Genomic DNA, 56,447 nt, shown 5'->3' with positions numbered 1-56,447 from the left:
ACGGACATCAGCGAGCGGCGCGAACTCCAGGCCAGGCTCCGCCATCTCCAGATGCACGACCCGGTGACCCGGCTGCCCAACCGCACGCTGTTCTTCGAGCGGCTGTCGACCGCGCTCGAATCGTCGTACGACCATGGCAGAACAGGGCGGATCGGTCTCTGCTATCTGGATCTGGACGGCTTCAAGGCCGTCAACGACACCCTCGGGCACCGCGTCGGGGACCGGCTGCTCGCCGCCGTCGCGGGCCGGCTCACCGAGTGCGCCGCCACGGACGGCCACAGCCGCGGCGGCAGCCACCTCGTCGCGCGCCTCGGCGGCGACGAGTTCGCGATCCTGGTCGAGGACTCGTCCGGTACGGAACAGCTCGCCGACCTCGCCCGCGCCGTACTCGCCGCGCTCCAGCTCCCGTTCGACCTGGCCGGGCAGCGGCTCTCCGTCTCGGCGTCCATCGGCGTGGTCGAACGGACCGCCGACGGCACGACACCCACCGGTCTGATGCAGGTCGCCGACACCACGCTCTACTGGGCGAAGGCGGACGGCAAGGCGCGCTGGACCCTCTTCGACCCGGAGCGCAACGCGCACCGGATGACCCGCCAGGCGCTGGCGTCCACGCTGCGCCCGGCCGTCGAGCGCGAGGAGTTCGTCCTCCAGTACCAGCCGCTGGTGGGGATGGCGGACGGAGTCGTACGGGGCGTGGAGGCGCTGGTGCGCTGGAACCACCCGCAGTTCGGCATCCTCGCGCCCAACCGCTTCATCGGGATCGCGGAGGAGGACGGCTCGATCGTGCAGCTCGGGCGGTGGGTGCTGCGTACGGCCTGTCTCCAGGCCCGTCAGTGGCAGCGGGACCACCCGGCGGACCGGCCGCTGTTCGTGAGCGTCAACGTCGCCGTACGGCAGGTCTGGGACTCCGACCTGGTGGCGGACGTGGCCGCGATCCTCGCCGAGACGGGGCTGGCGCCGCATCTGCTGCAACTGGAGCTGACCGAGTCCGCGGTGATGGGCTCGGCGGGCCGCCCCCTCCAGGCGCTCCAGGCACTGAGTGACATGGGCGTGCGCATCGCCATCGACGACTTCGGCACCGGCTACTCGAACCTGGCCTATCTGAGCCGGCTGCCCGTCTCCGTACTGAAGCTGGACGGCTCCTTCGTCCGCGGCTTCCGTTACGACGAGGGCGTCCACCCCAATCCGGCGGACGAGACGATCGTCGAGACGCTGGTCCATCTCGCGCACCGGCTCGGCCTCACGGTCACGGCGGAGTGCGTGGAGACGGCGGGCCAGGCCGCGCGGCTGCGCCGGATCGGGTGCGACACCGGGCAGGGCTGGCTGTACTCGCGAGCGGTGGCGCCGGAGCGGATCGCGGAGATGATCGGGGTCAGACCGCTCAAGGTCTGAGCCGCGCGCCCGCAGACCGCCCGCCGTCAGCGGCTGACGCGGAAGGTGCGGCGGTACGCGTCGGGCGTCGCGCCCAGCGCCCGGTGGAAGTACCGGCGCGGCCCGCCCCCCGAGCCGAGTTCTGGACGCCGCCGGCGGCGTTCCTCGTCACGGCGGTGGTGGCGGCGCTGACACCGCACGTCCGGCCGCGGGTCCCGGTCACGGAAGCCTCGGGGACACCGGGGACACCGAGGACACCTGGAACGCCGCCACCCACCGCCGTCGGTCAGGCGGGCAGGCCGTAGGCATCGGCGATCAGACCGTAGCTGCGCAGCCGCGCGTCGCCGCCGTGGGCGTTGGCGGTGAGCATCAACTCGTCGGCGCCGGTGCGCTTGTGGAGGTCGTCCAGTCCGGCGCGCACGGCGTCCGGGGTGCCGTGCACGATGTTCGCCAGCCAGCCGTCCACGAATTCCCGCTCCTGCGGGCTGAAGCGGTACGCCTGAGCCTCGTCGGGCGTCGGGACGAGGCCGGGGCGCCCGGTGCGCAGGCGCAGCATCGACAGCGCGCCGGTCAGCACCTGGCGGCGGGCCTCGTTCTCGTCCTCGGCGGCGAGGGCGGCGACGCCGATCAGCGCGTACGGGGCGTCGAGCACGGCGGACGGCCGGAAGGACTCGCGGTAGAGGTCCAGCGCGGGGATGGTGTTCTGCGCCGAGAAGTGGTGCGCGAAGGCGAACGGCAGCCCGAGCCTGGCGGCGAGCTGGGCGCTGAACCCGGAGGAGCCGAGGAGCCACAGCGGCGGCCGGGCGGCGGGGCCCTGGACGGGGCCGGGTACGGCGTGGATCCGGGCGTACGGGTGCCCGTCCGGGAAGTCGTCGTCCAGGAAGCGGGTCAGCTCGGCGAGCTGCTGCGGGAACTCGTCGGCGCCCTCGCCCGGCCGGTCGGTACGGCGCAGCGCGGCGGCCGTGGCCCCGTCGGTGCCGGGCGCCCGGCCGAGCCCGAGGTCGACCCGCCCGGGAGCGAGGGCCTCCAGGGTGCCGAACTGCTCGGCGATGACGAGCGGCGCGTGGTTGGGCAGCATGACGCCGCCCGAACCGAGCCGGATGCGCTCGGTGTGGGCGGCGAGATGGGCCAGGATCACAGCGGGCGACGAGGAGGCGACGCCGGGCATCGAGTGGTGCTCGGCGACCCAGTGCCGGTGGTAGCCCCGGCGCTCGCCGAGCTTGGCGATCTCGACGCTGGTCCGCAGGGCCTGCCGCGCGGTGCTCCCGCTGCCGACGGTGACCAGATCCAGCACGGACAGCGGCACGGGCGCGCTGCCCTGCGCGGTGCCTCGAATTGCGTCAACCACCGGTGCGAGCCCTTCTGAGCGGGATGTAGGTACAGCCCGGATCAACAGGAGGTCGGCTCCGTTTTATTCCCGCCGGACCGGGTTCCGCCCTCCGGTCCACCGGGCGGGCTCGACAGGCCCGCCCGCCGGACCGAGGGCACCACCCGGTCGCGGGCTCAGACCCGGGTCGCGAACAGCTTCCCCAGCTTCGGGGCCCACGCCCGCCGCTCCACCAGCCGCAGGCCCTCCCAGACCGTCACCTGGTTCGCGGTGAGGACCGGTTTGCCCCGGGTCTCCTCCAGCTCCGGGAGGTACGCCGCCGTGTGCAGCGCCGTGTCCGGCAGGAGGACCACCTCCGCGTCCGGGTGGTCGCCCTCGCGGGCCAGGGCGAGTACTTCGTCCCGGCCCCAGGTGCCGACCTCGGCCGCCGTGATGATGCCGCTGCCCCGGGTGGAGACCACCTCGACGCCCGCCGACTTCAGGAAGGCGGTGAAGTAGCCCGCGACGTCCTCGGGGTAGGTCGCGGCGACCGCGACCCGCTTCGCGCCCAGCGCCTGGACCGCGTGCGCGAAGGCGAAGGACGTGCTCGAAGCCGGCAGCCCCGCCTCCAGCGCCAGTTTGCGGGCCTGCTCGTGCGCGCCCTCCCAGCCGTACACGAAGCTGCCGCTCGTACACGCCCAGACCACGGACTCGGCGCCCGCCATCCGCAGCTCCTCGACGCCGTCCGCCAGCCGCCGCGCCGAGCCCATTTCCAGGAGCGCGTCGACCCGGTGGGCGTCCTCGCCGATGTCGGTGTGGACGAGGGGCAGTCTGATGTCACTGTCGAAGAGCATCTCCAGACGGGGGTAGTCGTCCTCGGCGGAGTGGCCGGGGTAGAGAAGTCCGACGGTCGTCATGTCCACCCTTCCTGTTCCTCGGTCGGAGCGTCCGGCTGGGAGGGCTGCGCCCACTCGCCGGGCTGGACCGGCTGAATGTCCCGCATCTGCTGGACCGGTTCCATCCGCTCCATCTCCGCGATGCCGGGGATGTCGCCGATCCCGGAAATCTCCGGGATCTCGTGGATCTCAGGGATTTCTCCCATCCCCTCCAGCGTAGGCACGTGGCGCACCGGAGGCGGGTCGAGCAGCAGGCCCTGGTACGGGCCGACCGCGTGCGCGCCGATTCTGCGCAGCGCCGCCCACATCGTGACCTGGTTCGCCGACAGCACCGGCATCCTCAGCTCGGCCTCCAACTGCGGGATCGCGTCGTACGTCGGCAGGTTCGTACAGCTGATGAACAGCGCGTCGGCCGCACCGACGACGGCCTGCCGCGCCATGTCCACGACCGACCGGTACGGCACCTTCCAGATGTGCCGGGTCAGCCCCAGAAAGGCGCGACCCGTGACAGTTACCCCGGCCTCCGCCAGGTACTCCTCCAGTGACTCGGTGACCGACTCCGTATAGGGCGTGACCAGCGCGATCCGTCTCGCGCCCAGCTCTTCGAGCGCCTCCAGCAGCGCGCCCGACGTGGTGAGCGAGGGGACCTCGCCCGCTCTGTCCATCGCCTCGCACATGGCCCGCTCGCCGCCGATACCGCCGACGAAGCTGCCCGATGTGCAGGCGTACGCGATCACTTCCGGTTCGGACGCGCCCAGGGCCCGCACCGCCTCTCCGAGGGTCTCGTGCTCACTCACGAGCCTGGCCAGGTCCAGCGACACCTCGACGGGGACGTACGGGGTCCTCGTCAGGCGCAGCGAGATCTCGTCAGGCATCCAACGCCAGAGTTCGCGGTCGAGAGCGAAATCGAATGGGGCGACCACACCGACACCACGCTGCGGCTGTGGCCCGCCCAGAAAGGAGACATCCATCGCACGGCCCCCTTTGGCTGTTGTTGACGACGGTAGGAGCTGAATGCGAGCGTGGTCAATCCGCACAGGAAATACGTTGCACCGAATTTTCCTCGGGGAAATCCCCGCCCCGCTCAGAAGGGCTCTCCCGATGGCCGAACCGACCCTTCTCGTCCTGGGTTCCGACCCGCCGCCGCGCCTCGGCCGGCTGACCGGCCGGGCCCGGATCATGTACGCGGACGACTCCTCGCTCGCCGCTCAACTCCCTCTGGCCGACGTTTTGTTGGCTTGGGACTTCACCTCCGACGCGATCCGGCTGGCCTGGCCGGGGGACGGCCCGCGGCCGGGCTGGGTGCACACGGCCAGCGCCGGCGTGGACCGGCTGCTCTGCCCCGAGTTGATCAACTCCGAAACACTGGTCACGAACGCCCGCGGCATCTTCGAGGAGCCCATTGCCGAATACGTGGCAAGTCTTGTCCTTGCCATGGCCAAGGATCTGCCGGGAACGCTCGAACTCCAGCGTCAGCGGCGCTGGCGCCACCGCGAGGGGCTGCGGGTCGCCGGCAGCCACGCGACCGTCGTCGGCGCGGGTCCGATCGGCCGGGCGGTCGCCGGGACCCTGAAGGCGCTCGGCGTGACGGTGGCGGTCACCGGCCGCACCGCGCGCCCGGGAATCCACGGCGCCGACCAGTTGGACCGGCTGCTGACCCGCTCCGACTGGGTGATCTGCGCGGCGCCGCTCACCGAGAGCACGCGCGGCATGTTCGACGCGCGGCGCTTCGGTCTGATGCAGCCGTCGGCGCGCTTCATCAATGTGGGGCGCGGTGCGCTGGTCGACGAGGACGCGCTGGTGGACGCCGTGTCCAAGCGCTGGATCGCGGGCGCCGCCCTCGATGTCTTCGAGGCGGAGCCGCTCGATCCGCAGAGCCGGCTGTGGGACGTGCCGGGCCTGATCGTGTCGCCGCACATGAGCGGTGACACCGTCGGCTGGCGCGACCGACTGGGCGAGCAGTTCGTCGGGCTTTACGACATCTGGGCGTCCGGGAAGCCACTGCCTCACGTGGTGGACAAGAAACGTGGGTACGTCCCCATGCATGACTGAGACCATGTTCCTCACCGATCTCACCGCACGACAGCTGCTGGCCGGCTACGAGAAGGGCGACTTCTCGCCGGTCGACGCGGTGCGCGCCGCGCTGGACCGGATCGAGGCGGTCGAACCCCTCGTCAACGCCTTCGTCCGGGTGAACGCCGACGAGGCGCTGGCCGCCGCGGAGGCGTCGACCGGCCGGTGGCACAGAAAGGAGCCGCAGGGGCTGCTCGACGGGGTCCCCGTCTCCGTGAAGGACATGTTCCTCCAGCGCGGCGGGCCGACCCTGCGCGGTACGCGGACCATCGACCCGGCCGGTCCCTGGCCGGACGACGCGCCCGCCGTGGCGCGGCTGCGCGAGCACGGCGCGGTCCTCATCGGCAAGACGACGACGCCGGAGTTCGGCTGGAAGGGCGTGACGGACTCGCCGCTGAGCGGGGTGACCCGTAATCCGTACGACCTGTCCCGGACGGCCGGCGGGTCGAGCGGCGGCAGCGCGGCGGCGGTCGCGCTCGGCGCGGGTCCGCTGTCGATCGGCACCGACGGCGGCGGCTCGGTCCGGATCCCCGCGTCGTTCTGCGGCATCTTCGGGCTCAAACCCACCTACGGGCGCATCCCGCTCTTCCCGTCCAGCGCGTTCGGCACGCTGGCGCACGCCGGTCCGATGGCGCGCGACGCCGCCGACGCGGCGCTGCTGCTCGACGTCGTCAGCGGCGCGGACTGGCGCGACTGGTCGCAGCTCGCCCCGGCACCGGGTGTCACCGCCGCCCTGCCGGAGGGCGTCGCGGGGCTGCGGATCGCGTACTCGCCGTCGTTCGGCGGCCAGGTGGCCGTGCGGCCCTCGGTCGCGGCGGCGGTACGGCGCGGGGTGGGGCGGCTCGCCGAGCTGGGCGCGTACATCGAGGAGGCCGACCCGGACATCTCGGACCCGGTGGAGGCGTTCCACACGCTGTGGTTCACGGGCGCGGCGCGGGTGACGCAGTCGCTGAACGAGGAGCAGCGCGCGCTGCTCGACCCGGGGCTGCGGGAGATCGTGGCGACGGGGTCGCGGGCGAGCGCGCTGGACTATCTGGCGGCCGTGGACGCGCGGATGGAGCTGGGCAGGCGGCTCGGCCGGTTCCACGAGACGTACGACCTGCTGGTCACGCCCACACTGCCGATCACCGCCTTCGAGGCGGGCGTCGAGACCCCGAAGGGCTCGGGTCACCGCCGCTGGACCGGGTGGACCCCGTTCACGTACCCCTTCAACCTGACCCAGCAGCCCGCGGCGACGGTGCCGTGCGGGGTGGACGAGGACGGGCTGCCGATCGGCCTCCAACTGGTCGGCGCGCGCCACGCGGACGCGCTGGTGATGCGGGCGGCACACGCGCTCCACGAGTCGGGCGCGACGTCGCTCCCGGCGCCGACCGGCGCGTAGGCCTTGTGCTCGGCCTTGTGCTCGGCCTTGTCCGCAATCGCCGGACGGGCTCTTTTTGAGCCCGTCCGGCGATTGCGGACGGACCGGCCCGCCGGGCGGACCCCCGCGCTCAGGCCCGCCGGAAGTTCAGCGTCTCGCCGACCGCGCCGGCCCGCCACAGGTCCTGGCACGCCGCCGCCATCTCGTCCAGCCCTTCCACCACCGAGCCCCAGACGATCCCGGGAACCCATCCCGTATCGCCGTTGATCAGCAGGTTGTTGCGCTCGTAGAACAGCGCGAGGTCGACGACGGTGCGCCGCCCCCGGTGGGCGGCCTGCTCCTCGTAGCCGTACGACGTGGTGCCCAGCACCGTGTCCGAGAAGGTGAAATAGCACAGATCGCCCGGAATGGGGGTGACCGTTGGGTTCTCCAGCGGCGGCTCCTGCGCGGCGAATCCGGGCATCAGCGCGTAGATCTCGTTGCGCGCGTACTTCGCGTGGTAGACGTCACCGCCCAGCGGCAGCGCGTCCCACACCGCGGCGCAGGTGATCGGGGCCAGGTCGTCGAGGAGCTTGGCGGTGCAGCGCACACCGCGCCTGTCCAGGGACACTTCGATGAAGCGGTCGCTCATAGGTTCTTCGCGCCCTTCTCGTCGGTTCGGTTCAGCCTGTGTCCGGCCATGAATACCCGCCCCGGCCGTGCGAATGCCGGGCCGGAGGGAGCCGCCTCCGCGCGGGTAACGATAGGCATGTCGGTCCGAAAATGATCCGCATACCCTCGGCCGATCCGGGTAGCCGCGCGCCTATGGCTCCACTACAGGGGAACACCACAGGAAACACCGGGATCACAGGAAGAGGGCTCCGGCGCCGTTCGCTGCTCGCTGGTGCCGCGGCACTCGGCGTCGCGGGGGCGGTCGGAGCCGCGAGCGGATGCAGCCGCGTGGCCACCGCCGACGCCGGGGACGGGGGGACCCTCCTGGACCAGTTGCGCGCCAAGGGGACCGTACGCCTCGGGCTGGCCGGTGAGCAGCCGTACAGCTACATCGGCAAGGACGGTGAGATGACGGGCTCCGCCCCGGCCATCGCGACCCGCGTCTTCAAGGAGCTGGGCGTGGACAGTGTCCAGCCCTTCGCCACCGAGTTCGGTTCGCTGATCACCGGACTGAACTCGCTCCAGTTCGATGTGGTCGCCGCCGGGATGTACATCAACCCGGAACGCTGCGAGCAGGTCATCTTCGCGGACCCCGAATATCAGATGCTCGACGCGTTCATCGTGAAGAAGGGGAACCCGAAGAACCTCAACAGCTACAAGGACATCGCCGAGGCCGGCGCCAGGATGGCGACCGGCGTCGGCTACGCGGAGATCGGCTACGCGCAGGAGGCCGGGGTCAAGAGCATCACGACCCTGCCCGACCAGCTGGCCGGGCTGCTCGCCGTCGAGCAGGGCCGCGTCGATGTCTTCGCCGGTACGGCGGTGACGGTGTTCAACGTCATCAAGGAGGCCGAGAGCACGCGGGCCGAGGCGACCAAGGAGGTCACACCGATCGTCGACGGCAAGCCCGTCATCGACGTCGGCGGCTTCGCCTTCCGCTCACCGGAGACCAACCTGCGCGACGCCTTCAACCGCGAGCTGCACAAGCTCAAGAAGAGCGGTGAACTCCTGGAGATCATGCGGCCCTTCGGCTTCACGAAGGACCAGATGACGACCATCACGGCGAAGGAGAAGTGCGCGCCATGAGTGAAATCACCTGGGGCCTGTGGAAACTTCTCCTCGAAGGTGTCTGGATCACCGTCCAGTTGACGGTCTTCAGCGCCGCGCTGGCCGCCGTGGTAGCGCTGGTCGTCGGGCTCGCACGTTCTCACCGGCTGTGGATCGTGCGCTTCATATCCGGGGCCTACTTCGAGATATTCCGCGGCACATCCGCGCTGATCCTGATGTTCTGGATCTTCTTCGTGCTCCCGCTGGGCTTCGGCTGGCAGCTCGTCCCGCTGTGGGCGGCGACGCTGGCGCTCGGGCTCACGTACGGGGCGTACGGCTCCGAGGTCGTCCGCGGCGCGGTGCAGGCCGTGGCCCCGGCCCAGCGCGAGGCGGGGATCGCACTGAGCTTCACGCCCGCCCAGCAGTTGCGGAAGATCGTCCTGCCGCAGGCCTGGCCGGAGATGATCCCGCCGTTCAACAACCTGCTGATCGAGCTGCTCAAGGGCACGGCACTGGTCTCCATCATGGGCGTGGCCGACATCGCCTTCGGTGCGTCGCTGGTGCGCAACGCGACGGGGCAGAGCGCGCCCGTCTACACGATCATCCTGCTGATGTACTTCGTGCTCGCCTTCGTGCTGACGCGCGGTATGCGCGTCCTCGAACGGCAGGCGAAGGCCGGGATCGGCCAGCGCCCCGAGAAGAAGTCACGGTGGGCCGGGCGCAAGGCCACGGCCCCCCGGCAGAAGCGGGACGCCGTTACGGCCACCGCGGGAGGTGAGCGCTGATGCAGTGGAACTGGTCCGCGGTCGGCGACTTCATGCCGATGTTCTGGGACGGCCTGCTCATCACGCTCCAGGCGCTGGTCCTGGGCGCGCTGGTCGCCTTCGCGCTCGGTCTCGTCTGGGCGATGGCCCAGCGATCCAGCCTGGCGGTGGTGCGCTGGCCGGTGAACGTCATCACCGAGTTCGTCCGCAACACCCCGCTGCTGGTGCAGCTGTTCTTCCTCTACTACGTGCTCCCCGAGTGGGGTATCACGCTCAGCGCCATGGTCACCGGTGTCGTCGGCCTGGGCCTGCACTACTCGACGTACACCGCCGAGGTCTACCGGGCCGGCATCGACGGCGTCCCGGCCGGCCAGTGGGAGGCGGCCAAGGCGCTCAGTCTGCCGAGGTCCCGCACGTGGGGTGCGGTGATCCTCCCGCAGGCGATCCGCCGCGTCGTGCCCGCGCTGGGCAACTACGTCATCGCGATGCTGAAGGACACGCCGATGCTGTTCGTCATCGGAGTGCTGGAAATGCTCGGCCAGGCACGGCAGTTCGCCTCCGAGACCTTCCTGACCGTCGAGGTCTTCACCGTCGTGGGTGTGGCCTTCATCGTCATCTCCTATCCGGCATCCCTTCTCATGCGAGCATTGGAGCGTCGCCTTGTCCGCTGACAGCACTCCCCTCAACACCTCCAAGGAAACGGCCAATCCCGCCGCCGACGGCAGCGAGCTGATCCGCTTCGACAAGGTCACCAAGCGCTTCGGGGCCAACACGGTCCTGGACTCGCTGGACTTCACGGTCAACTCCGGCAAGCACGTGACGCTGATCGGCGCCTCAGGATCGGGCAAGACGACGATCCTCAGACTCCTGATGACGCTGATCAGGCCGGAGGAGGGCACCATCAAGGTGGCCGGTGACTACCTCACGCACCAGGAGAGGGACGGCAAACTCGTCCCCGCCGGCGAGAGCCACGTCCGTGAGGTACGCAAGAACATCGGCATGGTGTTCCAGCAGTTCAACCTCTTCCCGAACATGAAGGTGCTGCGGAACGTCACCGAGGCGCCGGTGCATGTGCTCGGCCTGTCCAAGGACGAGGCCGACGAGCGGGCCCGCGGCCTGCTCGACCTGGTGGGACTCGGGGACCGCTGCGACGCGTACCCGAGCCAGCTCTCGGGCGGGCAGCAGCAGCGGGTGGCCATCGCGCGGGCGCTCGCGATGCGCCCCCAGGTCCTGCTCCTGGACGAGGTCACCTCGGCGCTCGACCCGGAGCTGGTCGCGGGCGTGCTCGACGTGCTGCGCGACATCGCCCGCACGACGGACATCACGATGCTCTGTGTGACGCACGAGATGAACTTCGCACGCGACATATCCGACGACGTACTGATGTTCGACGCCGGACGGGTCATCGAGTCGGGGCCGCCGGAGAAGATCTTCAGCGATCCGGAGCACGAGCGCACGCGGGAGTTCCTGAGCGCCGTGCTGTAGGCGTACGCCCGGCGCGTTACGGGGGCGCTCACCTCGCCGAATTCGGGGGAATCCGGTCCGGTCGTACGGACCGGATTCCCCCGTTCTCGCGGCCGGTCCCGGCCAGGTTGTGACGCTGGCATATGCCAGCGCGATACGCCCCAGATGGGGCCGCTACCACCGGTCGTCATTCTGCTCAACAGCCGTCCCGGAACGGGCTCTTGACGGCTATCGTGGTAGGGAAGCTTGCGGTCACAACCTGCTAGGGGGAAACCGTGGCGCTGAAGCCAGAGCCAACCGCGCCGTTCCACTCGGTGCACTATGTCCTGCGCGTCCTCGAAACGGTCTCCAAGCACACCGGCGGCGTCACCGACGCCCAGATCGCCCGCGAGACGGGCCTGCCGACCGGCCATCTCGCCCCGCTGTTGGCGATGTTGCGCCGCGAGGGCTATGTGGAGCAGGTCGCGGACGGCGCGTACGTCATGGGCGAATCGCTGGTCCTGCTCGGCTCCGGCAGCACCCGGGAGGAAGCCCTGGAGGCCAAACTCCGGGACACGCTCGCCGAGTTGCGCGACTCGGTCGGTGCGGCGGTCTACATCAGCCGGTACATCGACGGCGAGGTCAGGATCACGCAGTACGCCGACGGGCCGGACGCGCCCGCGGTGAACGAGTGGGTGGACTTCCGCTCGGCGGCGCACGCGAGCGCCATCGGCAAGTGCCTGCTGACCCAGCTCGACCCGAACAGCCGCCGGGACCATCTCTCCCGGCACAAGATCGCCCGCCTCACCTCACGGACCATCACCAGCGAGCGGTTGCTGTTCTCCAGGCTGGACAGCCAGCCGGCGACGGTCCCGACCCTGGACCTCCAGGAGTACGCGGTGGGCACGGTCTGCGCGGCGGTGCCGCTCACGGCGGGTTCGGCGATCGGCTGTCTGGCGCTGTCGATGCCGATCGAGCACGCGCACCGGCTGCGCTCGGCGGCGGACACACTCAACCGGGGTGCCGCGCCGGTGGTGCTCTCGCTGGCCATCTGACCGTCCGGTCCGGCGCGTTCGGGCCGGGAAGGCCGGAGAGTCCGGGAACGCCCAAGACCGGGCCGCGGTACGCGGGTTGCGGCACACACCCCGCGTACGACGGCCCGGCCAGGTCAGCGATGATTCAGACCCTCGCCGGTCACATGCTGATGGAATTGGTACTGGTTGAACTCGTGCGGGTTGAACTCGTTCGGTGGATCAGAACTTGACGTCTGAACAGGCGTAGAACGCGTTGGGCGTGTCCGCGACGTTCCAGACGGCCAGGACGATGTGCTTCCCCGTCTTCTGGGCAGGCATCGTGCCCTGGTGGACGAGCGTGGCCGGCGGCTGCTTGTTGCCGTACGGCACGGTCATGAACGGCTGCGGGTCGAGGGCCGCGCGGGTGAGCGGCTTGGTCGAGTCCCATCCGTTCTTGGTGATGTAGTAGCGGAAGTCGGACGTGGAGTGCCGGGCGGTGAACTGCCAGCGGAAGCTGTAGCCCTGACCGGCCGTGACGTTGGTGGCGGGCCAGTTGCCGCCACGCGGGTCGTCGAGCTGCGCGAACCCACCGTTGCCACCCGCGCAGATCTTTCCGTCGGCGGGACCCGCGGCCGGGAAGCCCTTGAGCCCCTCGACACTCTGCGGCTCGTACTGGATGCCTCCGCATCCGGTGACGGTGCCGTTGGCACACAGCTTCTGGCGGCTGATCGGTGAGTCGGTGTAGCCGTGGCTGCTCGCACTGCCGGTGGCGAGCAGGGACACGCCTGCCACCGCGAGACCGAGTACGGCGGCGCTGATTCTCTTCTTTCGCATGCTCTCGCTCCAGGGACCGTGGGGAGTTCGTGCGGTGACTCTGACTGCGCAATCAGGTCTAGACCAAGTCCCAGAGTATTGACGGACGTTGAGCGTGTCCATAACAACGACCAAGAAAGGTCCAGACCAATCATCGGCGCTTGGACGACGGTCAGTTGCCCTCGTTCAGACCGTGCCTGCCCGTGTAGAACGCGACGGTCAGATCCTTCACCAGCACCTTGCGCTCGTAGTCGTCCAACTCCACCAGCCCCCGCGACGTGAGCCGGTGCACCGTGTCGTCCACCGCGTCCACCACCGATGTCAGCACCGTGTCCCGGTGCCTGGCGTCGATCGCCGCGATCCGGCTGCGCTGCATCGCCGCCGAGATCTCCGGCGCGTACTCGATCCGCGTCGGCTGCGCCGAGAAGACGTCGAGCCCGACAGGCCGGCACTCGGCCGACAGCATCCGGGTCAGCGCCTCGCCGACGACCTCGGCGTTACGCAGCGTCGGCGCGGCCTCGTGGAAGGCGTCGGCGGGCAGTTGGGAGAGCACCCGCGCCATCGCCGCCTCGACCTGCTCGCGCAGATACTCCTCGTGGTCACGCACCCCGAGCGCCGCCCGCACGGTGTCCCTGACCCGCCAGACCACCAGGACGACGACGCGCAGCGCCGTACCGTTCGCGTCGACCGCGGGCATCGGCTCACTGCGCCAGTGCCTCAGCCGTACGTCCACACGCCGGCGCAGCAGCAGCGGGCTGACCCACAGGAGTCCCGTACGGCGCACGCTCCCCCGGTACTCGCCGAACAGCGTCAGCACCCAGGCGTGACCGACCCGGCCGCGGCCGAGCCCGCCGAAGGCGAAGAGCGTGAGCGTCACGGCGACGGTGAGCAGCGCCCACATCCCGATGCCGATGCCGTAGTACGGCTTCGAGGCCAGCCCGAACATGTCGGTCAGCGTCTCGGGCACGGCCCCCACCCACCAGAGCACCGCCACGCAGGAGAGCAGCCCGACGACACCGACGAGCGCCGCGGTCCAGCCGGGCAGCGTGGGACCGGGCCGCTCGACCAGCTTGGTGTCCACGGGAGTCGCGGGCCGCGAGGCCGCGGTGGGTGCCAGCATCGGCGGGGCGACCGGAGTGGGGACGGCCGGCGCACGCCGGACACGCGGGCGTCCGGCCACCGGGCCGAGCGCCGCGCCCTGGGCCGCGCCGTGCGTGTCGTCGTCGCGGAAGAGGAGATGGACGGGGATCTCGTGGGTGGCCTCGCCGACGATCAGCGGGCTCCACCGGTGACTGTCGAAGGTGAGGTCGGCCCGGGTCGGAACGGCGGCGCCGGACCCGGCGCGCACGGAGACGTCCCCCACGGGTGCGGGGATCCCACTCGGCACGACCGGCGCGGTGCCCGGTACCGAGGAAGCGTCGTCGCCCACGCCCTCGTCACGGATCACCGGACCGGCCGGGCCGGTGGCCGGGGCCGGCAGGCCGCCGTCGCCCACGCCCTCGTCGCGGATCCGCAGGTCGTCGTCGACCGGTTCGACCGGTTCGGCCTCCGGCGCCACCTGATCGTCATCGGTCACGGCCGTGCCGACGGCCCCGCCGGCCGGCTCCGTGCCGCCCGCCTCGTCAGCGCCCGTCTCCCCACCCTCCGTGGGCAGCGCCCAGGACTCACCCCGCGAATGCGGTACGTCGGCGGCCTCGCGCACCGACTCCGGCTCCCGCTCGGGGCAGGTCTGCGGGTCGGCGTACGCGGCCAGGGCCGTCCTGGTCCTCGACTCCACGCCGGGCTCGAACCAGGCAGCTTCCGCCCCGGTCCGTACCGGCTCCGTCGCGTCGCCCACCGACCCGGCCACCACCGGTACGGGCTCCAGCTCCGGCTCCGCACCGGACTTGAGCAGCGAAACAGCCGTCTCCGCCGGCAGCTCCACCGACACGAGTTCCGGCTCCGACGCCCACTCCACCACGTCGGCCACCTCGGGCACCGGCCCCCCGTAGCAAGCCTCCGGCCCGAACCCGGTCTCGGGCTCCGTCTCCGTCTCCGTCTCCGTCTCGGTCTCGGTCTCGGTCTCGGGCGGTGGCGCGGGCTCCGTCGGTGGTCCCGCCAGGAGGCGTACGTTCTGGTCCCAGCCGGCCTCGTTCCAGCCGTCCGGGCCTGCCTCCGGGGGCTCGGCCGGGGCTTCGGACTCCGCCGGTCCTCGTGCCGTCAGCGCGTTGCGTGCCGCCGCCCGGAGCGCCGGCGCGCCCCGCAGCATCTGCCCGTCGCCGCTGCCGTTCGGTTGCGATGTCTGTGTGGTCATCCGTGCCTCCGTCGTCATGCGAAGAGTCGTCGCCAAGTCTCGGGGCCGGGGTACCCGTCAGCCGCGCTGCCGCGCCAGCCCTGCGCCCGTTGGAAGTCCTCGACGTTGCGCCGGTCGGCCTCGCCCCACCTCGGACCGGGGCCCGAGGCGTAGTGCCTGCCGTAGCCGCGCTCGACCAGCCGGTGGCCGAGCCGGGTGACGTGCGTGCCGGTCCGGCCCGGCCGGAACCGGTCCGCCCCGGGGAACACCGGCCGCGCGCTCGTACCGCCGGGACCGGCCGCGCCCGCCGCCGGGATGTCCTTGCCGAGTCCGTTCACGAGGTGGCGCCAGGTGTCCGGCCCCGGCAGCCCGTCGGCCTCCGCGCCCCGCCAGCCCTGCGCCCGCTGGAACGCCTCGGTGGCGCGCCGGTCGGCCTCGCCCCACCGGGGTCCGGGGCCGACGCCGTAGAAGCGCCCGCCGCCCCGGCCGGTGAGCATCTCGCCGAGCCGGGTCACGTGCGCGTTGTCGGCGCCGGGCCCGAAGGACTTCGCGCCGGGGAAGGCCACCGGCTTCGGCGTCTGCGCCGTACTGCCGCCGGTGCCTCCGGTCACGCCCTTGTAGCGGTACGCGACGTAATTCGCCGAATTGTTCCAATACGCCATCGGCGTGGACTGGGCGCGCGTGCTCGGCTTCGCCTGCTCGTACGCGAGGTAGTACGTGTGCGTGTAGTCCGTCCAGCCGCCGAAGATCGTCACGTGTGACCCCTTGGTGGGGTCGGACGGGTTATGGAACAGCAGCATGTCGCCGGGCTGGAGGTCGTCCCTGGCGATCCGGGTGCCGAAGCGGGACAGGCTCCCCGTCCACTCGTTGCCGTCCAGGTTCCAGGCCATCGAGACATAGCCCGAGCAGTCCTGGCGGTAGCCGTCGGACCAGTACTTCGTCATGGAGTAGGGGACCTTCGCGTTCACCCACAGCTTGGCGCGGTTGATGATGTCCGCGCGGCTGGTCTTGTGCAGCGTGTCGACCGAGACGTCCGGCGACGGTCCCGCCGATGGGGGCGGCCCGTACAGCGGGCCGCTCGCGCCCTGCGGCGTCGCGGGATCCGGCTCGGCCACCGGCGCCGCGACGGACCCCGCCGCGGCCGGCGCCGCGACCTCGTCCGCCCGCGCGGTGCCGACGACGGCGTCCGCGTCGGCCTCGCCCGCGCCCACACCGGTGGCACCGAGGGCGACACCGGCCGCGGTGGCGAGGACGAGGGCGCGGCGTGCGCCGTGCGCGGCGGGGTGGCCGCCGGCGCGCAGGGACAGGCCCTGGGCCAGTCGGCGGCGTTGCTCGGCGCATCCGCCACAGGGGCAGTCGCAAGCGGGTTCGTACTCCTCGAAGACCGGTGCGGTCATGCGATCCCCTCCACACTCGACAAGATGCTGTGCGGTGTTGCACGCGCGTCAGATGTCAATGATCATGACTAATCACATTTTGACGGATCAAAGGTAAAAAACGACCATCCGACAGGCCGCATCGGTCGGCAAATGGTTGGGAGCACTCCGGGGCGTCGGGTAGAGTTCTCCAGGTCAGCAGGCGCCGCTAGCTCAGTTGGTTAGAGCAGCTGACTCTTAATCAGCGGGTCCGGGGTTCGAGTCCCTGGCGGCGCACGCATGGCAGAGGCCCCTTCGCGATATGCGAAGGGGCCTCGCTCGTTTCGCGTCGCCACTCCGCGCGGGCGGGCGGCCTTCGCCGTAACTTCACAGTCCGGCCACAGCTCCAGCCGCCAACAGACCCCCAATGAGGACATATGACACGCAAGTAGTATGTTTCACTCTTGCGATCAAGGCTGAGGTCGTAGAACCTGTCCCGAAGCCGACGGGTCCAACGCAGAACGTGTTTCTCGCAGTTGGGGCACCTGAAGGGTTTGCTCCGGTTTGCATACCGAGCGGGGTGGGGGTCCCGTTCATGGGCTGATGCCGCAAACGGCATCATGCAACCGGAAGCTCCCGATGTGTGTCTGTACTGACGGCGGGGCGACCGGGCGGGCAACCACCGGGCGGCCCGCCACCGACACGTTCGGGACGAGTGGTCAGCGAGGGCCCTCTCCGGACGAACCGACCGACCAATCACGCAGCCAGCATGCGTGCGGGAGGATGACTGATGACGTCGACGCCGAACGGCGAGCGGCCGAACAACGACGCGTCCCGGACCACTCAGCTTCGGGTTCCCTCGCAGCTCAGGAACGCCAGGGCCCGGCTGCGGCCGAAGACCGAACTGCCCAAGTACGACTACGAGCACTACAGCCGGCTCGCCGGGCCGCTCACCCAGCCCGCCCCGGACAAGCCGTACAAGGTGCAGTACCGCTCACTGCTCTCGCAGGAGCCGCACCGGATCCGGGCCGCCCTGCTGCTCGGCGCCGCCCCGCTGCTCTCCCTCGGCCTCTTCGCCTGGCTGATGCAGCCGCAGCACTGGACCGAGCGCGACCCGAACCTGAAGAACGACACACTGCTCGTCCTCGACATCGTGATGCTCGTCTCGATCGGACTGATCGAGCTGTTCCGCACGATGAACGTGCTGTCCAACGCGCACGCGACGCTGGTGGCACGTGACCCCGTCCCCGTCGTACCCGCGAGCGGCACCCGCGTCGCCTTCCTCACCTCCTTCGTACCGGGCAAGGAGCCCCTCGAAATGGTGACGAAGACACTGGAGGCCGCGGTCAAGATCCGGCACCGCGGGCTGATGCACGTCTGGCTCCTCGACGAGGGCGACGACCCCGCCGTCAAGGAGGTCTGCGCCCGGCTGGGTGTGCACCACTTCTCCCGCAAGGGCGTCGCGAAGTGGAACCAGGCCAAGGGCGCGCACCGCGCCAAGACCAAGCACGGCAACTACAACGCCTGGCTCGACGCGCACGGCGACGACTACGACTTCTTCGCGTCCGTCGACACCGACCACATCCCGATGGCCAACTACCTGGAGCGGATGCTCGGTTACTTCCGCGACCCGGACGTCGGCTTTGTCATCGGCCCGCAGGTGTACGGCAACTACGACACGTTCGTCACCAAGGCGGCCGAGTCGCAGCAGTTCCTCTTCCACGCCCTGATCCAGCGCGCGGGCAACCGCTACGGCTCGCCCATGTTCGTCGGCACGAGCAACGCCGTACGGATCTCGGCGCTCAAGCAGATCGGCGGGCTGTACGACTCGATCACCGAGGACATGGCGACGGGCTTCGAGATGCACCGCGCCAAGAATCCGGCGACGGGCAACAAGTGGCGCTCCGTGTACACCCCGGACGTGCTCGCCGTCGGTGAGGGCCCGACCGCCTGGACGGACTTCTTCACCCAGCAGCTGCGCTGGTCGAGGGGCACGTACGAGACGATCCTCAAGCAGTACTGGCGGGGCTTCACCACCCTGCCGCCCGGCAAGCTCTTCAACTACACGATGATGATCATCTTCTACCCGATGTCGGCGCTCAACTGGATCCTGGCGGCGCTGAGTTGCGCCCTGTTCCTGGGCATGGGCGCCTCGGGTGTGCAGATCGACCCGGCGATCTGGATGATGCTGTACGGCAACGCGTCGGCCCTCCAGATCGGCCTCTACATCTGGAACCGGCGGCACAACGTCTCACCGCACGAGCCCGAGGGGTCCGGCGGTCTCGCCGGCATGGCGATGTCCGCGCTCTCCGCGCCGATCTACGCGCGCTCGCTGCTCGATGCCGTACTGCGCCGCAAGAGCAGCTTCGTGGTGACGCCCAAGGGTGACTCGTCCAGTCCGGACACGCTGTTCGGGACGTTCCGGATCCATCTGTTCTTCATCCTCGTCTTCGCCGGATCGCTGGGCTCGTCCTTCTACTTCGGGCACGACCACCCGGCGATGATCATCTGGGCTTCGCTGGCACTGCTGATCACGGCGTCACCGATCATCGTCTGGCGCCTGGGCATGCGCGCGGAGAAGAAGAAGCGCGGGAAGCACGGGCCGCCGGGCCAGTCGCCGCCCGCGCCGCCGCAGGCACCGCAGACACCGCCGCGGGCATCTGAACAGCCCTCGCCGACACCGCAGACGCCCCCCGGGGCACTCGACCAGACCGTCCAGATTTCCCTTGGGGGACCTAAGCAATGAGTGCGCTTCCCGTCCGGCCGAACCACCGCAGGAACCGAGCCCGTCGCCTCGCGATAGGCGCGGCGGTGGTCGTCGTGGTGGCCGGGATGAACGGGCCGGCGATGTGGCGGTTCGGTTCGGAGCAGTACCACGACTACAAGATCAACCGACCCGACTACAAGGCCGCGAACGGCCACTGGGACTTTCTCGACGTCCCGTCGAAATTCAAGATCAATTCAATTCACGCATCGCTGCTGCACACCGGCAAAGTGCTGCTGATAGCCGGGTCGGGCAACAACCAGAAGAACTTCGACGCGAACAAGTTCGAGTCGATCCTCTGGGACCCGGCGACGAACGACTTCAAGATGATCCCGACGCCCAAGGACATGTTCTGCTCCGGGCACACCCAACTGCCCGACGGCAAGCTGCTGGTGGCGGGCGGCACGAAGCGGTACGAGAAGCTCAAGGGCGACGCCACCAAGGCGGGCGGGCTGATGGTGGTCCACAACGAGGACCCCGACAAGCCGATGACGCTCCCGGCGGGCACGATGTTCACCGGGAAGGAGAACGGCAAGACCTTCGAGTCCAAGGACCCGGTGCTGGTCGAGAAGGCGAAGAAGGTGTTCGACCCGGCGACCGGGGCCTTCCTGCGCACCGAGCCCGGTCTGGGCCGTATCTACGTCGAGGCCAGGAAGTCCGGCAAGAAGTACGAGACCGGCACCGAGGACAACTACCGGGTGCAGGGCATGAAGGGCGCCGACGCCCGCAATGTCTACGGCATCGCGCAGAAGCTCGCGCTCGACAAGAAGGACTTCCAAGGCATCAAGGACGCCTTCGAGTTCGACCCGATCGCCGAGAAGTACATCAAAGTGGACCCGATGAACGAGGCCCGCTGGTATCCCACGCTCACGACACTCAAGGACGGCAAGGTTCTCGCGCTGTCGGGCCTGGACGAGATCGGGCAGATCGTCCCCGGCAAGGACGAGATCTACGACCCGGAGACCAAGGAGTGGGAGTACACCGGCATCGTCCGGAAGTTCCCCACCTACCCGGCGATCTTCCTGATGGACAACGGCAAGCTGTTCTACAGCGGTTCCAACGCCGGATACGGCCCCGCCGACGTCGGCCGCAAGCCCGGCATCTGGGACCTGGAGACAAACAAGTTCGACAAGATCCCCGGCCTGAGCGACGCGGACACGATGGAGACGTCGGCGACCGTCATGCTGCCGCCCGCGCAGGACCAGAAGTTCATGGTCATCGGCGGCGGTGGCGTCGGCGAGTCCGAGAAGTCCAGCGAGAAGTCCCGGCTGGTCGACCTCAAGGAGAACGACCCGAAGTTCAAGGACGGCGCCTCGCTCGACAAGGGCACCCGCTACCCCAGCGCGTCGCTGCTGCCGGACGACTCGGTCCTGGTGACGGGCGGCTCCGAGGACTACCGGGGCCGCAGCGGCTCCAACGTCCTCGAAGCGCGGATGTACGACCCGAAGGCGGGCGAGTACACCCGCGTCGCCGATCCCAAGGTCGGCCGCAACTACCACTCGGGCTCGCTCCTGCTGCCCGACGGCCGCGTCATGATCTTCGGCTCCGACTCGCTCTACGCCGACAAGGCGAACACCAAGCCGGGCGTCTTCGAGCAGCGGATCGAGATCTACACCCCGCCGTATCTCTACCGGGACGCCAAGCCGACGCTGACCGACGGACCCAAGCGCATCGAGCACGGCGAGTCCGGGGTCTTCAAAACGAAGGACGCCAAGTCGCTCAAGTCGGCGAAGCTGCTGCGGCCGAGCGCCGTCACGCACGTCACGGACGTCGAACAGCGGTCGATCGCGCTGGACATGGAGAAGACGGCGGACGGGGTCGAGGTGACCGTGCCGAAGAACCGGGCACTGGTCCCGGCCGGCTGGTACCTGCTCTTCGTGACGGACGACAAGGGCACGCCGTCCGAGGGTGTGTGGGTCGAGGTGCCGTAGGCCGTACACGTACGGGAAACGGAGGGGCCCCCGGCTGCTGCCGGGGGCCCCTCCGTTCCGCCGCGCGTCCTACTTGGCGTTGCGCGCCAACTCCAGGGCGTACTCCGGATACCAGGCGCCGGCCTTGGGCCCGCCCTTGCAGTCGCCGTCCGACTCGCCCGGGCGCTTGATCCACAGATACGCCTTCACCAGCGGGTCGCCGGTCTTCGTGGTCGGCGGCTCACCGAGCGCGCGGCCCGGCGGGTTGCACCAGTTCTCGCTGGGATCGCCCCCCGTGTAGGGGCCGTTGCCGTTGCGGCTGGTGTCGATCACGAACGGCTTGCCGCCGACCTTCGCCGACAGCTTCTTGCCGAACTCCCGGCTCACCTCGGTCGGGAAGAAGTTGGACACGTTGACCGAGAAGCCGTCCGCCTTGTCGATGCCCGCCCACTGGAGCGGTTCGAAGAGCGAGTCGGGCGACTGCCAGCCGGCGTTGCCCGCGTCCAGGTAGACCGTGGTGGCCGGCTGCTGCTTGAGCCGTTCGATGGCGCCCTTCAGCAGGTCGTACCGCTCCTCGTGGAACTCCTCGGGCGTGCACCCGTCCACCAGGTGCAGCAGCGCGTCCGGCTCCAGGACGACCGTGGCCCGCCGGTCGCCGATGCCCTTGGCGACCTTGTCGACCCAGTCCCGGTACGCGTCGCCGTCGGCGGCGCCGCCCTTGGAGAACTGGCCGCAGTCGCGGTGCGGGACGTTGTAGAGGACCAGCAGCGCGTCCCGGTCGGCCTTGGCGGCGGCCTCCGCGTAACCACGGGCCTCGTCCTCGGGGTTGTCCGGGCCGATCCACTCGCCGACCGGCTGCGAGGAGATCTTCTTGATGAGGCCGGCGTTCTTGTCGTCGCCGTCCTTGGTGTAGTCGGCGACCTGCTTGGCCGCGTTGCCGTCGGGATTGACCCAGTACGGGTCGGTCGCCTTGGGCTGCTGGCTCCGGGCCGTGTTCTTCTCGCCCTTGTCCTCGCCGCCGGAGGAACAGCCCGCGATGAGCAGCGCCGCTCCGGCGGCTGCCGCGCATGCCGTCACTCGTAGATTGCGACGGTCGCGACCGGAATTACTGCCGTACATCCACTCCCCCTCGGTGCCCTGTTCGTTCGTCGGAGCCGCCCCCCAGGCGTTCCGTTCCTGCCCTGGCCTGCCGCCCGCCTGCCCGGACAAGACCGGTCGAATCCATCCTGGCACACGGGCCGGAGCCGTAACGCGGCCCGTTCGCCTTCGTGTGCGAGCTGTGACAGCGGGGCGCCACGCGGACCTGTTCAGGCGCCGGCTCAGCCATCGTGGCGGGCCTCTTTCACGTCGGTGAGGTACGCCGAGACCACCACGTTCGCCGTGTACGTACGGCTCTTGGGGTCGAAGGTCCCGCCGCAGGTGATCAGCCGCAGTTCGGCGCGGTCCGGCTCGTGGGGACCGTACACCTTCCGCGCGTCGAACCTCTCCCGCGGGTAGACCCGCACGTCGTCGATGGTGAACTCCGCGACCGACCCGTCCGACCTGGTCACCCGGACCTTCTCACCGGGCCGGGCCGCGCTCAGACCGTAGAAGACGGCCGGTTCGGTCCGGGTGTCCACATGGCCGACGAAGAGCGCGGTGCCCGTGGCACCGGGCCGGGCGCCGCTGCCGTACCAGCCGACCGTCCCCGGCTCTTCGTACGGCGGCGGCTCGACCGCCCCCGTGATGTCGAGGCCGCGCGAGACGACGGGCGCCCGTATCCCGACGGAGGGGACGTCGACGCGGCGCGGATCGGCGGGCTCCAGCGGGTCGCGGGCGGCCGGCGGCCGTTGCTCCGTCGGGCGGCCGACGGCGGCGACATCGCCGGTCATGGGCCCGGAGGTGCCGGCGATGCCGTCGTGGTCCCAGCCCCAGAGGCCGAGCAGCAGGCCGGCGAAGGCGAGTCCGGTCAGCAGGCGGCCGGATCCGGCCGGGCGGTCGGTGTCGGACATCTCAAGCCGTCTCAGTCGGAGTCCCGCGCGGCGGAACGCTTCCGGCGCGCGCTGCGGAAGGCCACGGCCACGGCGGCGACACCGGCGAGGACGAGACCGATCACGGTGTGCGAGGTACTGGGGCCCGCCTCATCGGCGGCGACGTTCGTCCGCCCACCCCCACCCGCCCGCACCGGCGCGACGGGCGAGGCGGACTGCTCGCCCGGGCTGGTGTGGGGCTGGGGCTGGGGGGACCGGGTCGGCGGCTTGGGCTTGGATTCGGGCTTCGGCTTGGTCTCGGGCTTGATCTCGGGCTTGGATTCAGGCTTCGGCTTGGATTCAGGCTTCGGCTTGGATTCGGGCCTGGCGGAGGCCGTGGGCGAGGGCTTGGGCTTCGGCTTCGTGGAGGGCTTCGCCGAGGGTTTCGGCTTCGGGTGGCGGTCCACCCCGAAGACCACGGCACCCTGGTGGTCGTGCCCGTCGCACCAGACGTCGACCTCGTACCTGCCGTCCTCGGCCGACGACTTGACCTTCGCCTCGCCGTGCAGCGGCGACTTCCGGTCACCGCCGCGGCGGACCGCCAGCTCGGAGTCGGCGACGAAGACATCCGACCGCGCCGCCGCGGTGCTGGGGTTCTCGCAGCCCGTGACCTTGATCTTCACCTCGCCGCCGGGGCGGACGGCGTTCGGCGTGACCGTCACGTTCACGGAATCGTGGGCGTCGGCGGCGGTGGTACCGAGAACGGGGACCGCCACCATCGCGGCGACCACCCCAGCGGCACGGAGAGCGAGCAAGCCTGAACGCATCGTGAACCTCCTGATGAAAGGAAGCCTCACGCGTTCAGCCGGATCCCGCATCCGCAGCGGCCCCTGAAAAGCCCGGTAGACGGCTGTGACCAGCGAGTATTCAGTCAGATCCGGTCAGATCAGATCCACCAGACCAGCGATCGAGTCGACGATCGTGGACAGATCGGAGACGGACGCGAGCGGGTGATCCGACATTGCCGGCCAGCCACGCGGCGTTGGGCATCTGATCGACAGCCACGAGCAGGCTCGCCTTCCGATGATCTCCGCCACCCCAGCAGGTGACGACGATCTGACGACTACTGACGGGCGTTTAGGGTCTCCGGCACGAGCGTGACCTGGAGCAGGCCCCTAGGGTGTGTTGCGAGAGTAGCGCCGTCCGCCCGAAGGGCGGGGCCGACGGCGTCCGGTGCGTGCGATCGCAAGGCGGAGGATCGTTCTCGTACTGGGCGTACTTGGATGATTCCGACAACGCGGCGAGTGCGCGTGCCAGGCGTCGTCGGCCAGGCGGGACTTTCGAAACACGCCCTAGGGCCTCTCGCGAAGGCGAAGCCGCCGTGGTCGCGCATCCGGTAGTTGTCCGGGGCGCTTTCATCAGCCGGGCCCTCAGCGTGCCGCTGAGGGCGCGGCCTCGGGGAAGTGCTGGTCAGCGCCCTGCCGTGACAGCAGGCGCAGCGCGTCGGCGGAGGCGTCGTCGTTGGCGGTGTAGATCTCCAACCGGTGGTCGTGGCTGTCGGGTTGGAGCCACACCTGGTAGTCGACGTTGACCCTGCCAACGGTCGGGTGTCGCAGATTCATGGTCCCCACGGTGCATTCGGCGACATCGCCGGTGGCCCACAGTTCGGCGAAGTCGTCGCTGCGCATGACGAGTTCACCGATGAGTTCGGCCAGACGGCGATCCCTGGGGTATCGGCCTGCGGTGAACCGCAGGAAGGCCACATGGATGCGGGCCAGTTCGTCCCAGTTCTCGTGCAGGGCACGGGTATGGGAGTCCAGGAAGAACATCCGTGGAATGGAAGGTCTTCGCACGGCGTCCTGTGGCGCGTTGAAGTCGACGTGTTCCGCGATGAGGGCGTGCCCGGTGCTGTTCCACGCCAGTACGTCACCCCGGCGGCCGAGGACGATGGCCGGGGTGATCTGGCCCAGTGACGCCAGAAGCGCGAGTACCCGCGGATGCAGCTGTTCCCGCTGATGACGGACCATGCGCGGTGCCGCCCGCCGGAGCGCGAGGTTGTGCAGGTGGTCGGTCTCCGCGGAGTCAAGCCTGAGGATACGGGCGAGCGCGTTGAGGACCTGTGGGGAGGCGGTGCCGGCCTGGTCCTGCTCCAGCCGGGTGTAGTAGCCGACACTCACCCCGGCGAGTTGGGACAGCTCCTCGCGTCGCAGACCAGGCACGCGGCGGGCGCTGCCGAAGGTGCGGAGTCCGACGTGAGCCGGTGTGACCCGAGCTCGGCGGGCCTTGAGGAACGTTCCGAGGCTTTCCACTTCCATGGCTTCGAGTGTAGGAGGGGCACCTCGGAGTCAGGGTATCCCTGTGGGATGTACCCATGGTGTGGGGCTGGGTGTCCGTCCTGGGGAGCCCGACGCTCGTGCGTATGAATGAAACTGCTGATACTCACAAGCCCGGTCTGCGGGCGTGGCTGGGCCTCGTGGTGATTCTCGGCCCGGTTCTGTTGGTCGCGATGGACGGCTCGGTGCTGTTCCTTGCCATGCCGAAGGTCGCGGAAGCCCTCTCGCCGACCGCCGGCCAGGCGCTGTGGACGCTGGACGTCTACGGATTCGTCGTGGGTTCCCTGCTCATCACCTTCGGCGGCCTCGGTGACCGGTACGGTCGGCTGAAGCTGCTGATGATCGGTGTGACGCTGTTCGGTCTCGCCTCGCTGGGGGCGGCGTTCGCGACAAGCCCGGAAATGCTCATCACCTTCCGGGGGCTCATGGGCCTGGCCGGAGCGACGCTGCTGCCCTCGGCGCTCGCGGTCCTCGGCGAACTGTTCGTCGAGCCGCGGCAGCGGGCTCAGGCGATCGGTATCTTCGCCGCCGCCTTCGCCGCCGGGTTCGCGATCGGGCCGGCTGTCGGTGGGCAGCTGCTGAGCTATTTCTGGTGGGGTTCGGTCTTCCTGGTCAACCTTCCGGTTCTCGTGTTGTTCCTGGTTCTGGCCCCGTTCCTGCTCCGTGAGGTGCAAGCCTCGCGGACGGGCCGCCGTATCGACGTCCTGAGCGTCGTACAGTCCGTGGCCGGCCTCCTGATGACCGTCTACGCCATCAAGCACATGGCCGCGGAGGGGTTCTCGGCGACCCTCGTGATTGTGGGGCTTGCCGGCGCGGTCATCCTGGCGCTGTTCATCCGACGGCAACTCACCGTTGAGCATCCGCTGATCGACTTCAGCCTGTTCCGGGACCGGGTCTTCACCATCGCGATCATCACCGGGCTTCTGCCGCTCGCCGCGTGGTCGGCGACCGCCTATCTGTCGGGGGTCTACCTCCAGTCCGTTCTGGGGGTCTCCGTCCTGCGCGCCGCGCTCCTCTCCATCCCCGGGGCCCTGCTTCTCACCGTCACGTGCATCGTGACGCCCATGCTGGTCACGCGCGTGGGCAAGCGGTCGGCGCTCATCACGTGTCACACCTTCATCGCCGCCGGTCTGCTCCTGTTGCTGCCCATCGCGTCCTCCGGCGGGGTGGGCTGGTACATCGCGTCCACGGTTCTCGCCGGTGTCGGCTACGGCATCTCGTTCAGCCTCGTCGCCGAGACCGCCGTCGCCGCGGTTCCCCCCGAGCGGGCCGGATCCGCGGCCGCGATCGCCGAGACCAGCAATGAGATCGGCAACGCTCTCGGTATCGCGCTCCTCGGCTCGCTGTCCGTCCTCATCTTCCGCCTGCGGGGTCCTGACCTCGCGGGTACCTTCGGCGAGACGCTCGGCCTTCCCGGTCTCGCGCCTGCGGTGATCGGCCAGGCGAAGGACGCCTTCGTCACCGGTCTTCGGGTCGTCGCCGTCGTCGCCGGCCTCCTCCACCTCATCCTCGGCCTCCTCACCCTGCGCTGGGTTCCGAAGGTCCTGGATGACGAGAAGGGCGCCGGCCCGGATGACGGCCCGAAGGAAGCTGTCACGGAGGCCGTCGCTCCGGGCGGCTACGGGGGAGCCGACGTTCGATAGGCCTGACCGGCTCCCCCAAGGGCCGTCCCGTAATCCCCGGTGGATCAGCGCACGGCGTCAGATGCGGTGCGTCGCAAGGCGGAGGGTCGTCCACAGCTGTCGGCGAATACCCCCGGCTGTCCGGGAGATTCCATGTCCGCACACCCGCCGGCCCGCGTCCTGAGGTCAAGGCGCCTGAGAAGGGGTGCTGGGTACGGTAGGGCCATGACAGAACGCAAGCCGGTCGAATCCTGGCTCACCGACATGGACGGTGTCCTCATCCACGAGGGCGTCCCGATCCCCGGTGCCGACGCCTTCCTCAAGCGACTCAAGGAGTCCGGGAAGCCCTTCCTGGTCCTCACCAACAACTCGATCTACACAGCCCGGGACCTGCACGCCAGGCTCGCCCGGATGGGCCTGGACGTGCCGACCGAGAGCCTCTGGACCTCGGCCCTGGCGACCGCGAAGTTTTTGGACAATCAGCACCCCGGTGGCACCGCCTACGTCATCGGCGAAGCGGGTCTGACCACGGCCCTGCATGACATCGGCTACGTCCTCACCGACCACGACCCTGATTTTGTGATCCTCGGCGAGACGAGGACCTACTCATTCGAGGCGATGACCAAGGCCGTCCGCCTGATCAACAACGGGGGCCGCTTCATCGCCACCAACCCCGACGAGACCGGACCGTCGGCCGAGGGGGCATTGCCCGCCACAGGGGCGGTCGCCGCGCTGATCACCAAGGCCACCGGCAAGGACCCTTACTTCGTTGGCAAGCCGAACCCTCTGATGATGCGCACTGGACTGAACGCCATCGGAGCGCACTCGGAGACCTCCGCCATGATCGGCGACCGCATGGATACCGATGTCCTGGCCGGGCTTGAGGCCGGTATGGAGACTTTCCTGGTGCTCACAGGGGTGACGGGCAAGTCGGACATAGAGCGCTACCCGTTCCGCCCGACCAACGTCGTGGACTCCATCGCGGACCTCGTTGACCGCGTTTGATCCTGATCGTGCCGCGGGCACGCTCCATGCCGCTCGGCGACCCCAGCTGATCAGTTGCCGGTGGCGGTCTTCCATGTGTCGACGTAGTCGTCGAGGCCGGGTTCGATCTTCTGCCAGTTGGGCTCGAAGAGCGTGACTCCGTCGATCAGTTTCGCCAGTTCGATGGCGTTCTCGTCGGTGGGCCTGACGTCCGTACGGGCGGGGAAGCCGCCGCCGATGCCGCTGACCTGCTGCTGTGCCTTCTCGGTCAGCAGGTAGTCGAGCAGCTTCTTGCCGTTGTCGCTGTGCGGGGCGTTCTCCATGAGGCCGGCGCCGTAGTACATGGCGAACGTGGTCGGCTTGCCGCCCTCCTTCGCCGGGAACCAGATCGCGAGGTTCGACATGCTCTTGGACTGCTCGAAGTTGGTCTGTACGTCGCCGTTCGCGACGAGTAGCTCGCCCTTGTCGACCTTGGCCGCGAGCTTGAAGGTGGAGGGCGTGGGACCGACGTTGTTCTCTTCGAGCTTCCGCAGGTAGTCCATCGCCGGCTTCTCGCCGCCGAAGTCGTTCATGGCCTTGACGAGGAGGCCGGTGCCGTTGCCCGCGAACCCGGGCGTCGAGTATTGGATCTTGTCCTTGTACTTGGCGTCCAGCAACTCCTCCCAGGTGGCCGGAGGGTCCGTCAGTTCCTTCTTGTTGTATATGAAGCCGAAGTAGTTGTTGACGACCGATGTCCATCTGTCGTCGGCGGACTTCACCGCACCGTGCACCCGGTCGGAGCCCTTCGGCTCGTACGACGCCAACAGCCCCTTCCGCTCCGCCCTTTGGATGTACGGCGGCAGCAGCACTATGAGATCGGCGCGGGTGTCGTCCTTCTCGCGCAGCCCGCGGTCCACCAGCTCGCCGGAAGCGCCCTCCACGTACTTGACCTCGATGCCGGTGTCCTTCTCGAAGTCGGCGAAGACCTGGTCGTACCAGCCGTCGTCCTTGACCCCCTTGAGCCCGTCGGCGCTGTAGACGGTGACGATCTGCTCGTCGGAGGCGCCTGAGCCGCCGCCGCACGCGGTGAGCGAGGCGGTCAGGACGAGGCTGCCTGCGACGGCCGTGAGCGGCGTGCGACAACTTCGAAGGGTGCGGGAGTTGGGGGAGTTGAGGGAGTTGCGGGGCATGACGGCTCGTATCTCCTAGCGGGAGGTGGCTCGGGGCGGGGCCGGGCCGTGTCCCGTACCTCTGTGCACCGCCACGCCCGCTCACCACCCGTAGATCACATAGGGACCCGCAGAGATGGCGATATCGAGGACCACGCACGCGACTTCGTGGGTCGCGGGGATGGTCGGACTCCAGAATCGCTTCGTTCAGGCCCAGTACGAGCACGAGGGTACCGGTCGCCGGGCCGCCTGGCTGCGCCCGCGCGAGGATCGAGACAGCGTCAGGGGCGGTTGCGCAGGAGGCGAACGCCGACGACCAGGGCGGCACCGGACAGGACGAGCACTCCGGCGGCGATCGCGGGGGCGGCGAGGGAGCCGGAACCGGTGTCGGCGAGTGCGCCGATGCCGAGAGGAGGCGAAGAGTCCTTGCGGCCTTCGGAGTTGGGGGTGGGGGTGGGGGTACGGTCCCCGGCCCCGGCGCCGGTGTCCGTGTCCGTGCCCGTGTCGGGGTGCGCTGCCTTGCCGCGTACGGAGAAGCGGTAGTCGTTCGACTCCCCCACCCAGTCGCCGTCACCGCCGCGCCGCTGCACCGTCGCCGCGTTCGCCACGACCTTGTTGGTCTCGGCCGCGGCCGTGAAGGCCAGCCTCGCCCGTACGGTGACGGTCTGCCGGGCCGGGACGGCGAAGCCGGGGAAGCCGCCTTCAAGGACGGCGATGGTCTCGTCCTGGTCCGACTTCGCCAGCGACATGGTCCGCCATTGGCCCTTGTCGTCGGTGAGTTGGAGCCGGACCTGGTCCGCGGTGAGGGACCGGTGCCGGTCGGTGAGGACGATGACCGGGTGGATGTTGTGGCAGGCCTCGCCGGTGCTGTTGCTGAGATCGATGGACCAGAGCCGCGGCGGGCCGCCGGGGCGGTACTCGTCCGGGCCACCGTGGATGCGCGTGTCGATGGGGAAGTCCGGGTCCGACGCCTTGCCGCAGCTCGGCTGCCGGTCGGCTCCGGGGCCGGAGCCCGCGTCGTCGGAGCCCGCGTCGTCGGAGCCCGCGTCCACGTCCGACGGCACGGAGGCGGACGCGGACGCGGTCGTCGCGGGCAGCACGGTGGGCACGACCGTGCCGACGGTCAGACCGACAGCTCCGACGGCTCCGAGGATTCCGGTGACGAGGGCGGGGCGCAGTCGCATGGATCGCATGGGGGTGGCCTTTGCTCGGACATGGACGCCATGGAGCCCCGACGCTGCCACGGGCGGGTCGGCCGTACGTGCAGCCACGTCCACCGCCAGTCCGAAAATCCCACGAATGCGCCCCAATAGCCCCGCCGAGCCGACCGACGGGCCGCCCGGACAGGCCCTGCCCGCGCCCCTACCCGCGCCCCGCCCCCGGCCCCCGCCCGAAGACCCGCGCGTGGCCGAACACCGGCGCCAGGACCAGCTGCGCCGCGCCCTCCGCGACCGGGTGCGCACCGCCCTCGGCCACGCTCACCGGGACGACGGGTCCACGGGCGCGCTCCGCGAGTACGGCTCCGACTCCCGTGACGAAGCGTTCCTCCGCGGCGGCCACGGCCCGGCCACCGAGCAGCACCCGGTCGATGTCGAGCAGCCCGACGAGGTTCGCCGCCCCGGCTCCGAGCACCCGCGCGGCCTCCGCCAGGTCGCCGCGTGCGACGGCGGCCATGCACAGCGCCTCGATGCAGCCGCGGTTCCCGCAGTCGCACGGCGGCCCGTCGAGCTGGATGACCTGGTGCCCGAACTCGCCCGCGCCGGTGCGCTCGCCCCGGTAGAGGGCGCCGCCGAGTACGAGGCCGGCGCCCAGGCCCGTACCGAGGTGGAGATACGCGAACGAGTCGCCGGGCCCGCGCAGCGCGAGGCCGAGGGCGGCGGCGTTCGTGTCCTTGTCGAGGACGACGGGCAGGCCGAGGCGCGCGGCGAGCGCGTCGCGCAGCGGGAAGCCGTCCCACTGGGGGAAGCCGGTGACGCGCCGGAGCACTCCGGCGGTGTGGTCGAGCGGGCCGGGCATGGCGACACCGACGCCGAGCAGGCTGCCGGGACCTCCCGCGCCGGGGCTCCCCACGCCAAAGTCTCCCGTGCCGGGACTTCCCGCGCCGGGACTCGCCGCGTCGGAGCGCCCCCCGCCAGAGCGTTCCCCGCCGGAACGCCCCCCGCCGGGGCTCCCCACGCGGCGCTGCGCCTCCGCCCGTACCGACTCCACCTGCCCGGCCGCGGTCTCGACGACCTCGGCCGCCCCGGCGCCCAGGTCGAACGGCGCCGTACGGACCGCGACCGGTGTGCCCGCCAGGTCCACCACGACGGCCGTCAGCTCGTCGCGGTCCAGATGCAGGCCCACGGCGTGCGCGGCGGAGGGGACCAGACACAGCACGGTCCGCGGTTTGCCGCCGGTGGACGCCCGTTGGCCGGCGCCGGCCGCCAGGCCCTCCGCGCGGAGCCTGGCCGTGATCTTGCTGACCGCCTGTGGGGTGAGGCCGGTGGACTCGGCGAGTTCCAGGCGGCTGATGCCGCCCTCCCCCGCCGTACGGAGGAGGTCCAGCACCAGCGCGGAGTTGTGGCTGCGCAGCGAGGGCAGATTCGCACCGGTGTGCGGGATCGGGTTCACGCCGGTACGGATGCCCGCCGGTACGCCCCCTGATACGCCCTCCGATACGCCCGCGTGCGCACACGCACCCCCGCTTCCGCTCTCGCCGTTGTTGGCCACAGTGTCATTGTTCCGCGCGCTTGCACTATGGCAACACCGTTGCTTAAGTGGAACGCATGACTGGCACCGGCACCCCTCTGCGCGTCGCACTCGTGGGCTACGGCCTCGCGGGCTCCGTCTTCCACGCCCCGCTGATCTCCGCGACCGAGGATCTCGTCCTCGACACGGTCGTCACCTCGAACCCGGAGCGCCAGACGCAGGCGCGCGCCGAGTTCCCCGACGTCCGCTTCGCGGTGTCGCCGGACGAGCTGTGGGAGCGGGCCGGCGAGCTGGATCTGGTCGTGATCGCGTCGCCGAACAAGACGCACGTCCCGATCGCGACGGCCGCCCTGAAGGCGGGCCTGCCGGTCGTCGTCGACAAGCCGATCGCCGGCACCGCCGCCGAGGCACGCGATCTGGCCGCTCTCGCCGAGGAGCGGGGCCTGCTGCTCTCGGTCTTCCAGAACCGCCGCTGGGACAACGACTTCCTGACTCTGGCCCGCCTCGTCGCGGGCGGCGAACTGGGCGACGTACAGCGCTTCGAGTCGCGGTTCGAGCGGTGGCGACCGGAGACCAAGGGCGGCTGGCGCGAGTCGGGGGTGCCCGAAGAGATCGGAGGGCTGCTGTACGACCTGGGCAGCCATGTCGTGGACCAGGCGCTGGTGCTGTTCGGTCCGGCGGCGCTGGTGTACGCGGAGTCCGACGTGCGCAGGCCCGGTGCCGCGGCCGACGACGACACGTTCATCGCGCTCACGCACGCGAGTGGTGTCCGCTCGCATCTGTACGTCAGCGCCACGACGGCCCAACTCGGCCCGCGTTTTAGGGTGCTGGGCTCGAAGGCGGGCTATGTGAAGTACGGCCTGGACCCCCAGGAGGCCGATCTGCGCGACGGCAAGCGGCCCAACACCCCGGAGGCGGGCGGCAATTGGGGTGTGGAGCCGGAGGCGCTGTGGGGCCGGCTCGGGGCCGGTGAGTCTCCGGCGACGGGTGGTGGCCACCCGGTGGAGAGCACGCCCGGTGACTATCCGGCGTTCTACGCGGGGGTCGCGCGTGCGCTGCGCGAGGGTACGGCGCCGCCGGTGACCGCACACGAGGCAGCCGCGGCGCTGGACGTCCTGGAGGCGGCGCGCCGTTCCGCCCGCGAGGGTGTCGCGGTCGCGATCGAGGTCTCGTCATGACGGCGGCCCGTGCGCCTCGTACGGCTCGTGCGGCCCGTGACCACGCGCTGCCGACGGTGGCCGAACTGGAGGCGCAGGAAGCCCGGTTGGTCCTGCCGCACTTCACGTACGACGACGCCTGGGCGCTCGGCGGTCTGCTGGTCGAGCTGGCGCGCGAGCGCGCGGCGCCGGTCGCGATCGACATCCGCCGGGGCGGGCAGCAGTTGTTCCACTGCGCGCTGCCGGGCTCGTCGGCTGACAACGACGCCTGGATCGACCGCAAGCGGCGGGTGGTCGAGCGGTACGGCGCGAGTTCGTTCCTGGTCGGTGCCCGCTTCCGCGCCAAGGACAGTACGTTCGAGGACTCCTCGCGCCTGGACCCGGACCGGTACGCGGCGCACGGCGGCTCGTTCCCGATCACGGTGCAGGGAGCGGGAGTTGTCGGCACCGTAACGGTCTCGGGGCTCCCGCAGGAGGCGGACCACGCGCTGGTGGTACAGGCCCTGGAGCGCACGCTGGAGCGGATGTCTCCCGGCCACGGGGGCTGACGCGCCGTCAGGTCTTGATCTCGCGGAAGCCCGGCACACTCGCGACGAGGAGCGTGCCGTCCCACAGCCGCAACGCGTCGTCGGGTGCCGGTGCTTCGGTGATGACGGGACCGAAGAACGCGTGCCGCGCCCCGCAGGGGTGGGTGACGGCGAGGACCGGCGTACCCACCTCCCCGACGACGAGACTCATGGCTTCGCCGTGCGAGGCGCGCAGTGCCGCGTCGTGGTCGGTGGACAGGCCCGCCCCGGCCAGCTCCCCCGGCAACTCCGCGCCGCTCAGGGCCTCGGCGATGTCACCGATCCACTCACGCCGCCCGCCGTCTTCCGCTGTCCACAGGGCGTCGTAGAACCTGCCGAGCGCCGCGTGCCCGTGCGCCGTCTGGATCGCGGCGCAGACGCGGGCGGGAATCCAGAGGTAGCCCTCCTCGTCGCCCTCGGGGTCGACGTCCTTGCCCTCGTTCAGAATCGACAGGCTCATCACGCGCCACCGGATGTCGATCGGGCGCTGTTCGGCGACGGCGACGATCCACGACGCGGTGATCCGGCTGAGCGGGCAGGCGGGGTCGAACCAGAAGTCGACGGTCCGTCGCTCCATGACCATCGGTGGGCTCCCTCTCGTCGGTCCGACCCTGGCCGGCTCACCGTCACATCATGTCTCGGGCAGGCGGGTTACGCGTTCAGGCGTCCTTGAGTTCCTGGCGCTGCCGCCCCAGTCCCGCGATCTCCAGCTCGACGACGTCGCCCGCCCGCAGGTACGGCTTGGGCTCCGGCTGCCCCAGCGCCACACCCGCCGGCGTACCGGTGTTGATGACGTCGCCGGGGTAGAGCGTCATGAACTGGCTGACGTAGCGCACCACTTCGGCCACCGGGAAGATCTGCTCGGCCGTCGTCCCGTTCTGCTTGCGCTCCCCGTTGACGGACAGCGTGAGCGACAGCGCCTGCGGGTCCGGCACCTCGTCGGCGGTCACGAGCCACGGGCCGAGCGGGTTGAACGTCTCGCAGTTCTTGCCCTTGTCCCACTGGCCGCCGCGCTCGATCTGGAACTCGCGCTCGGAGACGTCGTGGGAGACGGCGTAGCCCGCGACGTGCGCCAGGGCCTGCTCGGCGGAGTCCAGGTAGCGGGCGGTGCGGCCGATGACGACGGCCAGTTCCACCTCCCAGTCCGTCTTGACGCTCTTGCGCGGTACGAGGACGGTGTCGTCCGGGCCGACCACGGTGTCCGGGGCCTTGAAGAAGATGATCGGCTCGGACGGGATGTCCGCGCCCGTCTCGCGTGCGTGGTCGTGGTAGTTCAGCCCGATGCACACGATCTTGCCGATCCGGCCGACCGGCGGCCCGGTGCGCAGCCCGGCGGTGTCCACGACGGGCAGTTCGCCGGACGCGGCGGCGGCCCGTATCCGGTCCAGTGCGGCCTCGTCGGCGAGCAGCGCGCCGTCGATGTCCGTGACCAGTGCGGACAGGTCCCTGAGGGTTCCGTCCTGGTCGAGCAGCGCGGGGCGCTCCGCACCCGCCGTACCGACACGCAGCAGCTTCATGGTCTGTTCTCCCTCTGGTCGAGCGGATCGACCTGGTCGAGCGGGGCCTCCGCCGATGGGTTGCGGCCATCGGCGGATTGGCCGATCCTCCAAGACATCCGATCACTCCGCAAGGCCCCGTTCACACCCTGGACCCCGGCGGATCGCGCGGACCGTTACGCGGCGGTGGCCAACGCCCCCGCCGCCGGGACGTCCCGGTAGAGGAAGGCCCGTTCGACGGCGGTCCAGGTGGTGCTTGTCACGACGTACAGCGCGGCGGCCAGCGGCACCACCCCCACCGTGATGAGCGTCGCGAAGGACAGCAACGGCATCAGCTTGGTCATGGCCCCCATGCCGGGCATCCGCTGACCCTCCGCGCCGGCCGCTGGCATCGGCATGGCCGCCATCTGCCGCTTCGTACGCCGGTAGTTGAAGGTGGCGACGGCCACGACGACCGCGAAGAGCGCGACGTACACCAGGCCCGCTCCCCCGAAGATCCCGCCGTCCGCGAGCGCGTCCTTCCAGCGGTCGCCGAGCGGCGCGGCGCCCAGGGAGTGGCCGAGCAGTTCGTTCGGCTCGCCGCCGATCTCCCGGCTGGAGAAGAGGTGGTACATCAGGAAGAACGCGGGGATCTGGAGCAGGCTCGGCAGGCAGCCCGCGAGCGGCGAGACCTGCTCCTTCTTGTGCAGCTCCATGACCGCCTTCTGGAGGCGTTCGGGGTTCTTGGAGTGCTTCTCGCGCAGTGCGGCGATCTGCGGCGCGAGCTTGGTGCGGGCCTTCTGGCCACGGGCCGCCGCCCGCGAGAGCGGGTGGACGGCGAGCCGTACGCAGGCGGTGAAGAGGATGATCGCCGCGGCGGTCGCACCGCCCTGGAAGAGCGGCTGGAGCAGGTCGGCGAAGTGCCCGACCAGGGAGGCGAAGCCGGACAGGAAGACGGACATGGGTGAGCCCTCCGAGGGTCTCGTCGTGCCGGATGGGAGGCGCGGCGCCGGTGGTACGGCACGGCGCGGCTCGGCATGACGACCCGCGTGGGAGTCGATCGCTCGGTGAACGAGATACGGCGAAGGAGGCCCTACGCGGTCGTCAGGACGGGACGACCGGGGGCTCGGGGCCTGGTGCGGCCTCGCGCGTCGGGATCTCGCTGCGGCAGGAAGGCTGTTCGTTGCTCGCGGTCGCGGATGGCCGTACGGACCCGGGTGGGCGGTACGGCGGGGGCGCACCGGGCCGAGATGACGGCGGAGGCGGCGAACGCGGTGGAGGCCGCGGCGGTGGCGGCGAGGGCGACGGCGGCGGAGAGGCTGCCGGCGTCGACGAGCAGGAGCTGGACGAGGCCGAAGAGCAGGAAGAACAGCGGGGCGGCGCGTCGGTTCATGGCTTGCCCCCTCCCTCGGTGTCGTGCCGCTGGTCCTGTCAGCCCTCTTGGACCCTACCGAGCCCTCCAGCCGTTATACACGATCCGTTTCGAGAGGCTGAAGCAGCCGTCGGGGCGCGAGCAGCGCCCGGCTCACCGGATTGTCCGGGTCCGGATCGAGCCCGGGTCCCGGCCGCATCGCCACGTCGCGCGGCGGTACGGCCGTGCCGCAGGCCGGGCACTGACCGTAGGAGCCCAGTTCGGTCCCGCAGGCGGCGTGCGTGAACACGCGCAGCGGGGGGCCGCCTTCGACGTGTTCGCGACCCCAGAGGCCGAGGGAGCGCAGGGTGGGCCAGAGCGCGATGCCGCGCTCGGTCAGGACGTACTCGTCGCGGGGCGGCGACTGCTGATAGCGCCGCTTCGTGAGGATGCCGGCCTGCTCCAGGCTCTTGAGGCGGGTGGCGAGGACGGCGCGGGGCATGCCGAGGTGGCTGAGGAAGTCGTTGTAGCGGCGCACTCCGTAGAAGGCGTCGCGTACGACGAGCAGCGTCCAGCGTTCGCCGACGACCTCCAGCGCGCTGGCGATCGAGCACTGCTGGGTGGAGTAGTCCTTGCCGAGGGCCATGGCCCCACCTTAACAAAACAAAGGTTCAATGACTGAACTCACCGTGCTACGGTCGGCGCGACGCCGTTGAGTTCATTCACCGAACCTTGAAAGGTGCCCACCCGCCATGCCCGTAACACCCCCGACACCCGTCGCCGCGAGCCCCACCACCTCCCGCACCGCCGGACCCGCCGCGGCCACACTCGCCGCCACCAGCGCGGCCACCACCGTCGCGCTCATGAACTACACCGTCCCGATCCCCACACTCCCCGACCTGACCGCCGACTTCGGCACCGCGATATCGGCCCAGGCCTGGCTCCTGAACGGCGCTCCGCTCGGCCTCGCGGCCCTCCTGCTCGTCGCGGGCAGCCTCGCCGACGACTACGGCCGCCGCCGGGTCTTCCTCGCGGGCACCCTCGGCCTCGCGCTCACCACCGGACTCGGCACGCTCGCCGACTCGACCCTCACCTTCACCCTCGCCCGGATCGCACAGGGCGCCTCCACCGCCGCGATCATCGCCAGCAGCCTCGGACTGCTCGTGCACGCCTTCCCGGCCGGGCCGGGTCGCATCAGGGCCACCGGCGTCTGGGGAGCGTTCGTCAGCGCGGGAATCGCCACCGGGCCGCTGCTCGCCGGGGCTCTGGGTACGTACGGCTGGCAGCAGCCGTACGCCGTACTCGCCGCGGCCTCCCTCGTCATCGCGGCCCTCGCCTTCCGTACGCTCGCCGAATCCCGCGCACCACGCGGCGGGCGCCCCGACCTGGCGGGCGCGCTCCTGCTCGGTCTGGCCATGGCCGCGCTGCTGAGCGCGCTGACGCTGGGCCGCGACGGATGGCTGCGTACGCCCGTCGTCCTGCTGCTGGTGGCCGCCGCCGTACTGACCGGCGTCTTCGCCGCGGTGGAACGGCGGGCCGACGCCCCACTGATCGATCCGGGGCTGCTCGCCCGGCGGCCGTTCCAAGCAGCCACCCTGGGCGCGCTGTTCACGGGGCTGGCGGTGATCGGGCTGTTCAGCTACCTGCCCGCGCTGCTCCAGCGGACGCTCGGCATCTCCCCGATGAACACCGCGTGGCTGTTCCTGCTCTGGTCGGGCACGGCCTTCCTGGTCTCCTTCCAGGCCCGGCGCCTCGCGGGCCGCGTGAGCGCCCGCCACCAACTGGTACTGGGCTTCGCCCTGCACGCGGCGGGCACCCTGTCGATGCTCGGCGCGGTGGGCGCGGGATCGTGGGGGCGGCTGGTGCCGGGCCTCCTCGTCGCGGGCGTGGGCAGCGGGCTGCTGAACACCGTGCTGCCCCGCCTGTCGGTCGAGTCCGTCCCGCAGGAACGCGCGGCGATGGGCTCGGGCGCGAACAACACGGCCCGGTACACCGGCTCGTCGGCGGGAGTCGCGCTGATGATCGCGGTGGTGACATCGGCGGGCACCCCGGAGCACGGCACGGACCTGGCGCTCCTGGTGTCGGCGGGGGTGACGGTGCTGGGCGCGGCGCTCGTACTGGCACTGCGGGACCGGCCGGCGGCGCGGAGCTGAGCGTACGGAGGCGGTCCCCGTAACTGTCCGAACACCCTCCGCCCCGACCGCCGTACAGCAGTACGGTGTGGACCATGCGCCCCGACATCCCTGCCGACCACACCACTGAAGCCGAGCGCCTGCTGCGCACAGCGGCCCAGTACCCCGAGGACCGCGAGCCCCTGCTCCTCCAGGCCGCCGCCCACCTGGAACTGGCCGGCGCCCGCGCCCGCGCCACCGGCCTCTACGACGACCTCCTCACCGGCGCCCCGGACCACCCCCACCTGGTGAAGGCGCTGAAGGCCGCGAACCTGTGGGAGTACGGCCACGAGGCCGAGGCCCGCGCGATCATCGAAGGCCTGCGCATCGCCGAACCGCTGGAGCCGGCGCCGTGGGAGATCGTGGCGGAGACACTGGAGGCCCACGACGAACTCGAAGCGGCCCACGACTCCTACACCACGGCCCTCAACCTGCTCCTGACCCCGGGCGAGGAAGTCCCGTACTCCGCCGGCTCCCTCCTCCTCGGCCGCCACCGCCTGCGCCGGCTGCTGGGCCTGGAGCACGACGACTGGGACGCCCTCGGCGACCAGGTGAACAAGACGTCCGTCCCCCTCGACGAACTCCACGACCCCAAACGCCTCTGGGCGCTCGGCTCCGACAACCCGGCCGAACTCCAGGCCGAGATCGCCCGCCTGCGCGCCGAGTTGGGCTCGTACCGCTCGGCCCTCTCCCGCCCGTTCCCGGTCGCGGTCCTGCACTGGCCAGCCGCGGAACTGGCCGAACTCCTCACGGCGTACCCCGACCTCCGCACCGAGTACCCCTCCCGCGAGGCCCACCTCGCCCAACTGGAGTCCTCCCTGCGCGAACTCTCCACCACGGGCACCCCGAACCTGGGCATCGTGACGGGCACGGTCCCCTCCTACGAGGCCTTCGCCGCCTCCGAGGCCGCTTCCCCCTCGGACCCCACCCTGCTCCCCCAGTACGCCACCACCCTGGCCGCCCGCGGCCGCGCCACGTCCTGGCCCCCGGCCCGCAACGCGGCGTGCTGGTGCGGGTCGGGGGAGACGTACGGGGAGTGCCACGGGGCGGGTTAGGCGTACGTCCCTTGCTCGACACCCTCCATCCGCCGACTGGTCGCGGCTGCCTTCCGGGAGATGGAGGGTGCTGAGGCGCGGAACTACTCGGGCGTCATCCCGTCATGTCCCACCGGGCAGCCAACGGCGACCCGTCCCATCCACCGTCCGATCGCCAGACAGAGGCGATTCCCTTGCTTTCCAGGTAGCCCGAGTAGACGCCGATATCTTGGGTGAACAGCCCTATGAGGTGAGGCTCTTTCCGCTCCCGCTCGCGATAGAGAAAGTGGCTGTACTCGAAGAGTTGGCCAACAACTTGCCGCACAGCCTCCGTTGGGTTGTTGGAGCGCACAACCTTCGCTTCTACCAGCCACTCGTCCGTGGGAGTCCGTTCCTCTGACGTGCGATGAAGGACAAGATCCTTAGGGTGCATCAAATGTGTGGTCGGGGTGTACCCTCGCGCAACCGCGTGATGGCCGAACGAATCGATCAGCGCCTCATGGTGACGCTTCTTCACTTGCTGTCGCGCAGCGATGTTGGCAACGTAGTCCGAGCTGTCCTTCGGATGAAATCCCGCCAGAGGGTCCTCATGTACACCATGACCGTCCGGTGCGAAGTTCACCTCAAGCGCACCATCTCCGTCGCTGAAGTACCACGCCTCCTGCGCGATGGCAGTCTGCTTGAGTAGCTCAGCGGCATACTCCAGATCGCCACCAAGGACCCCATCGTCCGGGAGTTCGACTAGCTCGTAACTGCGCGCGATGACACTGGCGGCCTCATAGGCTCGTGGCCGATCGGCGTGGTGCCGCAGTGCGGGTTCATCAATCCAGCCAGCTGGCCTCTGCCTAGCCAAGGCCCGCCGGAGCCGTTCCGCCTGTCGCCGAAGGTGGTCCTGTCGCGCCTGCCCCCTACCGAGGCGGTCCTCCAGATGCGTGATGCCTTGCTGCAACGTGAGCGAGACGGTCTTGAGGTCGGCGCTGAAGATGTAGGCGAGATACAGCCCCTTCCCTGGCTTGCTATTGATCGCCGGATCGAACACACCAATCCAGGGAGTCGCAGCGGCACTCGCCTGCCCGCCGTACCCCTTGGCAAAGAGTGAGGGTGGCAACGCCAAGTCGGCACGTCCTGCAACCCCACGTAGAACGATTTGCCCTACAACATCACGTTTCGTACCCGCGTCGGCGTTGTATGTACCCGCGATCTCACGAAGCAGTCCTGACATTCCCATGCGTGGAGGATAGGGCAGCGCCGACTGAAGTCGATGGGCATCGATCACACGAGACGATGTGGGCTCGCGGACATCGCTCACTCAGCCCCTCACGGCTGAATCCCACAACAACTGCACGAACTACGCAGGCCGGCTAGGTTCCTAGGCTTGGGTCTGGCGACCTAGCGAAGCCTCAGAAACGATGCCGCGCCGGGAGCCATACGGTGACGCTCGCCGGATGAAGATGGCAACCTCGACCAACGACTTCACGAAACCGCTGTCTCTTCTATACGATCTGCGGACGACTTACCGTGGACAGATTTCCTAAGGCGGACTTGTGGCACGTATCCCTCACAGCGAGAATGAACTGTTCGACGACCAAGACGGGGAAGAGAACGATCCTGGCCAAGTTTCCTCAGCCGATGTCCATCGCGCGGTTGTCACTGATACTGACTGGACGACAGAGACGATCCTTAGTCAACTTCGACGCGGCAATATTCAACTGAATCCACATTTTCAGCGTCGAGATGCCTGGGACCGTCCACGGAAAAGCAAATTTATCGAGTCGCTAGTCCTAGGACTCCCAGTACCCCAAATCGTCCTAGCGGAAGATAGAAAGCAGCGGGGAAAATTCATTGTCCTCGACGGAAAACAGCGCCTTCTCACACTCCGCCAGTTCGCAATGGGGTCATCTCTGGCGGTCAACGATGAAGACGGAAAGACGAAAGGTTTTGGACTGACCAAACTTGACGTTCGACACGACTTGCATCTCAAGACACTGAAAAAACTAGAGGAAGATGGAGCTTATGTCGATGACCTAAATGCCTTCCTCAATGAGACCATCCGCACTGTTGTAGTGCGACGGTGGCCAAATGAAGAATTCCTAAACCTTGTTTTTTTGCGATTGAACACTGGAAGCGTACGCCTCTCACCGCAGGAGCTTCGACAGGCCCTCCACCCTGGACCCTTTACCGATTTTCTCGATCTGGCAACCTATAACAGTTCCCAAATGCAGAATGCCCTACGAATCCAAAAGCCTGACTTCAGAATGCGCGATGTTGAAATCCTGCTTCGCTATTACGCCTTCCGGACCAAACTCGGGCAGTACACTGGGAATCTAAAGAAATTCCTAGACGACACAGCCAATGAACTCAATGAGGCATGGCCTGAGAGCGAAGACAAAATTCGCGGGATTGCCGAGGAATGCAACAGGGCAATTCAGGCCACCTTTGAAGTATTCGGTAGCAACTCCTTCTATCGATGGTCGCGCGGAGACTACGAAGGGCGATTCAATCGCGCAGTATTTGACGTCATGACCTATTATTTCCGCGATGAGTCCGTAGCGAATAACGCCATGGAAGACAAGCAGAGTATCGAAAGAGCATTCAAGGAACTATGCGAGTCGAATGCCGAGTTCGTCGAGTCCATCCAGACTACGACTAAAACCCCGGCCGCCACCCACTTGCGTCTCTCCGCATGGGGAGAGACCCTGCAGCGTGCCATCGGCACCCAAATCTCCATCCCGAGCATTGAGAATAATCGAATTATTCCATAGGGGGAGATTAAGTGCCGTCACCGCGCTACAAGTTGCTGTCTCTGCGAATCAGTGAACTACGCCAAAATCTGCTCCCATCAAAATTCAACCACGTGGGCCTATACTCGGACCGAGTACACGAGCGCACACGAGCTTTTCGTGTGCTTGCGCACGCAGAGTTCGAAGCATTCATCGAGGACAGGGCACTCGATGTAGTCACAACCGCCTTCGCGGATTGGAAAAACACAGGCGCTATACGACCGAGCCTTCTAGCGCTTATGTCACACTGGGAATCTAGCCCACGAATACCCGCAAGCCTCTCCGAGTTGGACGACAATTCTTCTAAATACCCAACCCTTGCCGCGCGAATTGAGACCGCCAAGGGGCATTACAGTACATACATAAAGACGCGAAATAATGGAATAAAGGAAAAGAACCTGCTTCTCATCTTGCTGCCTTTGGGGGTAACAAAGAGAGAGATTGCCGCTACCTGGCTAGATGACACAGAGAGTTGGGCAACGGGAAGAGGGGCTGTGGCCCACACGTCTGCAGCAAAAATGCAGGTCCAGCTCGACCCGAAGATCGAGCTAGCAACTGTGAGGAAAATCAGAGACGGATTTCGGGATGTCGATAAGCTACTACTGCAGAAGTGAGCGCATTTAAACCATCTCTCCCGTGGGTCCGAAAGCGCCTATTCATCCAAACCGTATGATCGGTCACTTCCGTAGGCGTCTCATCCGAATCTGCCGATTGCTATCTCCGCCGGAATCATGCACGCGGAGCATTCAAGGATGAGCCCGCAGCGAATCTCCCACAGCCGGCCTCTTCCAGCTCCGCTTCGTAGTGCATTTGAGCTCGATCAAGGGCTTCGTCAGGGTCACAGCCGTTGGCGCGAAGCCAGTGCAGGACATCGGCGATCAAGTCGATCGCCGCCGTCTCCGCAACTGCCATCGAGAGCGGGCTCCCCTCGTCCGAGGGAGGGCATTGAGCGGAGCGATGCCGGACGATGCTCATCTCGGCATGCGCTACGACTGGATGCCTCGGGTGTTTTTTCGACACCTCCAATCCGGTGGCCAACTCGCACCACACAACCTTCGAGTCACTGCGGGAGATGACACCCCAGCGGTCGGCCACCGCGTCGAGGATCATCAGGCCGCGCCCAGACTCAGCATCGGACATGGGGGCGAGGAGCGTGGGTGTCGCCCGGGTGTCCGGGTCGGTCAGCTCGATACGGAGGTGCACGCCGTCCGTCGAGACCGCGAGGGTGACCGGAGTTCCAGGGCCTACGTGGTTGATCACATTCGCCACCAGCTCTGATACGCAGATCTGGGCCACATCCTCCAGATCCGACAGGCCCCACAGCGAGAGATGCAGTCGCATCGCCCGGCGCACTCGGGCGACCACTCGCGGTTCCGCTGTGAACGGCACCTCCCACGGCCGCCGTTGCACACAACCACTCTCCTGGTAGATGGCCATACCCCTGCTCCTCCCGCCGGGCGCCCCATGCCGTCGCACCCGATTGAGCCAGCCGTGACAACCCGTCACTCGTCGTGACAGGATGGCACCGCACATCCCTTTATGCAATGTGCATGGAGGGATTCCCTCGAACGAGTGATTGGCGCGAGCGCTCCCTTCCGATGGGATAGAACCCCCTTTACCGCACAAGGAGTTGAAGTGGCCGGATCACCCACCGCACGACGTCGGCGCCTCGCGATCGAGCTGAGGAAGTTGCGCGACGAGAGCGCGATGACCTGCAATCAGGTCGGCAAGGAACTGGACTGGAGCGGTTCCAAGGTCAATCGCATGGAGACGGGCCAGGGGCGGGTGCAGCCTTCAGACGTGGATGCGCTGTGCCGCTTCTACAACACATCTGACGAACTGCGGGAGTTGCTGAAGGGGCTGGCCAAGGAGTCGAAGACCAAGGGTTGGTGGCACGCGCACGGTGACGCCGTGCCCTCGTGGTTCTCGGTATACGTGGGCTTGGAGCAAGCAGCCACCAACCTGCGGAGCTACCAGGGTGAGTTCGTCCCCGGCCTGTTGCAGACGGCCGAATACGCGGCCGAGTTGAGCCGCGTCACGCCTGACCAGGACCAAGACGACATTCCTCGCCTCGTCGATGTACGCATGCGTCGACAAGAGTTGCTGACGGGCAGCAAGGCTCCAGACTTCTGGGCCGTGATTCACCAGAGCACGCTTCTGCATGTGATTGGTGGTCGACAGGTGATGGCCGGGCAGCTCGAACGTATGCTGGATATGGGACAGCGGCGGAACGTGACGCTGCAAGTCTTGCCGTTCGACGCCGGGGCGTACCCGACAACCGGCCCCTTCACGGTGCTTGGTTTTCCCGAGCAGGAGGATCCAGATGTGGTGTACCGAGAGGGTCTGACAGACTCCATCTACCTCGAACTCCCTGCGGACGTACACGTCTACACGAAAGCCTTCGACCATCTCAGGGCACTCGCCCTGAGCCCCCGGCGATCAGCCGCGCTGATCCGATCAGCCTTGGAGGAACACTCCCCATGACCTCGTCCCCCACCGACCCCCAGTGGCGAAAGAGTAGCTACAGCAATGGAGCCGGCGGAGAGTGCGTTGAGGTCGCCGACTTCACGGTGAACGTGGGAGTGCGTGACTCGAAACTGGCGGACTGCGGACATCTAGCCGTACCGCACGCCGCCTGGGTGGAGTTTGTCACCGCTGTACGGCATCAGAATCTCGGCTGAGCGATCTCCCCGCGCTCCTGCGAGCAGCGGAGTGAGCCAGCCTGATCCGGTCACACCAGAGAGTGGGCGATCGCCTCGAAGATGTCGGCGTCGGTCTCCCTCTGCCAGTCCGGGAGGTCGGACCAGTCCGCCACGTAGCCCGGCTTGGGATCTTCGAAGTGCTTGTACATCTGGGCCGTCCAGCACGTCGCGACGAAGCGGCTCTTCTGTTCGCGGGAGAGCCGGGAAGCGTGGCCGTCGCTCGCGCGGAGGCACTGGCTGACCTGGTCGTGGACGGCGCCCGCGGCCTGGCGTTCCCACTGCGGAGTCTCGTCCCAGGGAGTCACGTAGCCGGCCTTCGGTTCGCCCGGGAAGTGCTTGCGCACGCCGGCGATCCAGGTCTCCCGGAACAGTCGCGCGCCGTCGGTCTGCGGCATGTCCACGCCTCTCGTCAGGTCTGCTGCGAAGTGGTCAACGCGTCGATCTCGGAGCCCAGATCAGCCACACGAACATCGTGGGTGAGGGAGCCGAACTCGGCTCGCAGGCCACGAAGCCTACGGGCGACATAGCCGGAGGATGAGGCGCGTGCCAGTTCAAGGGCCTCGCGTCCGAACGTGACGACCTGGTCGGGGTCGTGGCGCTTCGCGCCGATGACGGCCAGGTCCGCGAGGACTGCGCCCCGGCGGCGGAAGGACTGTCCCTTGGCCAGTACATCCTGCTTCAACGCGCCTGTCAGCGCTGACTCCGCCAGGTCGAGACGTCCCAGCTCTACGTATCGGGCTCCGCGCTCCTCGGCCAGGCGTGAACCCGTGAGGCGGCGCTGTGACGGGCTCGTGCTCCGTACCGCCGAGTTGCTTCAGGAGAACGGATTCGACGTCGATGACGAGCTCTGGGCGAAGGACGAAGCCGACTGCTCCCCGTGTGACGACAAGGTGCCTGACAGCCACTGACGCCTACTGGAGTCCTGCGCCTGCCCTTGCCTCATGAGGTCGGGCGCAGCCCTACGCCTTCAACCACCGACCCGAGGAAGCACGTTGTCAGCACGGCACGACATGGATGTGGAACGCGAGCTGTGGAACACCTACGCCGAGAGCACCAAGCGTGACGTGCTCGACGGCGAGCCCGTCTTCCGCTGGACGCAGTACGCCGGGCACGGGCCGGGGGTTGAGTTGTTGGGGGAGCCCCGGTCCGCGCTTGAGGTTGGTTGTGGGACCGGGCGGGCGGTGGCGCTTCTTGCTCAGCGGGGGGTGAGGGCAGTTGGGGTCGATCTCTCTCCCGCCATGGTCGACCGTGTCGCTGGGCGTTGGCGGCACACGGGGGCGCGGTTCGTCTGTGGCGGGGTGCTCGATCATCTTCGGGACTGCGCGGAGACCTATGACGCCATCTACTCGATCTTCGGGGCTGTCTGGTTCACCGACCCCGTGCGGCTGCTTCCCCTGATCGCGAAGCGTCTCAATCCGGGAGGGGTTCTCGTCTTCTCCCATCCCCCGGCCATCCCCGGCGCCTACGGACCGCAGGGGATGTACAAGGGCGGCTTCGCGGGTAAGGCGATGTTCACCTATCGGTACAGCTATACGCCTCGGAAGTGGCTCGGCCTGCTCGGCAGGAGCGGATTCGGGCAGGCCGAGGCGGAGGTTCTGGACGCTCCGGAGGCCGGGCATATCGGGACGCTGGTAGTGCGTGCCACCGTCGGGTGAGTGTGGGGCGTCAGCGGCGGAGTACCACCTGGGGGCGGGTGGTGCGGTTGGCGGCGGCCCTTTGGACCGTGCTCACCAGCAGCGCGCGGACCCGGTCGGGAGAGGGCTCGTGTGCGGCGAAGCCGGAGGCCGCGCGGACCGCGCGGACGCAGGGGATGCCTTCGCCGCGGAGGGTCGGTGGCCAGCGGCGGGTGGGGTGGAGGCGGACGTACGAGCCGTCCCGGAGCCGGCGGTCCCCCTCGACCAGGACGTCGGCCCGGTCGGCGCGGGCGCCGCGTACGCCGTAGATGGCCAGGGCCGCCTCGCCCGTCAGCACCGCGGTGCGGCCCGGCATCACGGAGGCGCCCTTGGCCGCGAACAGGACGGCCGCCAGCAGTTGTTGCCGGACGTCCGGCTTGCCCGTCTGTATCAGGACGACCCCCGGCAGCGGTCGCTGCCAGCGACCGCCCGGGGCGCAGCGGCGTGACGCCGTGCCGGCGCCCAGGCCGGTGGCGCGCAGTTGTCCGGAGGTCGCCAGCCTCATCTGGGTGCGGGCGAGGCGGTCGATGGCCGCGGTGTCTGCTCTGGTGGGCCTAGGCAGGCGAGTTCTGCCCATGCGTGACTCTGCGTAGTGAGAATCACGGACTGTTGTTGCCTTGTGTGGTGTGGAGTGCGTTCAAAGCCGGGGCAGGAACTCCTCGATCAGCGCGCGCAGTTCCCGCGGCGCGTCCAGGTGCACGTCGTGGCCCGCCCCCGCCACGGCCTCGACGCGCGTCCCCGCCGGGCGGCGTACGCGCATCTCCTCGGCCTCCGACGCGGGCATGGCACCCGCGTCGCCCCGCACCACGAGCGTGGGGCAGCGCACCTGGTCCCACTCCCGCCAGAACGAGCGGACGGCGACCTCCGCCACGCAGCCCACCATCACGTCCCGGTCGACACGGGGACGCAGACCGTCGGGGCATACCTCCAGGCCCGCCGCCCAGGCCAGGCCCGCCGGGCCGCCGCCGAAGAAGCGCGCCGCCGCGTCGGCCGACGGGAACGGGACCGGCCACGAGTCCAGCCACGTCCCGATCTTGCCGGGCAGTTCGGGGGCCGGTCCCCTCGGTCCGGCCTCCACCAGGACCAGGGCGCGGACGAGATCGGGGTGGGCGGCGGCCGTGAGCAGGGCCGTAAGGCCGCCGAGGGACTGACCGATCAGGACGGGGCGGGTCAGGGTCAGTTGCTCAATGACGGCTACGGCGTCGCGTACGTGCGCCGCGCGTGAGACGTCCTCGGGAAGGCGGTCGCTCAGGCCGTGGCCCCGCGCGTCGTAACCCACCGGGCGGTACGCGGGGCCGAGCAGCCCCGCCAGTACGTCCCACTCGGCCGCGTGGCCCGCGAGGCCGTGCAGGAGGAGAACGGGGACGGCGGACCGCTCGGCGGGTCCGTACTCCGTGCAGGCCAGCCGTACGGCGTCGTCCGTCGTGATCGTGGTGACGGTGGTGATGGGTTGTCCCCCCTCGTTGAACCCCCCGGTCCGTAGTGGACCGGGGTCCAGGTCACCCGCTCAGCGCGTGCGAGAGCGTGTAGATCAGCAGGCCCGCCAGCGCGCCCACCACCGTGCCGTTGATACGGATGAACTGGAGATCGCGGCCGATGTGGGCCTCGATCTTCTTGGACGTGTGCTTGCCGTCCCAGCTCGCGACCGTCTCGGAGATCAGTGACGTGATCTCGCCCCGGTACGTCGTCACGACGTAGTCCGCCGCGTCCTCCACCCAGCCCTCCAGCTTCCGCTGGAGCCTGCCGTCCGTCGCCAGGCGGGCGCCCAGCGAGAGGAGCGAGGCGCGGGCGCGCAGGCGCAGTTCGCTGCGGTCGTCCTCGGCCGCGGCGATGATCATCGCGCGTACGGAGGACCACGCCGACGCGATGATGTCCTGCACCTCGGGGCGCGCCAGCAGCTCCGACTTGAGGCGCTCGACACGGGCCCGCGTCTCCGTGTCCGACTGGAGGTCGGAGGCGAAGTCCTTGAGGAAGCGGTCGATCGCGCCGCGCGCCGGGTGGGTCGGCATGTCGCGCATCTCCGTGACGAAACGCAGCAACTCCTTGTAGACGCGGTCGCCGATCCTGCGGTCGACGAAGCGCGGCGTCCAGCCGGGCGCGCCGCCCTGCACCGCGTCCATGACCGAATCGCCGTGCTCGACCAGCCAGTCGTGCGCGCGGGCGCAGATCAGGTCGACCGCACGGTGGTGGGCGCCGTCGTCGACGACGCGCTCCAGCGTCTTCCCTATGCCGGGCGCGATCTCGGCGGCGTCCGCGCGGCGGGTGATGGCCTCGCCCACGACCGCCTGGACATCGCCGTCGCGCAGGACGGTCAGCGCGCCGCGCAGGGCCGTGGCCAGTTCGGCGGTGACGCGGTCGGCGTGGGCGGGCTCGGCGAGCCAGGCGCCGAGCCGGCCGCCGATGCCCAGGCCGCGCAGCCGGGTCCGTACGACGTCGGAGGAGAGGAAGTTCTCCCCCACGAACGAGCCGAGGGACGCGCCGAGTTGGTCTTTCTTGTTCGGGATGATCGCGGTGTGCGGAATCCGCAGGCCCAGTGGGTGGCGGAACAGCGCCGTCACGGCGAACCAGTCGGCGAGTGCGCCCACCATGCCGGCTTCGGCCGCCGCGGCGACATAGCCGGGCCAGCCGGTGACGCCCGAATTCTCCGCCCAGGTGGCGAGGATGTAGACGACCGCGACGAAGAGCAGCAGGCCGGTCGCGGTGGTCTTCATACGGCGGACGCCGCGGCGCTTCTCCTCGTCGGCGGCGGTGAAGCCGAGGGCGCCGAGCGGGGAGAACGGCGAGCGCTTGCCGGGGCCGGTGCCGGGGGCTGAGTCGTGGCCGGTGCCGGGGTCCGAGGCGTGGCCGGAACCGGGCCGTACACCCTCGCCGCCCTCACCGCCCCGCCCCGGCTCCGGGAGGGAGGTGACGGCGGTCGCCGACCTGCCGGCGCGGCCGGTCACGTCGGCAGGCGTCCCCGCCTCGCGGTCGGGACCCGCCGGGCCGTCCGTGCCGACCGCATCGGTTCCCGGCGGCCGGCCCCCGTCGCCCTCCCCGGACTCTCCTGCCCTGTCCGGTTCGGCCGGATCGCGTCGTTCCATTCAGTCCACCCATCCACGTACGTGCCCGCCGTGCCACCGAGCCCTACCGTCCGATACCCGTATCCGGCCCGCCAACGGACCCTCACCCACCCGTACGCATTGTCCCTGCCTCTGGTACTCCCGGGGCGCATCCCGAGTTCCCGCGCCATGCCGGATGATGTCCTTTGTACGTAGGTGTGAGGGAGACACGGGGGACATGAACAGACAACGGGGATTCGCCCTGCTCGCGGGCCTTCTGGCGGTCGTGGCGCTGGTGTGCGCCACGATATTCGCCGGGGTCGGCGCGCTGGACGGCGGTGTCGGCGGCGGGGGCCGCGACGAGGCCGGCAGCGACCGGGCCGCCGCGTCCGGAAACGGGGCGGGCGGAAACGGGGCGTCCGGAAACGGCGCGGGCTCCCGCGCCCGTACGCCCGCGGGAGCCGCGGCGCCCGTGTCCGCCGACGCGTGGATCGGGACCTGGGCCGCCTCGCCGGCCGGGATCGAGCCCGGTGTACCCAACGGTCACGTCGGCCGTTCCATCCGTAACGTCGTACACACCAGCATCGGCGGCACCGCCGCCCGCATCACTCTCTCCAACCTCTTCAGCCGCGAGGCGCTGCTGATCGGCCGCGCCTCGATCGCCGTCTCCGAGCACAAGGAGGACGCCGGGGCCGCCGCCGGCACCATGCGCCCCGTCACCTTCGGTAAGAAGGCGTCCGTCGTCGTCCCGCCGGGCGGGCACGTCGTCAGCGATCCCGTACGGCTCCAGGTGACGCCCGACACGGACCTGCTGGTGACCGTGCACACGCCCGCGCCCGGCGGCCCCGTCACGTACCACCCGCGCGCCCTGCGGACCTCGTACACGGCCCTGGGCGACCGTACGCGGGACGTCAGCGGCGCCGCGTACATCGAGCGCGCCCCGGTCTGGCGCTACCTCACCGCCGTCGACGTGCTCAACCGCCAGGCGCGGGGCTCGGTCGTCGTCATCGGTGACTCGATCACGGACGGCACCGGCTCCTCGTACGACAGCGACCGCCGCTGGACCGACACGCTGGCGGACCGGGTACGCGGCAGCGGTCTGGGCGTACTCAACGCGGGGATCAGCGGCAACCGCGTCCTGCGGCACAGCCTCGCCGCCGGCAAGGGGCCGAGCGGCGTCTCCCGCTTCGGGCGCGACGTCCTGGGACAGGCGGGTACCGAGGTCGTCTTCGTCGAGCTGGGCATCAACGACATCATCCGCCGGCCGAACGAGACCGATCCGGACCGGATCACCGCCGGTCTGAAGGCCCTCACCCGGCAGGCGCACGCCCGGGGGCTGCGGGTCGTCGGCTCGACGCTCACGCCCTTCGGCGGCAACTCGCGCCACACCGACCAGCTGGAAGCCGTACGGGCCGGGGTCAATGACGCGATCCGGTCGGGCGACGTCTTCGACCGGACCGTCGACTTCGACCGGCTGCTGCGCGATCCGTACGCCCCCGACCGGCTGCGGCCCGACTACGACTCGGGTGACGGTCTGCATCCGAGCGACGCCGGTTACGCGGCGATGGGGCGCTTCGTCGACCTGGGGGACCTGATCGGCGAGGAGCCCGCGCGGCTCTGAGGTCCGGTGCCGGGGCGGGGCGTGCGGCCGGGACGGGGCGTGCGGCCGGGACGGGGCCTGCGACCGGGTCGGGGCCTGCGACCGGGAACGTCGACCGGATCGCACGGACCGACCGGCCCGCACGAGTCGCGCAGTTCGCACGGGTCGCGCGGCTCGACCGGTCCGTGCGACTCGACCGGACCGCGCGGGTCGCGGGCCGGACCCGGTCAGTCCAGCTCCTTGCGGAACCTGTCCTTCTCCAGCTGCGCCCTCTTGCGCTCCTCCTTGAGCCGGCGCTTGTCCGCCGCTCTCATCTTGCGCTGCACACCCACGGCGCCCATCAGCGCGAACCCCGTGATGATCACCCGCGGCGAACCGGGGGTCACATCGGTCGCATCGCTCTCCTCCCCGAAGTCGCCCATCACACCGAAGCCACGCACCGTGACATCCATGTCCGGCGGTACGACGATATCGATGCCGCCCATCAGCGCGAAGCACCGGATGACCACGTCCCGCTGCTCGAAGTGCGCCTCACGCAGGTCGATGTCACCGCCGCCCTGAAAGACGGCGCCGGTGAACGACGGCCCCACGGTCCAGGTGCCCTTGCGGCTGAAGCCGCTCCAGAAGGCGAAGCCGCCCTTCGAGGTCTTCGAGTGTGCGGGGCTCCGGCCGATCCGGGAGCCCCAACGGTCCCCGACCGCCGAGGAGCCGGAGGTGGACGGTGCGAGATCCGTCGTCGTACCGGCGGCGGGCAGGTCTTGGATGAGGGGCTGCAACTCCCCGTGCGTACGGGCCTTGAACGCCGCTTCGAGACGGGTGTCGAACTCCTCCATGTCGATGCGACCCTCGGCCACGGCGTCGCGCAACTGTTCGGCGACGCGCTCGCGCTCGGAGTCGGATGCGCGCATCTCAGGAAGTTCACTCGTCATGTTGTCAGCCTAGTCAAAGCCGAGTCGGACGTCACAGCGCCGTGCCCGTACGCTCACGGCCCCGTGCCCTCCGCGACCCGCGCCGGCTCCGGCACCTTCCCCCTGGCCAGCATCTTCGCGATGACCGACTCGATGTCCGGCTCCCGCACCGACAGATCCATCAACGGATACTCCGCCGCGATCCGCGCCACCAGCGGCGCCGCCGACTCCGCGGCCGGGAAGGCCAGCCACTGCCGCGGCCCCTCCACCTTCACCACCCGCGCCCCCGGCAACTCGACCGGCGGCAGCTCGCGTTCGAGGTCCACGACCAGGGTCCGCTCGCTCTCGCCCACCTCGTGCAGAGCGCCCAGCCCCCCGTCGTACATCAGCCGGCCGTGGTCGATCACCATGACCCGCTCGCAGAGCTGCTCGATGTCGGTGAGGTCGTGCGTGGTCAGCAGCACCGTCGTACGGCGCTCCGCGTTCAGATCCCGCAGGAACTCGCGGACCCTGGCCTTGGAGATCACGTCCAGGCCGATCGTCGGCTCGTCGAGGTACAGCACCTCGGGGTCGTGCAGCAGCGCCGCCGCGATGTCGCCGCGCATCCGCTGGCCGAGCGAGAGCTGCCGTACGGGGACCTCCAACAGCTCGCCCAGTTCGAGCAGTTCGACGCAGCGCTCCAGGTTCTCCCGGTAGCGGCTGTCCGGGATGCGGTACATCCGGTGCACCAGCCGGTACGAGTCGATCAGCGGCAGGTCCCACCACAAGGTGGTGCGCTGGCCGAACACCACACCGATGCGGCGCGCCAGCCTCGTGCGCTCGCGCGACGGGTCGATTCCGGCGACCCGCAGCCGGCCCGCGCTCGGCGTCAGGATGCCGGTGAGCATCTTGATGGTGGTGGACTTGCCCGCGCCGTTGGGGCCGATGTAGCCGACCATCTCGCCGCGCGCCACGCGGAAGGTGAGGCCGTCGACGGCGCGGACCTGATGCCTCTCGCGGCGCAGCAGGCCCGCTTTCCGGCGTACGTCGAAGACCTTCTCGATGCCGTCCAGTTCGATGAAGCCGGAGCCGTCCGAATCCTCGCCGGAGCCGTCCGAATCCTCCATGACACGTCCCTTTCCGTCCGCAGTGCGGCCCTGTCCCGTGCGCGGCGCGGCCCTGTCCTGTCCGCGATGCCGCCCGGCCTGTGGTCCGTGGCCCGTGGCCCTAACTTCCCGTGCTGCGGTACGCGCGCAGCCCCGCCCGCCACGCCAGTCCCGCCAGCGCGCAGCACCCCACCGCCACCACCGGCGGCAGGAACGCCACCCAGTCCGGCAGCCCCAGCGGATCGTCCCGGTCCATCACGTACAGCGCGGGCAGCCAGTTGACGAAGGCCAGCGGCACCACGAACGTCACCCCGCGCACCAGATCCGTCGCGAAGACGGTCGGCGGGTACTGGAGCAGCGTGCTCCCGCCGTACGTGAACGAGTTCTGCACCTCCGAGGCGTCCTGCGCCCAGAACTGGAACGCCGCGCCCGCCACGAACACCGCCACGAAGATCCCCGCCCCGCTGAGCAGCATCATCGGGATCATCGCCACCTTCAGCGGTGTCCACGCGATGTCGAGCGCCGTCAGCGCGTATCCGAGCACCAGCAGGCCCTGGGTGATCCGGCCCAGCCGCCGCAGCGCGAACCGGTCGGCCGCGACCTGCGCGAGCACCGGCACCGGGCGCACCAGCAGGGTGTCCAGGGTGCCGTCCCTGACCCGGCGGCCCAGCCGGTCCATCGAGCCCATGACCAGGTCGGCGAGGCCGAAGGCGGCGCCTGCGGCGCCGTACAGGAAGGCGACCTCGGGCAGCGAGTAGCCGCCCAGCCGGTCGACGTGCGAGAACATCAGCAGGATCGCGACGAAGTCGAAGGCGGTCGCCGCGAAGTTCCCGAGGGCGGTCATGGCGAACGACGCGCGGTAGGTCATCGTCGAGCGGATCCACATGGCCACGATCAGGCCGTACGCGCGCAGCCCCTCCCACAGAGGCGAGCGCGACCACTCTCCCGCGGGCTCCCCCGCAGCGACCTCCCCGCCGTCCGCCACGTCCGTCCCCGCCACGTCCGCCACGCCCGCCACACCCGTCCCCGCCTCGTCAGCCACCCTGCACCACCACCCGTCGCGTCGCCACGGACTGGACCAGCCGCCCCAGCGCCAGCAGCGCCAGCGCCCAGCCGGCCTGGAAGGCGAACGCCTCAAGCAGCCCCCACCCGGTACGGCGCCCGAGCAGGACGTCCGCCGGCACCTGGAGCAGCGACGACCACGGCAGCGCCCTCGCGACCTCGCCCAGCAGGCCGGGGAAGAGCGTCAGCGGCAGCAGCATCCCGGAGAAGAACATCCCCGCCAGGAAGGCGATCTGGCCCACGCCCGCGCCATCCAGCAGCCAGAAGGCCGACAGGGCGACCAGGAAGCGCACCGCGAAGCTGACCACGACCCCCAGGAACACGGAGAACAGGAACGCCAGCCAGATCAGCGGATCGCCGGGCAGCGCCAGGTCGAAGGCGAGCGCGCCGAGCGCCATCGGTACGATTCCGCGCCCCACCAGATGGAACGCGGCACGCCCCAAGTCGCTCGCCATCCACCACAGTTGGAGATCCGCGGGCCGGTAGAGGTCGATCGCGATGTCACCGGTGCGGATGCGCTCCATCATCTCGGCCTCGAAGCCGCCGCCCATCATGGCGCAGGTCATCAGCAGCGCCTGGCCGAGCCATACGTAGGTGAGGGCCTGCGAGAGGTCGTAGCCGCCGAGCTGGGGCCGCTGGTCCCAGAGCGCCGTGTAGGTGTACGCCATGATGAAGCCGAAGACGGTGTTGGTGAACACTCCGGCGGCCGTGGCGGTCCGGTATGTCGCGTGGCGGCGGAAGCCACCCGCCGCGACGACCGCGTACAGACGCACTTCAGCACTCCCCCTCGGCCCGTTACGTGTGGTCTCCCCGTGCCGTTCCCGCTGTACGGCACCAAAGCGCCCGACCCTAGCCCAAGGGGGTCAGCCACCGCGAGCGGTTATCCGGTCAGCGGCCTCGCGCGGGTAGGAGCGTGTTTCATGGTGCCGCAGACGAATCACCCGTAACACTCACATGGTTCGTAGCACCCGAAATGACCCGGCCGAGGAGCCTGACGCACACATGAGCGACGCGCAGCAGCAGGGCTGGCCCCCGCGCGACCCGACCGGCAGCGGCGCCGGCACAGGGCCTGGCGACCCCGGCGGCAAGGGCGCCGTCGCGGCGGGGACCGGTCTCAAGGGCCGCAAGGGGCGCACGGAGCGCAAGGAGCGCAAGGCCCGCCGTAAGCGCACCGGCTGGCGCCGGATCCTCCCCACCTGGCGGATGCTGCTCGGCGCGTTCCTGATCTGCGCGCTCCTGCTGATCGGCGGCTTCATCACCGGCTACACGCTCGTGAAGATCCCGCCCGCCAACGTCGCGGCCGTCGCCCAGTCCAACGTGTATCTGTACGAGGACGGCAGCCAGCTCGCGCGGGACGGCGAGGTCAACCGCGAGAACGTGCCCCTCTCCCAGATCCCGCCGCACGTCCGCCGCGCCGTACTGGCCGCCGAGGACCGGGACTTCTACAGCGAACCCGCCATCGACCCGCAGGGCATGATCCGCGCCGCCTGGAACACCCTCACCGGCAAGGGCACCCAGGGCGGCTCCACGATCACCCAGCAGTACGTCAAGAACTACTACCTCGCCCAGGAACAGACCGTCGTCCGCAAGGCGAAGGAGTTCTTCATCTCGATCAAGCTCAACCGCGAGGAGAGCAAGGAGCAGATCCTGGAGGGCTACCTCAACACCAGCTACTTCGGGCGCAACGCGTACGGCATCCAGGCCGCCGCACAGGCCTACTACAGCAAGGACATCCAGGACGTCGACACCGCGGAGGGCGCCTTCCTGGCCGCGCTGCTCAACGCGCCCAGCGCGTACGACGTCGCCGTGCACCCGGAGAACAAGCCGCAGGCCCAGGGCCGTTGGAACTACGTCCTCAACGGCATGGTCACCGAGAAGTGGCTCTCCCCCGCCGACCGGGCCGCCATGGTCTTCCCGATGCCCGGCAAGGCCAAGCCGTCCACCGGCCTGTCGGGGCAGCGCGGCTACATCGTCCAGGCGGTCGAGGACTACCTCACCAACAACAAGATCATTGACGACGGCACCCTGGCCTCCGGCGGCTACCGCATCACCACCACGTTCCAGCGGCCCAAACAGAACGCCC

At 69.4% G+C, this 56,447-nt stretch carries 53 protein-coding genes and 1 tRNA gene (2 of these 54 only partly in view); 24 read left to right on the top strand and 30 right to left on the bottom strand.

The features are described from left to right. Positions 1–1,392, top strand: partial view of a putative bifunctional diguanylate cyclase/phosphodiesterase gene (locus OG700_RS26330; protein ID WP_405617635.1) — the 3' portion only. Its footprint begins 546 nt before the window's first position; the window shows 1,392 of its 1,938 coding nt (coding positions 547–1,938); its start codon lies off the left edge, out of view; the stop codon is at positions 1,390–1,392. A gap of 265 nt (positions 1,393–1,657) precedes the next feature. On the opposite strand, the gene OG700_RS26325 is transcribed toward OG700_RS26330, so the two are convergent. The 3 genes from OG700_RS26325 to OG700_RS26315 form a co-directional block, all read right to left on the bottom strand. Next, positions 1,658–2,719 carry an LLM class flavin-dependent oxidoreductase gene (locus OG700_RS26325; RefSeq protein WP_405617633.1) on the bottom strand — a complete coding sequence of 354 codons (1,062 nt, stop codon included), beginning with the start codon at positions 2,717–2,719 and terminating at the stop codon, positions 1,658–1,660. A gap of 155 nt (positions 2,720–2,874) precedes the next feature. Then, positions 2,875–3,594, bottom strand: coding sequence for a decarboxylase (locus tag OG700_RS26320; protein ID WP_405617631.1), 720 nt, complete (start codon positions 3,592–3,594; stop codon positions 2,875–2,877). Continuing rightward, positions 3,591–4,544, bottom strand: coding sequence for a decarboxylase (locus OG700_RS26315; protein WP_405617629.1), 954 nt, complete (start codon positions 4,542–4,544; stop codon positions 3,591–3,593). The genes OG700_RS26320 and OG700_RS26315 overlap by 4 nt, the downstream gene beginning before the upstream one ends. Positions 4,545–4,674: 130 nt before the next feature. Between OG700_RS26315 and OG700_RS26310 the strand changes: the two genes are divergently transcribed. After that, positions 4,675–5,625, top strand: a complete 951-nt coding sequence (locus OG700_RS26310; RefSeq protein WP_405617627.1) for a D-2-hydroxyacid dehydrogenase — start codon at positions 4,675–4,677, stop codon at positions 5,623–5,625. After that, on the top strand, positions 5,618–7,027 hold the full coding sequence (locus OG700_RS26305; protein ID WP_405617625.1) for an amidase: 1,410 nt from the start codon (positions 5,618–5,620) through the stop codon (positions 7,025–7,027). The genes OG700_RS26310 and OG700_RS26305 overlap by 8 nt, the downstream gene beginning before the upstream one ends. Positions 7,028–7,136: 109 nt before the next feature. Here the strand turns inward: OG700_RS26305 and OG700_RS26300 are convergent, their stop codons facing one another. Next, entirely contained in the window at positions 7,137–7,637 is a 501-nt protein-coding gene (locus OG700_RS26300) for a DUF3830 family protein (RefSeq protein ID WP_405617623.1), read from the bottom strand. A gap of 173 nt (positions 7,638–7,810) precedes the next feature. Between OG700_RS26300 and ehuB the strand changes: the two genes are divergently transcribed. The 5 genes from ehuB (at position 7,811) to OG700_RS26275 (ending at position 11,966) form a co-directional block, all read left to right on the top strand. Beyond that, positions 7,811–8,743, top strand: a complete 933-nt coding sequence (gene ehuB, locus OG700_RS26295; protein WP_405617621.1) for an ectoine/hydroxyectoine ABC transporter substrate-binding protein EhuB — start codon at positions 7,811–7,813, stop codon at positions 8,741–8,743. After that, on the top strand, positions 8,740–9,489 hold the full coding sequence (gene ehuC, locus OG700_RS26290) for an ectoine/hydroxyectoine ABC transporter permease subunit EhuC (protein WP_405617619.1): 750 nt from the start codon (positions 8,740–8,742) through the stop codon (positions 9,487–9,489). The genes ehuB and ehuC overlap by 4 nt, the downstream gene beginning before the upstream one ends. Continuing rightward, the gene (ehuD, locus tag OG700_RS26285; protein ID WP_405617617.1) at positions 9,489–10,139 is read left to right on the top strand and encodes an ectoine/hydroxyectoine ABC transporter permease subunit EhuD; all 651 of its coding nucleotides are present in this window, start codon (positions 9,489–9,491) and stop codon (positions 10,137–10,139) included. Before ehuC ends, ehuD begins: the two co-directional genes overlap by 1 nt. Next, positions 10,129–10,953, top strand: a complete 825-nt coding sequence (gene ehuA / locus OG700_RS26280) for an ectoine/hydroxyectoine ABC transporter ATP-binding protein EhuA (RefSeq protein WP_405617615.1) — start codon at positions 10,129–10,131, stop codon at positions 10,951–10,953. The genes ehuD and ehuA overlap by 11 nt, the downstream gene beginning before the upstream one ends. 254 nt (positions 10,954–11,207) lie before the next feature. After that, positions 11,208–11,966: an IclR family transcriptional regulator gene (locus OG700_RS26275; RefSeq protein ID WP_405617612.1), complete on the top strand. Its 759-nt coding sequence runs from the start codon at positions 11,208–11,210 to the stop codon at positions 11,964–11,966. 198 nt (positions 11,967–12,164) lie between these two features. Here the strand turns inward: OG700_RS26275 and OG700_RS26270 are convergent, their stop codons facing one another. The 3 genes from OG700_RS26270 to OG700_RS26260 all read right to left on the bottom strand — a co-directional run bounded on the left by OG700_RS26270 (position 12,165) and on the right by OG700_RS26260 (position 16,406). Beyond that, entirely contained in the window at positions 12,165–12,758 is a 594-nt protein-coding gene (locus tag OG700_RS26270) for a lytic polysaccharide monooxygenase (RefSeq protein ID WP_405617609.1), read from the bottom strand. A 151-nt stretch (positions 12,759–12,909) separates the two neighbouring features. After that, positions 12,910–15,030, bottom strand: a complete 2,121-nt coding sequence (locus tag OG700_RS26265) for an SPFH domain-containing protein (RefSeq protein ID WP_405617607.1) — start codon at positions 15,028–15,030, stop codon at positions 12,910–12,912. A gap of 14 nt (positions 15,031–15,044) precedes the next feature. Continuing rightward, a complete protein-coding gene (locus OG700_RS26260; protein WP_405617605.1) occupies positions 15,045–16,406 on the bottom strand; it encodes a peptidoglycan-binding protein in 1,362 nt (453 codons plus the stop codon). Between the two features lie 181 nt (positions 16,407–16,587). Here OG700_RS26260 and OG700_RS26255 point away from each other — a divergent pair. The 3 genes from OG700_RS26255 (at position 16,588) to OG700_RS26245 (ending at position 21,059) form a co-directional block, all read left to right on the top strand. Continuing rightward, positions 16,588–16,661 (top strand) — tRNA-Lys (locus OG700_RS26255). A gap of 493 nt (positions 16,662–17,154) precedes the next feature. Further along, positions 17,155–19,110, top strand: coding sequence for a glycosyltransferase family 2 protein (locus OG700_RS26250; protein WP_405617603.1), 1,956 nt, complete (start codon positions 17,155–17,157; stop codon positions 19,108–19,110). Then, entirely contained in the window at positions 19,107–21,059 is a 1,953-nt protein-coding gene (locus OG700_RS26245; protein ID WP_405617601.1) for a galactose oxidase-like domain-containing protein, read from the top strand. The genes OG700_RS26250 and OG700_RS26245 overlap by 4 nt, the downstream gene beginning before the upstream one ends. A 69-nt stretch (positions 21,060–21,128) precedes the next feature. Here OG700_RS26245 and OG700_RS26240 read toward each other — a convergent pair whose 3' ends face one another. The 4 genes from OG700_RS26240 to OG700_RS26225 form a co-directional block, all read right to left on the bottom strand. Further along, complete coding sequence (locus tag OG700_RS26240) at positions 21,129–22,157, bottom strand: glycoside hydrolase family 6 protein (RefSeq protein ID WP_405617599.1); 1,029 nt, start codon at positions 22,155–22,157, stop codon at positions 21,129–21,131. A 200-nt stretch (positions 22,158–22,357) separates the two neighbouring features. After that, entirely contained in the window at positions 22,358–23,029 is a 672-nt protein-coding gene (locus OG700_RS26235; protein ID WP_405617597.1) for a class F sortase, read from the bottom strand. 11 nt (positions 23,030–23,040) lie between these two features. Beyond that, positions 23,041–23,814: a hypothetical protein gene (locus OG700_RS26230; protein WP_405617595.1), complete on the bottom strand. Its 774-nt coding sequence runs from the start codon at positions 23,812–23,814 to the stop codon at positions 23,041–23,043. A gap of 603 nt (positions 23,815–24,417) precedes the next feature. Then, positions 24,418–25,302: a helix-turn-helix transcriptional regulator gene (locus OG700_RS26225; protein ID WP_405617593.1), complete on the bottom strand. Its 885-nt coding sequence runs from the start codon at positions 25,300–25,302 to the stop codon at positions 24,418–24,420. A gap of 104 nt (positions 25,303–25,406) precedes the next feature. Here OG700_RS26225 and OG700_RS26220 point away from each other — a divergent pair, with 104 nt between their 5' ends. Beyond that, complete coding sequence (locus tag OG700_RS26220) at positions 25,407–26,963, top strand: MFS transporter (protein WP_405617591.1); 1,557 nt, start codon at positions 25,407–25,409, stop codon at positions 26,961–26,963. 204 nt (positions 26,964–27,167) lie between these two features. Beyond that, positions 27,168–27,947, top strand: a complete 780-nt coding sequence (locus OG700_RS26215) for an HAD-IIA family hydrolase (protein WP_405617589.1) — start codon at positions 27,168–27,170, stop codon at positions 27,945–27,947. 50 nt (positions 27,948–27,997) lie between these two features. Here OG700_RS26215 and OG700_RS26210 read toward each other — a convergent pair whose 3' ends face one another. The 3 genes from OG700_RS26210 to OG700_RS26200 all read right to left on the bottom strand — a co-directional run bounded on the left by OG700_RS26210 (position 27,998) and on the right by OG700_RS26200 (position 31,684). Next, a complete protein-coding gene (locus OG700_RS26210) occupies positions 27,998–29,095 on the bottom strand; it encodes a 2-aminoethylphosphonate ABC transporter substrate-binding protein (RefSeq protein ID WP_405617587.1) in 1,098 nt (365 codons plus the stop codon). Between the two features lie 260 nt (positions 29,096–29,355). Beyond that, a complete protein-coding gene (locus OG700_RS26205) occupies positions 29,356–30,267 on the bottom strand; it encodes a hypothetical protein (protein WP_405617585.1) in 912 nt (303 codons plus the stop codon). Between the two features lie 169 nt (positions 30,268–30,436). Continuing rightward, the gene (locus OG700_RS26200; protein ID WP_405621987.1) at positions 30,437–31,684 is read right to left on the bottom strand and encodes an ROK family protein; all 1,248 of its coding nucleotides are present in this window, start codon (positions 31,682–31,684) and stop codon (positions 30,437–30,439) included. A gap of 155 nt (positions 31,685–31,839) precedes the next feature. On the opposite strand from OG700_RS26200, the gene OG700_RS26195 reads away from it, so the two are divergent. Together OG700_RS26195 and OG700_RS26190 are read left to right on the top strand one after the other, a co-directional pair. Then, complete coding sequence (locus OG700_RS26195; RefSeq protein WP_405621985.1) at positions 31,840–32,940, top strand: Gfo/Idh/MocA family oxidoreductase; 1,101 nt, start codon at positions 31,840–31,842, stop codon at positions 32,938–32,940. Continuing rightward, positions 32,937–33,467, top strand: coding sequence for a heme-degrading domain-containing protein (locus tag OG700_RS26190; RefSeq protein ID WP_405617583.1), 531 nt, complete (start codon positions 32,937–32,939; stop codon positions 33,465–33,467). The genes OG700_RS26195 and OG700_RS26190 overlap by 4 nt, the downstream gene beginning before the upstream one ends. Positions 33,468–33,474: 7 nt before the next feature. On the opposite strand, the gene OG700_RS26185 is transcribed toward OG700_RS26190, so the two are convergent. From OG700_RS26185 to OG700_RS26165, 5 genes are all read right to left on the bottom strand, one after another. Continuing rightward, positions 33,475–34,068: a disulfide bond formation protein DsbA gene (locus OG700_RS26185; protein WP_405617581.1), complete on the bottom strand. Its 594-nt coding sequence runs from the start codon at positions 34,066–34,068 to the stop codon at positions 33,475–33,477. A 76-nt stretch (positions 34,069–34,144) separates the two neighbouring features. Beyond that, a complete protein-coding gene (locus OG700_RS26180) occupies positions 34,145–35,002 on the bottom strand; it encodes a fumarylacetoacetate hydrolase family protein (protein ID WP_405617579.1) in 858 nt (285 codons plus the stop codon). 155 nt (positions 35,003–35,157) lie between these two features. Beyond that, the gene (locus OG700_RS26175) at positions 35,158–35,922 is read right to left on the bottom strand and encodes a YidC/Oxa1 family membrane protein insertase (RefSeq protein ID WP_405617577.1); all 765 of its coding nucleotides are present in this window, start codon (positions 35,920–35,922) and stop codon (positions 35,158–35,160) included. Between the two features lie 131 nt (positions 35,923–36,053). After that, complete coding sequence (locus tag OG700_RS26170) at positions 36,054–36,353, bottom strand: DUF6412 domain-containing protein (RefSeq protein WP_405617575.1); 300 nt, start codon at positions 36,351–36,353, stop codon at positions 36,054–36,056. Positions 36,354–36,426: 73 nt separating this feature from the next. Next, on the bottom strand, positions 36,427–36,957 hold the full coding sequence (locus OG700_RS26165) for a winged helix-turn-helix transcriptional regulator (RefSeq protein ID WP_405617573.1): 531 nt from the start codon (positions 36,955–36,957) through the stop codon (positions 36,427–36,429). Between the two features lie 106 nt (positions 36,958–37,063). Between OG700_RS26165 and OG700_RS26160 the strand changes: the two genes are divergently transcribed. Together OG700_RS26160 and OG700_RS26155 are read left to right on the top strand one after the other, a co-directional pair. Further along, the gene (locus OG700_RS26160) at positions 37,064–38,464 is read left to right on the top strand and encodes an MFS transporter (RefSeq protein WP_405617571.1); all 1,401 of its coding nucleotides are present in this window, start codon (positions 37,064–37,066) and stop codon (positions 38,462–38,464) included. A gap of 74 nt (positions 38,465–38,538) precedes the next feature. After that, positions 38,539–39,537: an SEC-C metal-binding domain-containing protein gene (locus tag OG700_RS26155; RefSeq protein ID WP_405617569.1), complete on the top strand. Its 999-nt coding sequence runs from the start codon at positions 38,539–38,541 to the stop codon at positions 39,535–39,537. Positions 39,538–39,631: 94 nt separating this feature from the next. Here the strand turns inward: OG700_RS26155 and OG700_RS26150 are convergent, their stop codons facing one another. Next, positions 39,632–40,825, bottom strand: a complete 1,194-nt coding sequence (locus tag OG700_RS26150) for an MrcB family domain-containing protein (RefSeq protein ID WP_405617567.1) — start codon at positions 40,823–40,825, stop codon at positions 39,632–39,634. Positions 40,826–41,060: 235 nt separating this feature from the next. Here OG700_RS26150 and OG700_RS26145 point away from each other — a divergent pair, with 235 nt between their 5' ends. Together OG700_RS26145 and OG700_RS26140 are read left to right on the top strand one after the other, a co-directional pair. Continuing rightward, a complete protein-coding gene (locus OG700_RS26145) occupies positions 41,061–42,278 on the top strand; it encodes a DUF262 domain-containing protein (RefSeq protein WP_405617565.1) in 1,218 nt (405 codons plus the stop codon). A gap of 140 nt (positions 42,279–42,418) precedes the next feature. Beyond that, positions 42,419–42,910, top strand: a complete 492-nt coding sequence (locus OG700_RS26140) for a hypothetical protein (protein ID WP_405617563.1) — start codon at positions 42,419–42,421, stop codon at positions 42,908–42,910. Between the two features lie 115 nt (positions 42,911–43,025). On the opposite strand, the gene OG700_RS26135 is transcribed toward OG700_RS26140, so the two are convergent. Further along, positions 43,026–43,733 (bottom strand): ATP-binding protein, encoded by a 708-nt coding sequence (locus OG700_RS26135; RefSeq protein ID WP_405617561.1) that lies wholly within the window; start codon positions 43,731–43,733, stop codon positions 43,026–43,028. A gap of 198 nt (positions 43,734–43,931) precedes the next feature. Here OG700_RS26135 and OG700_RS26130 point away from each other — a divergent pair, with 198 nt between their 5' ends. Together OG700_RS26130 and OG700_RS26125 are read left to right on the top strand one after the other, a co-directional pair. Continuing rightward, positions 43,932–44,780: a helix-turn-helix domain-containing protein gene (locus OG700_RS26130; RefSeq protein ID WP_405617559.1), complete on the top strand. Its 849-nt coding sequence runs from the start codon at positions 43,932–43,934 to the stop codon at positions 44,778–44,780. Further along, the gene (locus OG700_RS26125; RefSeq protein WP_405617557.1) at positions 44,777–44,977 is read left to right on the top strand and encodes a DUF397 domain-containing protein; all 201 of its coding nucleotides are present in this window, start codon (positions 44,777–44,779) and stop codon (positions 44,975–44,977) included. Before OG700_RS26130 ends, OG700_RS26125 begins: the two co-directional genes overlap by 4 nt. 50 nt (positions 44,978–45,027) lie before the next feature. On the opposite strand, the gene OG700_RS26120 is transcribed toward OG700_RS26125, so the two are convergent. Together OG700_RS26120 and OG700_RS26115 are read right to left on the bottom strand one after the other, a co-directional pair. Continuing rightward, positions 45,028–45,393, bottom strand: a complete 366-nt coding sequence (locus tag OG700_RS26120) for a hypothetical protein (protein WP_405617555.1) — start codon at positions 45,391–45,393, stop codon at positions 45,028–45,030. Positions 45,394–45,407: 14 nt separating this feature from the next. Then, positions 45,408–45,680: a tetratricopeptide repeat protein gene (locus tag OG700_RS26115; RefSeq protein ID WP_405617553.1), complete on the bottom strand. Its 273-nt coding sequence runs from the start codon at positions 45,678–45,680 to the stop codon at positions 45,408–45,410. 310 nt (positions 45,681–45,990) lie between these two features. Here OG700_RS26115 and OG700_RS26110 point away from each other — a divergent pair, with 310 nt between their 5' ends. After that, the gene (locus tag OG700_RS26110) at positions 45,991–46,653 is read left to right on the top strand and encodes a class I SAM-dependent methyltransferase (protein ID WP_405617551.1); all 663 of its coding nucleotides are present in this window, start codon (positions 45,991–45,993) and stop codon (positions 46,651–46,653) included. A 10-nt stretch (positions 46,654–46,663) separates the two neighbouring features. Here OG700_RS26110 and OG700_RS26105 read toward each other — a convergent pair whose 3' ends face one another. The 3 genes from OG700_RS26105 to OG700_RS26095 form a co-directional block, all read right to left on the bottom strand. Then, the gene (locus OG700_RS26105; RefSeq protein ID WP_405617549.1) at positions 46,664–47,248 is read right to left on the bottom strand and encodes a hypothetical protein; all 585 of its coding nucleotides are present in this window, start codon (positions 47,246–47,248) and stop codon (positions 46,664–46,666) included. Between the two features lie 60 nt (positions 47,249–47,308). Continuing rightward, positions 47,309–48,076, bottom strand: a complete 768-nt coding sequence (locus OG700_RS26100; RefSeq protein WP_405621983.1) for an alpha/beta fold hydrolase — start codon at positions 48,074–48,076, stop codon at positions 47,309–47,311. A gap of 94 nt (positions 48,077–48,170) precedes the next feature. Beyond that, a complete protein-coding gene (locus tag OG700_RS26095; protein WP_405617547.1) occupies positions 48,171–49,751 on the bottom strand; it encodes a DUF445 domain-containing protein in 1,581 nt (526 codons plus the stop codon). A gap of 196 nt (positions 49,752–49,947) precedes the next feature. On the opposite strand from OG700_RS26095, the gene OG700_RS26090 reads away from it, so the two are divergent. Next, positions 49,948–51,330, top strand: a complete 1,383-nt coding sequence (locus tag OG700_RS26090) for an SGNH/GDSL hydrolase family protein (RefSeq protein WP_405617545.1) — start codon at positions 49,948–49,950, stop codon at positions 51,328–51,330. 206 nt (positions 51,331–51,536) lie between these two features. On the opposite strand, the gene OG700_RS26085 is transcribed toward OG700_RS26090, so the two are convergent. The 4 genes from OG700_RS26085 to OG700_RS26070 all read right to left on the bottom strand — a co-directional run bounded on the left by OG700_RS26085 (position 51,537) and on the right by OG700_RS26070 (position 55,137). Further along, positions 51,537–52,238, bottom strand: coding sequence for a DUF1707 domain-containing protein (locus OG700_RS26085; RefSeq protein ID WP_405617543.1), 702 nt, complete (start codon positions 52,236–52,238; stop codon positions 51,537–51,539). A gap of 53 nt (positions 52,239–52,291) precedes the next feature. Then, on the bottom strand, positions 52,292–53,323 hold the full coding sequence (locus OG700_RS26080; protein WP_405617541.1) for an ATP-binding cassette domain-containing protein: 1,032 nt from the start codon (positions 53,321–53,323) through the stop codon (positions 52,292–52,294). 100 nt (positions 53,324–53,423) lie between these two features. After that, positions 53,424–54,287 carry an ABC transporter permease gene (locus tag OG700_RS26075; protein ID WP_405621981.1) on the bottom strand — a complete coding sequence of 288 codons (864 nt, stop codon included), beginning with the start codon at positions 54,285–54,287 and terminating at the stop codon, positions 53,424–53,426. Positions 54,288–54,336: 49 nt separating this feature from the next. After that, positions 54,337–55,137: an ABC transporter permease gene (locus OG700_RS26070; protein WP_405617539.1), complete on the bottom strand. Its 801-nt coding sequence runs from the start codon at positions 55,135–55,137 to the stop codon at positions 54,337–54,339. 229 nt (positions 55,138–55,366) lie between these two features. On the opposite strand from OG700_RS26070, the gene OG700_RS26065 reads away from it, so the two are divergent. Next, positions 55,367–56,447 carry the beginning of a transglycosylase domain-containing protein gene (locus OG700_RS26065; RefSeq protein WP_405617537.1) on the top strand. 1,361 nt of this gene lie beyond the right edge of the window, so the window shows 1,081 of its 2,442 coding nt (coding positions 1–1,081); its start codon is at positions 55,367–55,369; the stop codon falls past the right edge of the window.

The sequence above is a fragment of the Streptomyces sp. NBC_01508 genome (assembly GCF_045040315.1).
In the GTDB taxonomy this organism is placed as follows: Bacteria; Actinomycetota; Actinomycetes; order Streptomycetales; family Streptomycetaceae; genus Streptomyces.
This window is presented reverse-complemented; position numbering and strand designations above follow the sequence as displayed.

Coding starts and splice junctions, on each gene's coding strand:
- OG700_RS26080 (WP_405617541.1), bottom strand. CDS start 53,323: ATGGAGGATTCGGACGGCTCCGGCGAGGATTCGGACGGCTCCGGCTTC.
- OG700_RS26320 (WP_405617631.1), bottom strand. CDS start 3,594: ATGACGACCGTCGGACTTCTCTACCCCGGCCACTCCGCCGAGGACGAC.
- OG700_RS26105 (WP_405617549.1), bottom strand. CDS start 47,248: ATGGGCAGAACTCGCCTGCCTAGGCCCACCAGAGCAGACACCGCGGCC.
- OG700_RS26180 (WP_405617579.1), bottom strand. CDS start 35,002: ATGAAGCTGCTGCGTGTCGGTACGGCGGGTGCGGAGCGCCCCGCGCTG.
- OG700_RS26090 (WP_405617545.1), top strand. CDS start 49,948: ATGAACAGACAACGGGGATTCGCCCTGCTCGCGGGCCTTCTGGCGGTC.
- OG700_RS26095 (WP_405617547.1), bottom strand. CDS start 49,751: ATGGAACGACGCGATCCGGCCGAACCGGACAGGGCAGGAGAGTCCGGG.
- ehuB (WP_405617621.1), top strand. CDS start 7,811: ATGGCTCCACTACAGGGGAACACCACAGGAAACACCGGGATCACAGGA.
- OG700_RS26215 (WP_405617589.1), top strand. CDS start 27,168: ATGACAGAACGCAAGCCGGTCGAATCCTGGCTCACCGACATGGACGGT.
- OG700_RS26260 (WP_405617605.1), bottom strand. CDS start 16,406: ATGACCGCACCGGTCTTCGAGGAGTACGAACCCGCTTGCGACTGCCCC.
- OG700_RS26310 (WP_405617627.1), top strand. CDS start 4,675: ATGGCCGAACCGACCCTTCTCGTCCTGGGTTCCGACCCGCCGCCGCGC.
- OG700_RS26190 (WP_405617583.1), top strand. CDS start 32,937: ATGACGGCGGCCCGTGCGCCTCGTACGGCTCGTGCGGCCCGTGACCAC.
- OG700_RS26205 (WP_405617585.1), bottom strand. CDS start 30,267: ATGCGATCCATGCGACTGCGCCCCGCCCTCGTCACCGGAATCCTCGGA.
- OG700_RS26210 (WP_405617587.1), bottom strand. CDS start 29,095: ATGCCCCGCAACTCCCTCAACTCCCCCAACTCCCGCACCCTTCGAAGT.
- OG700_RS26155 (WP_405617569.1), top strand. CDS start 38,539: ATGCGCCCCGACATCCCTGCCGACCACACCACTGAAGCCGAGCGCCTG.
- OG700_RS26085 (WP_405617543.1), bottom strand. CDS start 52,238: ATGACGAGTGAACTTCCTGAGATGCGCGCATCCGACTCCGAGCGCGAG.
- OG700_RS26300 (WP_405617623.1), bottom strand. CDS start 7,637: ATGAGCGACCGCTTCATCGAAGTGTCCCTGGACAGGCGCGGTGTGCGC.
- OG700_RS26165 (WP_405617573.1), bottom strand. CDS start 36,957: ATGGCCCTCGGCAAGGACTACTCCACCCAGCAGTGCTCGATCGCCAGC.
- OG700_RS26240 (WP_405617599.1), bottom strand. CDS start 22,157: ATGTACGGCAGTAATTCCGGTCGCGACCGTCGCAATCTACGAGTGACG.
- OG700_RS26125 (WP_405617557.1), top strand. CDS start 44,777: ATGACCTCGTCCCCCACCGACCCCCAGTGGCGAAAGAGTAGCTACAGC.
- OG700_RS26120 (WP_405617555.1), bottom strand. CDS start 45,393: ATGCCGCAGACCGACGGCGCGCGACTGTTCCGGGAGACCTGGATCGCC.
- OG700_RS26170 (WP_405617575.1), bottom strand. CDS start 36,353: ATGAACCGACGCGCCGCCCCGCTGTTCTTCCTGCTCTTCGGCCTCGTC.
- ehuC (WP_405617619.1), top strand. CDS start 8,740: ATGAGTGAAATCACCTGGGGCCTGTGGAAACTTCTCCTCGAAGGTGTC.
- ehuD (WP_405617617.1), top strand. CDS start 9,489: ATGCAGTGGAACTGGTCCGCGGTCGGCGACTTCATGCCGATGTTCTGG.
- OG700_RS26220 (WP_405617591.1), top strand. CDS start 25,407: ATGAATGAAACTGCTGATACTCACAAGCCCGGTCTGCGGGCGTGGCTG.
- OG700_RS26235 (WP_405617597.1), bottom strand. CDS start 23,029: ATGTCCGACACCGACCGCCCGGCCGGATCCGGCCGCCTGCTGACCGGA.
- OG700_RS26270 (WP_405617609.1), bottom strand. CDS start 12,758: ATGCGAAAGAAGAGAATCAGCGCCGCCGTACTCGGTCTCGCGGTGGCA.
- OG700_RS26185 (WP_405617581.1), bottom strand. CDS start 34,068: ATGGTCATGGAGCGACGGACCGTCGACTTCTGGTTCGACCCCGCCTGC.
- OG700_RS26160 (WP_405617571.1), top strand. CDS start 37,064: ATGCCCGTAACACCCCCGACACCCGTCGCCGCGAGCCCCACCACCTCC.
- OG700_RS26245 (WP_405617601.1), top strand. CDS start 19,107: ATGAGTGCGCTTCCCGTCCGGCCGAACCACCGCAGGAACCGAGCCCGT.
- OG700_RS26305 (WP_405617625.1), top strand. CDS start 5,618: ATGACTGAGACCATGTTCCTCACCGATCTCACCGCACGACAGCTGCTG.
- OG700_RS26195 (WP_405621985.1), top strand. CDS start 31,840: ATGACTGGCACCGGCACCCCTCTGCGCGTCGCACTCGTGGGCTACGGC.
- OG700_RS26135 (WP_405617561.1), bottom strand. CDS start 43,733: ATGGCCATCTACCAGGAGAGTGGTTGTGTGCAACGGCGGCCGTGGGAG.
- OG700_RS26315 (WP_405617629.1), bottom strand. CDS start 4,544: ATGGATGTCTCCTTTCTGGGCGGGCCACAGCCGCAGCGTGGTGTCGGT.
- OG700_RS26250 (WP_405617603.1), top strand. CDS start 17,155: ATGACGTCGACGCCGAACGGCGAGCGGCCGAACAACGACGCGTCCCGG.
- OG700_RS26265 (WP_405617607.1), bottom strand. CDS start 15,030: ATGACCACACAGACATCGCAACCGAACGGCAGCGGCGACGGGCAGATG.
- OG700_RS26230 (WP_405617595.1), bottom strand. CDS start 23,814: ATGCGTTCAGGCTTGCTCGCTCTCCGTGCCGCTGGGGTGGTCGCCGCG.
- OG700_RS26225 (WP_405617593.1), bottom strand. CDS start 25,302: ATGGAAGTGGAAAGCCTCGGAACGTTCCTCAAGGCCCGCCGAGCTCGG.
- OG700_RS26175 (WP_405617577.1), bottom strand. CDS start 35,922: ATGTCCGTCTTCCTGTCCGGCTTCGCCTCCCTGGTCGGGCACTTCGCC.